57 protein-coding genes and 2 pseudogenes are annotated in these 56,976 nt (G+C 62.4%); 16 read left to right on the forward strand and 43 right to left on the reverse strand.

All coding sequences use genetic code 11. The annotated features are described in order from the left end of the window. Nucleotides 1–429: ATP-binding protein (locus I6F35_RS34775; protein WP_225122149.1), on the forward strand; the 429-nt coding region annotated here is incomplete at its 5' end. Here the strand turns inward: I6F35_RS34775 and I6F35_RS34780 are convergent. The 16 genes and pseudogenes from I6F35_RS34780 to I6F35_RS34855 all read right to left on the reverse strand — a co-directional run bounded on the left by I6F35_RS34780 (nt 356) and on the right by I6F35_RS34855 (nt 12,498). Continuing rightward, nucleotides 356–820: a VirK family protein gene (locus tag I6F35_RS34780; protein WP_225122150.1), complete on the reverse strand. Its 465-nt coding sequence runs from the start codon at nt 818–820 to the stop codon at nt 356–358. The genes I6F35_RS34775 and I6F35_RS34780 overlap by 74 nt on opposite strands. A gap of 92 nt (nt 821–912) precedes the next feature. Continuing rightward, nucleotides 913–1,200 (reverse strand): annotated as a pseudogene (locus I6F35_RS34785) (chorismate mutase); the annotation flags it as partial. Beyond that, nucleotides 1,197–2,249 carry an AMP-binding protein gene (locus tag I6F35_RS34790; RefSeq protein WP_225122201.1) on the reverse strand — a complete coding sequence of 351 codons (1,053 nt, stop codon included), beginning with the start codon at nt 2,247–2,249 and terminating at the stop codon, nt 1,197–1,199. The pseudogene I6F35_RS34785 and the gene I6F35_RS34790, both read right to left, overlap by 4 nt. After that, the gene (locus tag I6F35_RS34795) at nt 2,141–2,413 is read right to left on the reverse strand and encodes an AMP-binding protein (protein WP_225122151.1); all 273 of its coding nucleotides are present in this window, start codon (nt 2,411–2,413) and stop codon (nt 2,141–2,143) included. Before I6F35_RS34795 ends, I6F35_RS34790 begins: the two co-directional genes overlap by 109 nt. Then, entirely contained in the window at nt 2,398–2,607 is a 210-nt protein-coding gene (locus tag I6F35_RS34800; protein WP_225122152.1) for an AMP-binding protein, read from the reverse strand. Before I6F35_RS34800 ends, I6F35_RS34795 begins: the two co-directional genes overlap by 16 nt. Then, entirely contained in the window at nt 2,604–3,248 is a 645-nt protein-coding gene (gene ureG / locus I6F35_RS34805) for an urease accessory protein UreG (protein WP_225122202.1), read from the reverse strand. Before ureG ends, I6F35_RS34800 begins: the two co-directional genes overlap by 4 nt. A 41-nt stretch (nt 3,249–3,289) precedes the next feature. Continuing rightward, a complete protein-coding gene (locus I6F35_RS34810; protein WP_225122153.1) occupies nt 3,290–3,988 on the reverse strand; it encodes an urease accessory protein UreF in 699 nt (232 codons plus the stop codon). Between the two features lie 23 nt (nt 3,989–4,011). Further along, nucleotides 4,012–5,715 carry an urease subunit alpha gene (gene ureC / locus I6F35_RS34815; protein WP_225122154.1) on the reverse strand — a complete coding sequence of 568 codons (1,704 nt, stop codon included), beginning with the start codon at nt 5,713–5,715 and terminating at the stop codon, nt 4,012–4,014. Nucleotides 5,716–5,727: 12 nt separating this feature from the next. Continuing rightward, nucleotides 5,728–6,066 (reverse strand): urease subunit beta, encoded by a 339-nt coding sequence (locus tag I6F35_RS34820; RefSeq protein ID WP_225122155.1) that lies wholly within the window; start codon nt 6,064–6,066, stop codon nt 5,728–5,730. Beyond that, nucleotides 6,063–6,638, reverse strand: coding sequence for a HupE/UreJ family protein (locus I6F35_RS34825; RefSeq protein ID WP_225122156.1), 576 nt, complete (start codon nt 6,636–6,638; stop codon nt 6,063–6,065). The genes I6F35_RS34820 and I6F35_RS34825 overlap by 4 nt, the downstream gene beginning before the upstream one ends. A 9-nt stretch (nt 6,639–6,647) precedes the next feature. Then, the gene (locus I6F35_RS34830; RefSeq protein WP_028148889.1) at nt 6,648–6,950 is read right to left on the reverse strand and encodes an urease subunit gamma; all 303 of its coding nucleotides are present in this window, start codon (nt 6,948–6,950) and stop codon (nt 6,648–6,650) included. Nucleotides 6,951–6,976: 26 nt separating this feature from the next. After that, nucleotides 6,977–7,885, reverse strand: coding sequence for an urease accessory protein UreD (locus I6F35_RS34835; RefSeq protein ID WP_225122157.1), 909 nt, complete (start codon nt 7,883–7,885; stop codon nt 6,977–6,979). A 110-nt stretch (nt 7,886–7,995) separates the two neighbouring features. After that, a complete protein-coding gene (locus I6F35_RS34840) occupies nt 7,996–9,270 on the reverse strand; it encodes a beta-propeller fold lactonase family protein (RefSeq protein ID WP_225122158.1) in 1,275 nt (424 codons plus the stop codon). 76 nt (nt 9,271–9,346) lie between these two features. Further along, complete coding sequence (locus I6F35_RS34845; RefSeq protein ID WP_225122159.1) at nt 9,347–9,862, reverse strand: cytochrome P460 family protein; 516 nt, start codon at nt 9,860–9,862, stop codon at nt 9,347–9,349. An 81-nt stretch (nt 9,863–9,943) separates the two neighbouring features. Beyond that, entirely contained in the window at nt 9,944–10,552 is a 609-nt protein-coding gene (locus tag I6F35_RS34850) for a cytochrome P460 family protein (protein ID WP_225122160.1), read from the reverse strand. Nucleotides 10,553–10,863: 311 nt separating this feature from the next. Then, the gene (locus tag I6F35_RS34855) at nt 10,864–12,498 is read right to left on the reverse strand and encodes an amidase (protein ID WP_225122161.1); all 1,635 of its coding nucleotides are present in this window, start codon (nt 12,496–12,498) and stop codon (nt 10,864–10,866) included. Between the two features lie 102 nt (nt 12,499–12,600). On the opposite strand from I6F35_RS34855, the gene I6F35_RS34860 reads away from it, so the two are divergent. The 4 genes from I6F35_RS34860 to I6F35_RS34875 are packed head-to-tail and all read left to right on the forward strand — an operon-like array spanning nt 12,601 to nt 14,492. Then, entirely contained in the window at nt 12,601–13,218 is a 618-nt protein-coding gene (locus tag I6F35_RS34860) for a sulfite oxidase-like oxidoreductase (RefSeq protein WP_225122162.1), read from the forward strand. Then, nucleotides 13,205–13,966, forward strand: coding sequence for a ferredoxin reductase (locus I6F35_RS34865; RefSeq protein WP_225122163.1), 762 nt, complete (start codon nt 13,205–13,207; stop codon nt 13,964–13,966). Before I6F35_RS34860 ends, I6F35_RS34865 begins: the two co-directional genes overlap by 14 nt. Before the next feature lie 5 nt (nt 13,967–13,971). Continuing rightward, entirely contained in the window at nt 13,972–14,238 is a 267-nt protein-coding gene (locus tag I6F35_RS34870) for a DUF6510 family protein (protein WP_225122164.1), read from the forward strand. 41 nt (nt 14,239–14,279) lie between these two features. Next, entirely contained in the window at nt 14,280–14,492 is a 213-nt protein-coding gene (locus I6F35_RS34875; protein ID WP_225122165.1) for a hypothetical protein, read from the forward strand. Nucleotides 14,493–14,532: 40 nt separating this feature from the next. On the opposite strand, the gene I6F35_RS34880 is transcribed toward I6F35_RS34875, so the two are convergent. The 7 genes from I6F35_RS34880 to I6F35_RS34910 all read right to left on the reverse strand — a co-directional run bounded on the left by I6F35_RS34880 (nt 14,533) and on the right by I6F35_RS34910 (nt 21,568). Continuing rightward, nucleotides 14,533–14,943, reverse strand: coding sequence for a DUF2000 family protein (locus I6F35_RS34880; RefSeq protein WP_225122166.1), 411 nt, complete (start codon nt 14,941–14,943; stop codon nt 14,533–14,535). A gap of 197 nt (nt 14,944–15,140) precedes the next feature. Then, a complete protein-coding gene (locus I6F35_RS34885; protein WP_225122167.1) occupies nt 15,141–15,911 on the reverse strand; it encodes an SDR family oxidoreductase in 771 nt (256 codons plus the stop codon). A gap of 23 nt (nt 15,912–15,934) precedes the next feature. Beyond that, on the reverse strand, nt 15,935–16,918 hold the full coding sequence (locus I6F35_RS34890) for a zinc-binding alcohol dehydrogenase family protein (protein ID WP_225122168.1): 984 nt from the start codon (nt 16,916–16,918) through the stop codon (nt 15,935–15,937). Between the two features lie 41 nt (nt 16,919–16,959). Beyond that, nucleotides 16,960–17,829, reverse strand: coding sequence for an alpha/beta fold hydrolase (locus I6F35_RS34895; protein WP_225122169.1), 870 nt, complete (start codon nt 17,827–17,829; stop codon nt 16,960–16,962). A gap of 197 nt (nt 17,830–18,026) precedes the next feature. Next, nucleotides 18,027–18,968 carry an AraC family transcriptional regulator gene (locus I6F35_RS34900; RefSeq protein WP_225122170.1) on the reverse strand — a complete coding sequence of 314 codons (942 nt, stop codon included), beginning with the start codon at nt 18,966–18,968 and terminating at the stop codon, nt 18,027–18,029. Nucleotides 18,969–19,304: 336 nt separating this feature from the next. Continuing rightward, nucleotides 19,305–19,919: a response regulator gene (locus I6F35_RS34905; protein WP_225122171.1), complete on the reverse strand. Its 615-nt coding sequence runs from the start codon at nt 19,917–19,919 to the stop codon at nt 19,305–19,307. 2 nt (nt 19,920–19,921) lie between these two features. After that, nucleotides 19,922–21,568, reverse strand: a complete 1,647-nt coding sequence (locus I6F35_RS34910) for an ATP-binding protein (RefSeq protein ID WP_225122172.1) — start codon at nt 21,566–21,568, stop codon at nt 19,922–19,924. A gap of 355 nt (nt 21,569–21,923) precedes the next feature. Here I6F35_RS34910 and I6F35_RS34915 point away from each other — a divergent pair. After that, a pseudogene (locus I6F35_RS34915) lies at nt 21,924–22,193 on the forward strand (TMEM175 family protein); the annotation flags it as partial. A gap of 298 nt (nt 22,194–22,491) precedes the next feature. On the opposite strand, the gene I6F35_RS34920 reads toward I6F35_RS34915, so the two are convergent. The 5 genes from I6F35_RS34920 to I6F35_RS34940 all read right to left on the reverse strand — a co-directional run bounded on the left by I6F35_RS34920 (nt 22,492) and on the right by I6F35_RS34940 (nt 26,167). After that, nucleotides 22,492–22,992, reverse strand: a complete 501-nt coding sequence (locus I6F35_RS34920; protein WP_225122173.1) for a DUF417 family protein — start codon at nt 22,990–22,992, stop codon at nt 22,492–22,494. A 19-nt stretch (nt 22,993–23,011) separates the two neighbouring features. Continuing rightward, nucleotides 23,012–23,695: a sensor histidine kinase gene (locus tag I6F35_RS34925; protein ID WP_225122174.1), complete on the reverse strand. Its 684-nt coding sequence runs from the start codon at nt 23,693–23,695 to the stop codon at nt 23,012–23,014. A gap of 426 nt (nt 23,696–24,121) precedes the next feature. Next, nucleotides 24,122–25,033 (reverse strand): L-histidine N(alpha)-methyltransferase, encoded by a 912-nt coding sequence (gene egtD, locus I6F35_RS34930; RefSeq protein WP_225122203.1) that lies wholly within the window; start codon nt 25,031–25,033, stop codon nt 24,122–24,124. Nucleotides 25,034–25,145: 112 nt separating this feature from the next. After that, complete coding sequence (locus tag I6F35_RS34935; protein ID WP_225122175.1) at nt 25,146–25,805, reverse strand: sigma-70 family RNA polymerase sigma factor; 660 nt, start codon at nt 25,803–25,805, stop codon at nt 25,146–25,148. Then, complete coding sequence (locus tag I6F35_RS34940; RefSeq protein ID WP_225122176.1) at nt 25,802–26,167, reverse strand: response regulator; 366 nt, start codon at nt 26,165–26,167, stop codon at nt 25,802–25,804. Before I6F35_RS34940 ends, I6F35_RS34935 begins: the two co-directional genes overlap by 4 nt. Before the next feature lie 535 nt (nt 26,168–26,702). Between I6F35_RS34940 and I6F35_RS34945 the strand changes: the two genes are divergently transcribed. Next, entirely contained in the window at nt 26,703–27,230 is a 528-nt protein-coding gene (locus I6F35_RS34945; RefSeq protein WP_225122177.1) for a DUF417 family protein, read from the forward strand. A gap of 29 nt (nt 27,231–27,259) precedes the next feature. Here I6F35_RS34945 and I6F35_RS34950 read toward each other — a convergent pair whose 3' ends face one another. Next, nucleotides 27,260–27,943: a haloacid dehalogenase type II gene (locus I6F35_RS34950; RefSeq protein WP_225122178.1), complete on the reverse strand. Its 684-nt coding sequence runs from the start codon at nt 27,941–27,943 to the stop codon at nt 27,260–27,262. Nucleotides 27,944–28,252: 309 nt separating this feature from the next. On the opposite strand from I6F35_RS34950, the gene I6F35_RS34955 reads away from it, so the two are divergent. The 5 genes from I6F35_RS34955 (at nt 28,253) to I6F35_RS34975 (ending at nt 37,655) form a co-directional block, all read left to right on the forward strand. After that, the gene (locus I6F35_RS34955; protein WP_225122179.1) at nt 28,253–33,775 is read left to right on the forward strand and encodes an AAA family ATPase; all 5,523 of its coding nucleotides are present in this window, start codon (nt 28,253–28,255) and stop codon (nt 33,773–33,775) included. A 160-nt stretch (nt 33,776–33,935) separates the two neighbouring features. Next, nucleotides 33,936–34,808, forward strand: coding sequence for a DUF427 domain-containing protein (locus tag I6F35_RS34960; RefSeq protein WP_225122180.1), 873 nt, complete (start codon nt 33,936–33,938; stop codon nt 34,806–34,808). A gap of 55 nt (nt 34,809–34,863) precedes the next feature. Then, nucleotides 34,864–36,627 (forward strand): MOSC and FAD-binding oxidoreductase domain-containing protein, encoded by a 1,764-nt coding sequence (locus I6F35_RS34965; protein WP_225122181.1) that lies wholly within the window; start codon nt 34,864–34,866, stop codon nt 36,625–36,627. Nucleotides 36,628–36,656: 29 nt separating this feature from the next. Further along, nucleotides 36,657–37,088, forward strand: coding sequence for a VOC family protein (locus tag I6F35_RS34970; protein ID WP_225122182.1), 432 nt, complete (start codon nt 36,657–36,659; stop codon nt 37,086–37,088). Nucleotides 37,089–37,397: 309 nt separating this feature from the next. After that, the gene (locus tag I6F35_RS34975; RefSeq protein ID WP_225122183.1) at nt 37,398–37,655 is read left to right on the forward strand and encodes a hypothetical protein; all 258 of its coding nucleotides are present in this window, start codon (nt 37,398–37,400) and stop codon (nt 37,653–37,655) included. A 29-nt stretch (nt 37,656–37,684) separates the two neighbouring features. On the opposite strand, the gene I6F35_RS34980 is transcribed toward I6F35_RS34975, so the two are convergent. Further along, the gene (locus I6F35_RS34980; RefSeq protein ID WP_225122184.1) at nt 37,685–38,680 is read right to left on the reverse strand and encodes an AraC family transcriptional regulator; all 996 of its coding nucleotides are present in this window, start codon (nt 38,678–38,680) and stop codon (nt 37,685–37,687) included. Between the two features lie 120 nt (nt 38,681–38,800). On the opposite strand from I6F35_RS34980, the gene I6F35_RS34985 reads away from it, so the two are divergent. The 3 genes from I6F35_RS34985 to I6F35_RS40670 are packed head-to-tail and all read left to right on the forward strand — an operon-like array spanning nt 38,801 to nt 39,894. Then, a complete protein-coding gene (locus tag I6F35_RS34985) occupies nt 38,801–39,337 on the forward strand; it encodes a peroxidase-related enzyme (RefSeq protein ID WP_225122185.1) in 537 nt (178 codons plus the stop codon). Nucleotides 39,338–39,382: 45 nt separating this feature from the next. Continuing rightward, nucleotides 39,383–39,799, forward strand: a complete 417-nt coding sequence (locus I6F35_RS40665; protein ID WP_225122186.1) for a DUF417 family protein — start codon at nt 39,383–39,385, stop codon at nt 39,797–39,799. Then, nucleotides 39,745–39,894: a DUF417 family protein gene (locus I6F35_RS40670; protein WP_346283236.1), complete on the forward strand. Its 150-nt coding sequence runs from the start codon at nt 39,745–39,747 to the stop codon at nt 39,892–39,894. Before I6F35_RS40665 ends, I6F35_RS40670 begins: the two co-directional genes overlap by 55 nt. Nucleotides 39,895–39,982: 88 nt before the next feature. On the opposite strand, the gene I6F35_RS35000 is transcribed toward I6F35_RS40670, so the two are convergent. The 9 genes from I6F35_RS35000 to I6F35_RS35040 form a co-directional block, all read right to left on the reverse strand. Continuing rightward, the gene (locus tag I6F35_RS35000) at nt 39,983–40,621 is read right to left on the reverse strand and encodes an alpha/beta hydrolase (RefSeq protein ID WP_346283235.1); all 639 of its coding nucleotides are present in this window, start codon (nt 40,619–40,621) and stop codon (nt 39,983–39,985) included. A gap of 625 nt (nt 40,622–41,246) precedes the next feature. After that, nucleotides 41,247–42,668 carry an FAD-linked oxidase C-terminal domain-containing protein gene (locus I6F35_RS35005; RefSeq protein WP_225122187.1) on the reverse strand — a complete coding sequence of 474 codons (1,422 nt, stop codon included), beginning with the start codon at nt 42,666–42,668 and terminating at the stop codon, nt 41,247–41,249. Nucleotides 42,669–42,711: 43 nt separating this feature from the next. Continuing rightward, nucleotides 42,712–43,317 carry a dihydroxyacetone kinase subunit L gene (locus tag I6F35_RS35010; RefSeq protein WP_225122188.1) on the reverse strand — a complete coding sequence of 202 codons (606 nt, stop codon included), beginning with the start codon at nt 43,315–43,317 and terminating at the stop codon, nt 42,712–42,714. 1 nt (nt 43,318) lies between these two features. Next, on the reverse strand, nt 43,319–44,305 hold the full coding sequence (locus I6F35_RS35015) for a dihydroxyacetone kinase subunit DhaK (RefSeq protein ID WP_225122189.1): 987 nt from the start codon (nt 44,303–44,305) through the stop codon (nt 43,319–43,321). A gap of 25 nt (nt 44,306–44,330) precedes the next feature. Then, a complete protein-coding gene (locus tag I6F35_RS35020) occupies nt 44,331–45,218 on the reverse strand; it encodes a dihydrodipicolinate synthase family protein (protein WP_225122190.1) in 888 nt (295 codons plus the stop codon). A gap of 51 nt (nt 45,219–45,269) precedes the next feature. Further along, a complete protein-coding gene (locus tag I6F35_RS35025; protein WP_225122191.1) occupies nt 45,270–46,007 on the reverse strand; it encodes an ABC transporter ATP-binding protein in 738 nt (245 codons plus the stop codon). Nucleotides 46,008–46,023: 16 nt separating this feature from the next. Continuing rightward, nucleotides 46,024–47,175: an ABC transporter substrate-binding protein gene (locus I6F35_RS35030; RefSeq protein WP_225122192.1), complete on the reverse strand. Its 1,152-nt coding sequence runs from the start codon at nt 47,173–47,175 to the stop codon at nt 46,024–46,026. Nucleotides 47,176–47,203: 28 nt separating this feature from the next. Beyond that, the gene (locus I6F35_RS35035) at nt 47,204–49,048 is read right to left on the reverse strand and encodes a branched-chain amino acid ABC transporter ATP-binding protein/permease (protein ID WP_225122193.1); all 1,845 of its coding nucleotides are present in this window, start codon (nt 49,046–49,048) and stop codon (nt 47,204–47,206) included. An 8-nt stretch (nt 49,049–49,056) separates the two neighbouring features. Continuing rightward, on the reverse strand, nt 49,057–49,929 hold the full coding sequence (locus tag I6F35_RS35040; RefSeq protein WP_225122194.1) for a branched-chain amino acid ABC transporter permease: 873 nt from the start codon (nt 49,927–49,929) through the stop codon (nt 49,057–49,059). A 272-nt stretch (nt 49,930–50,201) separates the two neighbouring features. Here I6F35_RS35040 and I6F35_RS35045 point away from each other — a divergent pair, with 272 nt between their 5' ends. Then, nucleotides 50,202–50,909: a GntR family transcriptional regulator gene (locus I6F35_RS35045; protein ID WP_225122195.1), complete on the forward strand. Its 708-nt coding sequence runs from the start codon at nt 50,202–50,204 to the stop codon at nt 50,907–50,909. Between the two features lie 904 nt (nt 50,910–51,813). Here the strand turns inward: I6F35_RS35045 and I6F35_RS35050 are convergent. Genes I6F35_RS35050 through I6F35_RS35065 form a run of 4 tightly spaced genes read right to left on the reverse strand, consistent with a single transcriptional unit; the run spans nt 51,814 to nt 56,943 of the window. Continuing rightward, nucleotides 51,814–53,013: a Xaa-Pro peptidase family protein gene (locus I6F35_RS35050; protein ID WP_225122196.1), complete on the reverse strand. Its 1,200-nt coding sequence runs from the start codon at nt 53,011–53,013 to the stop codon at nt 51,814–51,816. A 42-nt stretch (nt 53,014–53,055) separates the two neighbouring features. After that, the gene (locus I6F35_RS35055) at nt 53,056–54,510 is read right to left on the reverse strand and encodes an MFS transporter (protein WP_225122197.1); all 1,455 of its coding nucleotides are present in this window, start codon (nt 54,508–54,510) and stop codon (nt 53,056–53,058) included. Then, nucleotides 54,473–55,318 (reverse strand): alpha/beta hydrolase, encoded by an 846-nt coding sequence (locus I6F35_RS35060; RefSeq protein ID WP_225122198.1) that lies wholly within the window; start codon nt 55,316–55,318, stop codon nt 54,473–54,475. The genes I6F35_RS35055 and I6F35_RS35060 overlap by 38 nt, the downstream gene beginning before the upstream one ends. A 2-nt stretch (nt 55,319–55,320) precedes the next feature. Beyond that, entirely contained in the window at nt 55,321–56,943 is a 1,623-nt protein-coding gene (locus I6F35_RS35065) for an FAD-dependent monooxygenase (protein ID WP_225122199.1), read from the reverse strand. Nucleotides 56,944–56,976 lie beyond the last annotated feature (33 nt).

A 56,976-nucleotide genomic window follows, 5' to 3' on the forward strand; every position in this document is an offset into this window, starting at 1 on the left:
CGCAGCGGACGCCAGGGCCGGCTTGCCGAGCATCTGACCCGGATGGACTTCATCGTTCTGGATGAACTCGGATATCTGCCCTTTGCCCAGTCCGGCGGCCAGCTTCTGTTCCACCTCGTCAGCCGGCTCTACGAGCGCGCCTCCGTCATCGTCACCACCAATCTCGCCTTCGGCGAATGGCCGAGCGTGTTTGGCGACGCCAAGATGACCACCCCGCTGCTCGACCGGTTGACCCACCACTGCGACATCGTCGAGACCGGCAACGACAGCTGGCGATTCAAAAGCCGAGACGACGATCACATCACCCGCGCTCGTCTCGCCTCCGCTATCCCGACCAGCTCCGACGAGACGAGCGCTACCGCCAAACCCCGCCGCCCGAAGGGGTCAAAATTGGACGCCGATGAGGGGTCAAATTTGCAAGCCGATTGACATCCTTGAGAACGGAGTCGTTGACCGCGTCTAGAATCATTGTGCGGGCGTCGATCTTGCCATTTGCATGCACCCTGAACGACAGAAATTCCCTGACCGCCCTGTCCGGTCTCACCGTGAAATGGGTCGTTGCGAAGGCGATCGTTCCGTCGGGCTGGATCATGTATCCGTCAAACCGCATGCTCGCCTTGATCGGAGGCCCCGCCCCGTTCGTGCCGTGAACTTGACAGGCTGAGAGGTCGACGAGCATGCGAAACTCCCTCCCTTCGGCGATCGCCTCGCTCAGCGCCGCATAGTCGGCGTTTTTGGGTTCATCCGCGATCGCCCGGTGCATCCAGGGGCTCGACACGATCAGAGCGGCGGCAGCGGCGGCGCGCAGATAGTTTGACAAATGTGGCCCCAGGGATGGAGACTGCGGGGTCCCGTTGCGCTCAAGCAGGCATGTGGTGGCATTCGCCCCTGGCCGGCACCTGATTCGAACTTCGCCGCCTCATGATTGGTGACGACTTCTCGCACCACCAGGGCATGCAGCTTCTGGGCAAAATCTGGATCAAGGCCGCTCTGTGAGGCAAGGCTACGCAGCCGTCTCAACTGCGCTACTTCACGCTTGGGATCTCGAGATGCCAATCCATGTCTGGCCTTGAGCTCTCCGATCGTATGAGTACAGCGAAAGCGCTCTGCGAGCAGATGCACCATCGCGGCATCCAGGTCGTCAACGCTCTGGCGCAGCTTCGCCAGGTCGCCCGCAAAGCCATGCTGATCATCCGTCATTGCGATTCTCTTTCGTCTAGATCCGCCAACCTGCGGCGCATGATCTTCCCGTTGGACGTTGTCGGAAGGTCGCGAACGAACTGTATGGCGCGTGGCACCTTGTAGGCGGCAAGCTCACGGCGGCAGAGCGCAATGATGCCGTCTGCATCCTCGGCCGCACCAGGCCTCAGCACCACATAAGCTTTTGCAATCTCACCTTTCAGCGGGTCCGGAACCCCACCGACCGCGACCAAGGCAACGCTCGGGTGGGCTACGACCACGCGCTCGATTTCCGCGGGGAAGACCTTGAAGCCACTGCTGTTGATCATGTCCTTCTTGCGATCGACGATGAAGATCGCGCCATCATCGTCCATGCTGGCGAGGTCGCCGGTGTGCAGCCAGCCGTCAGGCTCGATCGTTTCGCGGGTCGCTTGCGCATTGCCCCAATAGCCCTGCATGACGATCGGACCGCGCATCGTCAGCTCGCCGACCTCGCCGCGCGGCATGGTCTTCGCAGCGTCCTGTCCATCGGCGATGCGCGCCTCGCAATACGGCATCGCAATTCCGATGGAGCCTAGCTTCCGCTCGCCATAGAGAGGAAATGTGGTGCCGGCGCCAGCCAGTTCAGTCATTCCCCAGAGCTCGATCAGAGGACATCCGAAGCGTTCCTCCACCTCGCGCATCTTGGCAGCGGGCATCATTTGACCGCCGACAGTGCAACGGGTCAGCGAGGATAGGTCGTGGTCCTCGAGGTCGGGCGAGGCCAGCATGTACATATACATGGTCGGCACGCCTTCGAACATCGTCGCCCTATGGTGCTCGATGCTCTCGAGAATCTTGGCCGCATCGAAGCGAGGGTGCATGATGAGCGTGCAACCACACAGCATTCCCGCCTGAAATACGACATTGCCGTAAACATGCGGACAGGGCAGCGCCGTGACAACAACATCGCGATCCGTTTTTAGGTGGGATCGACCTTGACTGGTTCGAAGCTGCGCAGCTCGGCGACAAGCGCGTCGAAGGGTATCATATCCTCCGAATCGTCCGAACCAAAGACCACGTTGATCAATCCGGAGACGCCTGCAGCAATGACCGGCGCGATCGTTTCACGAGTGCCGATCAGCACCTTAGCGGCGCAGTCCCGTGTGACATAGGCGACTTCGGGCGGCGTGAGCATCACGTTGATCGGATTGACAACCGCGCCTGCCTTGAGCGCACCTAGCTCACGATCCACTCCCATGAATTCGGGGCATAAAGGGTCACGCGATCGCCCGGCTCTACGCCAAGGTTTACAAGATTGTGAGCCAAGGTCCCCGAGAGCGCATCGAGTTCACGAAAGCTGAACTCGCGCCGATCCGTCACCAGGGCTGTGCGATCGCCGAACTTTTTTGCCGCCAAGCCAGGCAATTCTGCCAACGTCGTCGTCATTGATGGGCATCCACAGACAATGTCACGGCGGACAGCCCGCCCTTTTGCAGGATGAAGTCGGCGATCTCGTCGACACCCCGACCACTCTTCAGATTGGAGAAGATGAACGGTCGCGCACCCCGCATCCGTCGTGCGTCTGTTTCCATGATCTCCAGATTCGCGCCCACCAAGGGAGCCAGATCAATCTTGTTGATCACGAGCAGGTCGGATCGCATGATCCCCGGCCCTCCCTTGCGCGGGATCTTCTCTCCTGCGGCGACGTCGATCACGTAGACGGTCAGGTCAACAAGCTCCGGGCTGAAGGTGGCGGCGAGATTGTCACCGCCCGACTCGACGAAACAAAGCTCTGCGTCCGGAAACTTCAGGTTCATGTCATGGATCGCCGCCAGATTCATCGAGGCGTCCTCCCGTATGGCCGTGTGCGGACAGCCACCCGTTTCCACCCCCATGATGCGCTCTGCCGTCAGTGCTTGCGCGCGGGTCAGAATGAGTTGATCCTCCTTGGTGTAGATGTCGTTGGTGATCACGTAGATCTCGTAGAAATCACGCAGATGCTTGCACAACGCCTCGACCAGCGCCGTCTTTCCAGAACCCACCGGACCGCCGATTCCTACGCGCAGCGGCCCGTTGGCTGCCGAAATGCCGGGCGTTCGGAGCCACCTGCTCTCGCGTTCAATCGTTTTCATGACCGAAACAACCTCGTATACTGGAGCTCGTGCGCGATGGACGCGAGCTCAACCATCACGCCCGCCGAACCGAGATCGTCGACTGTCTCACGGCTTGCGATTTCACTGCGCGAGAGGATCGGCCGCTCGAGCGCCGCGATGGCAAGCTGACCATCGGTCTGACCGAGAGGCACCAATCGCACCCCCGCGCTCACCAGATTGGCGACGTAGCTGTGCAGGAACGCCGGCAGCGCGATTTCGACGGCAATCCGTTCGCGCGCCGCTCGCGCTCCGAGCAGGACGGCCAACACGGGCGGGCATTTCTGGTCGGAGAAAACGTCCAGAATTCGATCCGGCCACACGCTGCGAAGGGTCGTAAGGCACGCTGACGATTGTTGTGCGGATTCGAGCGCGAATTCGGACGTGCCGCGGGACGCAGCGGCGAGTTCTGCAAGCCGCGGAAGCTCTTCCTCGGCACTCTCGGCCACGCATCGATAGGCTTCTCTGAAGAAGATTGCTTCGTTTCGGCCGGAGCCATAACAAAGGTCGGCCTCGAGCCAATCGATCAGGCTGCGCCGATCGAAGACATAGCTGGCCTCCACGGCCCATTCCAGGCCGTGCGAATAGCTGTAGGCCCCGTTCGGGAACGACGGCGATAGCCAACTCTGCAGCCTTAGGAACGCCAACGTCATATGTCCATAACTCTCGTCTGTCATCGCACCACCATGCCGGCAACGCGTCAGTACATGAAATAGCGCTGCGCCATCGGAACTACATCTACCGGCGGACAAGTGAGCAGCCGTCCGTCGGCTCGCACCTCGTAGGTCTCGGGATCGACTTCCATATGGGGCAGCGCGTCGTTGAGGATCATAGAGTGCTTGCCGATCGATCGCGTGTTCGCGACCGGCAGGAGTTGTTTTGCCAGGCCCAGCTGCCTCGTCGTTTCGAGCGATGCCTGGCTGACGAAGGTCACGGAGTTTCCCCCGGGAGAACGGCCAAAGGCGCCGAACATGGGCCGGTAGTATTCGGGTTGAGGCGTCGGTATCGATGCATTGGGATCACCCATGATCGCGGCGACGATCACGCCGGATTTCAGGACCATGTCGGGTTTGATGCCGAAGAACGCAGGATCCCAGATGACGATGTCCGCGAGCTTTCCGACCTCGAGCGAACCAACATAGCCTGACATTCCCTGCACAATGGCAGGATTGATTGTGTATTTCGCGACGTAACGCCGAGCCCTGAAATTGTCGTTATGCCCGATCTCCTCCGGCAACCGCCCGAACTGCTTTTTCATCTTGTCGGCAGTCTGCCACGTCCGCGTGATCACCTCACCGACACGTCCCATCGCCTGGCTATCCGACGACACGATCGAGAACGCTCCGAGATCGTGCAGGATATCCTCTGCGGCAATCGTCTCCTTTCGGATGCGGCTCTCCGCGAAGGCGACATCCTCCGGGATACGGCGATCCAGGTGATGGGTCACCATCAGCATATCGAGCGCTTCGTCGAGCGTGTTCGCTGTGTAAGGACGCGTCGGATTTGTCGAGGCTGGGATGACGTTCTTCTCGCCGCAGACCTTGATGATATCAGGCGCATGCCCGCCGCCGGCCCCTTCCGTATGGGCCGCATGGATCGTCCTGCCCTTGAATGCTGCTATCGTGCTCTCGACGAATCCGCCTTCGTTCAGGGAATCCGTGTGGATCATGACCTGCACGTCCATGTCATCGGCGACAGAGAGACAGCAGTCGATCGAAGCGGGCGTCGCGCCCCAGTCTTCGTGCAGCTTCAGGCCACACGCGCCGGCTTCGATCTGCTCGACCAGACCCGCGGGTACGCTCGCATTGCCCTTGCCGAAAATGCCGAAGTTCATCGCGAACGCATCCACCGCCTCGAGCATCCGATGGATGTGCCATGGCCCCGGCGTACAGGTCGTCGCTGTCGTCCCTGCGGCGGGCCCGGTCCCACCACCCATCATGGTGGTGACACCCGAGAAAAGCGCCTCGTCGATTTGCTGCGGACAGATGAAATGAATGTGCGTATCCATTCCGCCGGCGGTGACAATCTTGCCCTCGCCCGCGATGATTTCCGTCCCCGGTCCAATGATAATCGAGACACCCGGCTGAATGTCGGGGTTGCCCGCCTTGCCGATCGCGGCAATGAGCCCGTCCTTGATCGCGATGTCGGCCTTCACGATTCCCCAGTGATCGAGGATCAACGCGTTGGTAATGACCGTATCGACCGCTCCCTGCGCGCGCGTGAGCTGCGATTGTCCCATACCGTCTCGAATAACCTTGCCGCCGCCGAATTTGACCTCCTCGCCATAGATCGTGAAGTCCCTCTCGGGCTCAATGAACAGGTCGGTGTCCGCCAGACGCACCTTGTCGCCGACCGTAGGGCCGAACATCTGCGCATAGGCTCTACGACTCATCGTGTGGGACATGTCTTCCTCGTTTTATTTGTTGGACCCGGATGTATCGGTCCTTGTTTGCAGAGGTCCCATCACGCTGCCACTGAAGCCGTAGATGCGCCGCGCTCCGGCAAACGGAATCAATGGGACCTCGCGTGACTGACCCGGCTCAAACCGCACGGCCGTCCCGGCCGGGATATCGAGGCGGCATCCACGAGCGGCCGATCGATCGAACGCGAGTGCGGCGTTCACTTCGGCGAAGTGATAGTGGCTGCCCACCTGGACCGGCCGGTCCCCGGTGTTGGCTACGGCAATCGATAGTCCGGTCCTATCCGCATTCAGGACGACGTCGCCGTCAGCCGGAATGACCTCCCCGGGGATCATGCCACGCCTCCAAGCAGCAGCAGTCCGACAAGCCCGGCGCATACGCCCGCGGCGCGAAGGAAACTTCTTCGGGCCGCGTGTGCTCCCCAGAATCCGATGACCATACCGGTCAAGAGAAGAGCGGCGGTCGCCGTTGTGAAGCCGATCACGTAGGGGACAAGCATCGAGGCGGCTTCAGTTCCGTGTGCGTGACCGTGGAAGAACGCGAACAAGCCGACGGCTGCCGCACCCAGCATAACGGGCATCCTGAATTCGAACGCAACGAACGCTCCGAGTGCCACCACCGAGAGGCTGATCGCCGCCTCCACAAAGCCCATCTGAAATCCTGCACTTGCCGCAGCGAAGCCGCCCAGCATCGCGATCAGAAAGGTCAGCGGCCACACGGCTCTCGCAGATCCACCCACGAGCGCGCTCCACGTTCCCACCAACGTGATCGCAATCAGATGATCCGTGCCGCTGAACGGATGGACAAGACCGGCGTCGAACGAACTGCCCGTGCCCAGGACAGGATGAGCGAAAGCCGGCGAGGTAACCACGCCCAACACGGCGACGCAAAACGGGACGATACGCATCATCAGCTCCTATCGGATCGGGTTGTGTACCGGAACAAGCTTGGTCCCGTCCGGAAACGTCGCCTCCACCTGGATCTCGCGGATCATTTCCGGGATGCCCTCCATGACCTGGTCGCGGCGCAGGAGCCGACCGCCTTCGGACATCAGGTCCGCGACCGACCGTCCGTCGCGAGCGCCTTCCATGATGGCATCCGAGATCAATGCGATGCTTTCGGGATAATTCAGCTTGACACCGCGCGCGAGCCGGCCACGCGCAACGATCGCAGCGAGGGCGATCATCAGCTTGTCTCGTTCCCGTGGCGTCAGATTCAAGATGCGTCTCCCACTTCGCCGCGCTGCTAACAGGACCACATCTTCGGCACTCCGAAGGGACCGGATCCGAGTTCATGGTTGAGTTGATCGAGGAAGCGGCGCAGGCCTCGTCTGAGGTCCACGCCGGCAATCGCCGCTACCCGGATCACGATGACCGCGCCCACGATCGTGACGCCGCACGCGCATTCCAGGGAAGCACCGATCTCGCGCAATCTCTCGAGCCGGGTCTCAAGACCCGGACCGAAGTAGATCATTGTCGCGATCGCCTTCCAGTTCGAGAGCAGGGCCGTCTTCCGAAGCTGCAGAAGCGCCTGATCTGACGCGAAGAAGCCATCCGCCCATACCAGACGGCCGTCGACCCTGACGCGCCAACTGTCTAGGATATGACCGGCAAGAACCTCCTCGCCACTCTCGATGCGGCCGAGAACCAGCCACTCGAGGGCAATCAATTCGGTGCCCGAGCTCACATCGATCTCGGTCTGCCGCGCGATGCGTGCCTGGTTGAAGACGATCGTCTCCTGCGGAAGCCACGCAAGCCGAGCGCTTCCTTGAGCGCGCAAGCGGGTCAGGATTCGCGCAGACCGATCCAGCGCCCGATAGACCTTCTCCGCGGCCTGCGTGGTCACCGTGACCGACGCATTGCCTTGGGCGACCACCTCGATCCTGATCTCGTCGCCGCCTGCGACACCGCCCGAGGTGTTAATGAGGACGGCCTCCTTGCGCCCACGACCGTCGACACTCGGGAAGGCCACGGCCATCGGAAAGTTCTGATAGACGTCAACGAGCTCCGTGCCGTTCGCGGCGCCGGAGAACACAACACGAGCTTTCCCGACAGCGCGCTGCAGGTCGAACTTTTCCTTGGCGCGCCTTTCTCCCGGATGGTCGGGAAGAGCTGCGGATGTACCGCGAGAGCGCTCGTGAACTGCTTCAAACATCCGGTCGGGGCTCGTGATTGACCTTGTTCGTCTCGCTTATCGGCGAGAGAGAGGCCGGGTGCGGAGCGGCAATGCGGACCACCCCCCGACCTTGTGTCGCGAAACCGGGATCAGAACCCCGCAAGTCCCTGGGGGCTGTTGTACGGGATCTTGACGCTGCCGATCTCCTTCAACGAGCCGTCCGGCTGGGTGCTGTAGCTGACCAGCTTCGAGGCGTTGCCGTAGATCTGGTAGAGATAGGCGCCGTCCGGCGTGATCCAGCTGTCGCTGGGACCGCTCGTCACGGTTCCGTTCAGTCCCCGCGCGGTCCCGTCGCCGGGGACCTTCGGACATGCCGGATCGCAGGCAACCTCGAGGCCGCTACCACTGATGTGATAGCTGCTTATGTTGCTGTAGCCGAAATTCGTCGCGTAGATCGTGCGATCATCGGGAGCGATGGCCAGCCAGCACAGCTCGGTGGGCACACCTGCGCTGGTGTCGATCTTGACGAGCGGGCCAATCTTGATCGATCCGTTCTTCTCGATGGAGCAAATGGAGCAACCGTCGCCCACGGCATAGCCGATCACGAACATATTCGGGCGCTGGTGCAGGAAGGCGATGTAGAATGGAGAGCCGGCCTTCGCATCGTAGAACCTGGCCGTGCCGAGCGAGCCGTCCTTTTGCAGGGCGAACACGGCAAGGCCGTCTGGATCCGGCGCATTCGAAGCGATCGAGTGCAGCGCACCGCCGGCCCGCTGGACCCAGAGAATGGGTGAGCCGTCCGGATACAGGCCCGTCAGCGCAATCGGCTCATCGAAAGTGGTGCCGACGAGGACCAACTCCTCGTTCGGCGAGACGACGACCATGGTGGAGACACGGTTTCGCTTGCTCGAGGTGTTGATCGTGTATCGTTCGGGCCGCGGCCTCAGCATGCCTTCGGCATCGACCGACATCAGCCGAAGGTGATCCGGCCCGAACGAGTGCAGCACAAACAGGGTGCGGGTCGACGGAGCGAAGGCTAGCGATTTGGCCGTGCCGCTCCTTCCCTCGACAGGGTTCCCGGTCGACTTCACGTCGAGCAGTGTGAGCCCGCCGTCACTCCCAAGGCGGAAGCTCGAAACCGAGTTGTCTCCACCATTCGTGGCAAACAGAAAACGCCGATCGGACGTAATAATGACGCTTCCCGCGCCTTCAAAGGAGTTGGGCGCGCTGTCCTGGCCGCTAATCGGCTTGAACTCGCCGGAGCCGGCGCCGCCCGTCTTGATCCGCGCGACCTCGACCAGCTTGCCATCTGCCTGGCGGTTGTAGTGGATGATGGCGTTCTCGATCTCGTTGGTCTGGATATAGAGATGGCCAGCCTGCCCTTTCGACATTCCCATCTCACTCGTCGTCGCCTCTTTAGCCATCTCTCGCTCCTTTGATGATTGGCTTGGTTAAATCGAATGACTTTCGGTGACCCGGACCTGCAGCATGGCTATTGCTTCAACGGAGGGTATCCATCGACGTAAACCCAGTCGGACGCCCGCGCCGGCACGGGCACGCCTGGCATTGGGCCTTGAAATTCGTCGTCGTCGTTTTTGAGCGATCGCCCGCGTCGAACCAGGACCATCCCCAGCCGTCGCCCCACAGTGCGCTCTCCGGGTGACTATTCGCGGCATCCTTCACCATGACGAACCACCCTTTCAAACCATCGGCGCGGCTGACGGTGCCGGTCGTCATTTCAGAGGTTGCCGCCTTGAACACCTCCTTGACGAGCACTGCACCGTCCGGGAAGCGCTTGTCCCTCCGATAGGCGTCGATCACTCCCGGCGAGGCGTACACGACGTGAAGCTCCTTCGAGCCCTGACTGTCGTCTGCGGCAACCGCCCAGCTTCCGAGGATTTGATAGGTCGTACGATAATCATCGGGCACATGCTTATGCCCGTCGCGGTCGGCGACACTCGCACCGGGCGAAACGCCATCCGCCGCGTTCGCCCGCGGCTGCGACTGCCTGATCACGGACGTGATCCCAAGGATCACGACGAGGGCGACACATGCGACTTTGGGGATCCTCATGCCGGTCTTCCACCGATTACGTGGTCACCGCGCATCCTTGTTATCGAGCAGCGGATAGAACTGCGTCCAGACCTCGTCCTTCTTGGCATTGGCGATATGGCAGTACGCGCACTCGTCCTTCGACTTCACCTTGGCCATCGGCGCCTTCGGTTCGTGGTGATTGAAGTTGAAGTAGCCCCACCCGTTGGTATCGGCGAAGCGCTTGGAGTCCTTGACGGTTACATCTGCTCCGTTCCACTTGCCCGGGAAGTAGCCGCGTCCCGACGCTTCCGTTCGGGAACCGTCGGCATTCTCCTGCGGCAACGTCAGCTGCAACTCCTTGAACAGGATCGTCCCCTCGGGGAATTCGCCGGTCTTCTTGTAGATCGCGTACGAGCCCGGCTCGATATAGACATTGTGGAATTCCGGGAAGTTCGCCTGCCCGCCGTTGAGCGCATTCGGCGTCAGTGGAGAACCGACATAGACCCACTCGTGGAAATTCTTCGGCAGGAGCAGCTGCCCGTCTGCGGTGTATTCCGGCAGATAGCGCGTATTGCTCTGCGCATTGCTGTCTTTGAGCGATCCGAAGAGCAGGATCGTCGCGACCGCACTGCCCACGATGACCGCCGCTGCCGCCTGGACTCTCACGCGCATTGTCTTCTCCCGCGACTAGAGCCGAACGCACGTTGCGCCGGCACGATTGACCTATTGGAAGAGGAGATAGCCAGTCGCGGAAGATCTTGCGCGCTGGCGATTGCCCTCGCTTTTTCTATCTTGATGTATTCTGTGCCGGTCTCGCGATCGCAAAGAGGTTTGTTCTTCGAAAGCCGCGCAGCGCAATACACCGCGACCACTGTGCGCCGGATCATCGAGGCGGGCAAAAACGCGTGAGGCTGGCCAGCCTGCAAACGACGGTCTGCGAACGCAAGGAATGGAGCCGGCCGTTGAATCACGGAGATCGTCCGTCAGGCCTTCAGCGGTCGTTCGCGGCAGATCCGGTAATTTTCCTGCCAAGGACTAAGCCGCTCGAAGGCCGCGCTCGCGGCCAACACGTCGAAGTCCGCGTTTCGCCGACCTATGATCTGCATCCCGACCGGAAGACCGTCGGATAACCCCGCCGGAATCGAGGCTGCCGGATGACCGGTGAAATTGACGAAGTAAGTGAGGCACCACCCGATGAGAGGATCGATGTCGACACCATTGATCGACTTCGGCCCAATCGTGTTGCCGTCGGTTGCGTTGTCGACCGGCGGGCACGCGAGGGTCGGCGTGACGAGCAGATCAAATCTACCGAGGACGTTCTGGAACGCGTCGTAAACCTCCGACCGGACGGCCTGGTCCCGGAAGAAATCGAGGCCCGACATGCGATTGGTCTTCTCGACCCAATCCATGTATTCGGGCGGAAAGTCGTCACGATGCTGGCCGAACAGATCGATGCCGTCGTGCTTCATGTTCTCGATCGCCTGCAGGTTGAGAAGCATGTAGAGGCGCGACCAGACGTCGCTCAGCTCGCGTTGCGAGCGCGTGATCCCGAGCTTCACTTCCTCCACGTGAGCGCCGGCTTCCTCGAACGCCCGTAACGCGCGGCCGACCGTCTCCGCGACCTTTCCGTCGACCGGAAAGACGTCGAGATTCGGACTGTAAGCAATCCTGAGGCCACGGATGGAACGACGGGTTGCTGCGGTGAAATCGACAGGCGGCTCGATCAGGCTGAAAGGATCTCGTGGATCAGGGCCGGCAAGTACGTTCAACGCAATGGCGGCATCCTCGACCGTCCGTGTGATGGGCCCTTCGAACAGGAACGGCGAATCGACAGTCCCGAACGCGTTGGGACGGACGAGGAACGGCACACGGCCGAATGACGCCTTGTAGCCATAGACCCCGCACCACGCGGACGGGACTCGTATCGAGCCGCCCGCATCCGTACCTTCTGCAATGGGCAGCAGTCCATCGGCTACGGCCGCGGCGCTTCCTCCGGATGACCCGCCCGTGTTCTTGGCAAGATTGAAGGGGTTGCGCGTCGGACCAAACAGGTAGTTATCGCAGGTGCCCCGGAATCCCATCAGAGGGCTGTTGGTCTTGCCCAGGAACACCGCTCCGCCGCGCTTCTCCATGCGCTCGCAGAACACACAATAGCCGTTCACGACGTGGTGCTTGAGCGCACGGATGCCGCCCAGGCTCGCCGGCCAGCCCGGCTTGAAGTCGAACAGATCCTTGAGTGCCGACGGAATGCCGTGCAGTGGCCCCCACGACTCGCCGGCGACCAATGCGCGCTCGGCCTCTTTTGCTCTCATACGCGCGCCGTCGAAGTCCAGATAGACCAGCGCATTCAGGCTCGGGTTACGCGCTTCGATGCGCCGGATGAATACATCAATCACTTCAACCGGCGACAGGTCACGTCGGCGGATGCGAGCCGCCAGTTCGTGCGCGGAAAGGTACGCGAGTTCGTCGGAATGCAAGGTCCGGATAGCGCTCGACATCGTTTGCTCCTTTTGAACCACTTCAGGACGAAACCGCATTTGACATTGAAATAGTTGGTACCCGCGCAGCCGCGATTGCTTCGTCTTTGGCGATCTTGATGCATTCTCCGCCACGGCCATCGACAAGGCATCGATCGGGGTTCATCTGCACTCGTGCGGGCTGCACGGTATGCCGACACACATCCGGACATCCTGCGCGTCACTGCACGAGGACACGCTTCCATGGACCGACCTCCCGTTTCTCGCGGATTCAAATCAAGGCGACAGGTATCCGAAGCCGCCCGGCTACCGCCGGGTCAGTATCTGACGACCGACTTCCCGGTGCTGTCGGCAGGCCCCACACCGGAGATCCGTGTCGCCGACTGGAAGATCGCGCTTCAACTTGGCGGCTCGTTGCTGGAGACATGGACCTGGGACGAGTTCGAGGCGCTGCCCCAGACCACGATCACGGTCGACATTCACTGCGTAACCAAATGGACGAAGCTCAACACAGTCTGGCAGGGCGTCAGCTTCGACGATCTCCTCAAGGCGGTCGGGCTGAGCGAGCCGCCGGACGCCTTTGTCATGGCGCATTGCGACGGCGGATACACGACGAACCTTCCGGTCGCCGACCTGGTCGCGGGAAAGGCGATAATCGCGACCCGCTATGACGGGCTGCCGCTTGCCCCCGCGCACGGCGGCCCAGCACGGCTTCTGGTGCCGCATCTCTATTTCTGGAAGAGCGCGAAGTGGCTGCGAAGGCTCCGCTTCATGCCTAGGGACGAGCCCGGGTTCTGGGAATCGCGTGGCTATCACAACTATGGCGATCCCTGGCGAGAGCAACGATATGACGGCGACTGACGCGCCTTTGCAGCAGCCCAAAATCGAGTGGCAGATCGGTCGCGTGCTGGCCATTGTGGCCGAAACAAGCCGCGTGAAGAGCATCATCCTGCAGCCGTCGCGCTGGTCCGGACACTGGCCCGGCCAGCATGTCGACATCCGGCTCACCGCCGAGGACGGCTATCAAGCCGAACGAAGTTACTCGATCGCATCGCCACCGGAAGAACAACTGCTCGCCCTCACCGTGGAACGGGTCGAGGACGGTGAGGTTTCTCCTTATCTACTCGACGAATTGCGGGTTGGTGACGCTCTCGAATTTCGTGGCCCCATCGGGCGACATTTCATCTGGAGCCAAACTCGCGGTGGACCGATTTGCCTGGTCGCGGGCGGCACCGGGATTACGCCGCTGATGGCCATGTTACGCCACCGTAAAGGGTCGCGCCCAAACATACCGGCTTCACTGATCTATTCGGCGCGCAGCCTTGCTGACGTCGTGTACCGGGACGAGCTCGATACCATGGCTCGCCGCGATCTCAACCTGCGTCTGGTCTATGCGCTCACCCGCGAGCATCCGAGCGACTGGAACGGACATCGTGGGCGGGTCAACGAAGTTCTGCTCGAAGAGCACAGCTTCACGCGCGAGCAGAATCCCACGTTCTTCGTTTGCGGTCCTACCGGGTTTGTCGAAAGCATTTCGAGCATGCTCGTGACGCTCGGTTTCGATCCCTTCACCATCAAGACCGAACGGTTCGGGCCATCAAGAGGATGATCGCCATGGCAGACAACATCGCCGACCTCATTCTTGGCGGTGATCCATGCACACACCTACTTCAGGAAGCCTTTGCCTTTGACATCACCCTGACGAAGGTCCGGTGCGCGGCATGCGACACCGTGTCCGGCCTTGGCTCTCTTGGCGTCGACGGCGGGCCCCAGCAGGCGCTCGTCAAGTGCGCCGATTGCGGAAGCGTTCTGATGAAGGCAAGGCGAACTCAGACGGGGCGTGTCCTTGAAATGCACGGCGCCCGGCACCTGTACTTCTGAATGCTGCGCACGATCACCCACCAAGCTCCGAAAGACCCGTTATGCACGGTGAAGACATCCACCTCGCTGAAATCGAGCGCCAGATTGCCACCATAGCGGCGAACCTTCGCGAGTTGATTGAGCAGGCCGCCTCATATTCTGTCGCGATGAGCGAAGAGCTCGTCGGCCAGCGAATTGACGATCAGGCCGCGCGGCTCGAGATTCTGATCAGGCGCCGCGAAGAACTCCTCAGATCCAGAGCTGGAGAGGACTGAAGTTCGGCGAGCGCGAGCGCGCCGAACAGGTCTGAAAGCGTCAGCTGTGAAATTTCAACCCGTCGACGATCTTGTCGATCACCCTGCGTCCAGCGCGCATGGAAATCCCAACCAGCTTTAAGTCTGCTCGGGAAACTGCCTTCACCGCCTCACGGTTGGCGGAATCGTGGGTGGTCCTGAACATGTCCTCGGTATAGAGCGCCGGCGTCACGCAGCGCGTCAGTGCCCGCTCGAGCGCGCGTGATAGTGCCACGCGGTCGGCGCCGTAGATCAGGATAGGCTGGCCGATCAACGACAGATATTTCGTCCCAGAGCCGTCTTCGTAGGGATCGCCGATGCAGGCCGGAAACGCCGCCGCGATGCCGCTGGCGAGGAAGGAGGCCACATTCAGCTTCTGCCACGGCTCGAGGTCGGTGCGGACCACGATCGCGATCTTGGTGTCGAATTGCATAGCGGTTCCGTCTTATTTCCGCAGCGTTCGCGGTCAGTGAAAGAATCCTCAGTCCAAAACCCCGAACCGATCTTCTGGAGTAAGGGAGCTGGAGTTCGATCAGGTGTCATTTCGACGTTCTAGCGTGCCCACGCTTGCGCACGTGAACGCTATTGCAGGCGCCCCACTTCTGTGCGCGCCCTTCGGGCGAAAACCATTCAGATCGATTTCACCTCGCCGCCGTCCATCCGCAAGGCCGAGCCGGTCATCCAGCGCGCGCCGGGCGATACGAGGAATGCCATCAGCCCGGCAATCTCTTCCGGCTCGCCGTAGCGCGCGATGCCGGCCTCTTTCGGAAACTTCGCCGTTGCCTCCTCGACGGTCATGTTGTGCAGAGGCGCCCAGTGCTGGAGATAGGAGCGGCGGCGCCCTGTCATCACCGGCCCCGGCAGGACGCTGTTGACCTGGACGCCATCACTGATCCCCTTGTCGGAGAACGCCTTTGCCAAAGCAACGATTGCCGCATTGATGGTACCGACCGCGGCATTGGGCGATTTGGGGAAGGAGGCTGAATTTCCTGACATCAAGACCACAGCCCCCTTCGATGCCTTGAGCGATGGCCAGGCCGCGATTGTGAGCCGGCGCGCGCCATGCAGCTTCAAGGCTAGTCCCGCTTCCCACTGCGCGTCCGTTGTCTCGAATAAATCGACCTGCGGCACCGCGCCAGCGATATTGAGCAGCGCGTCGATCCGGCCGAATGCCGCCAAAGTCTGAGCGACAACAGCTCGAGCTGCGTCAGGTTCGGCCAAGTCAGCATCGATCACCAGCACCTCTGCGCCGGCGGCCCTAACCATCTTTGCCGTGTCTTCAAGATTGCTACGATTTCGTGCCACGACCACCAGGGCCGGGAAATCGCGCGCCAGACGCACCGCGGTCGCACGGCCTATTCCCTGGCTCGCGCCCGTCACGATGGCGACTGATTTCAACATATGAATTCTCCCAGATATAGCGCTTACAAATGCCAGTCGTGAACAACGACCATCTTCCCGGCCGCCTCGTTTGCCTCCATGACGCGATGCGCCTCGCGAATCTCTTCGAAGCGAAAGATCCGTGCCGGCTTGACGTCCAGCCGGCCAGCGGCAGCGTCAGCGGCGATGTCCCGCAGGGGCACGTCGGAAAGCGGAAATCCGGGCGTGCCGAATACGAAGCTGCCGAAGAAAGTCAGATGAACGCCGCTCGGCATCTGCAGCAGCGGATTGAAATCGGGAATCGGATCGAGCCCCCCTAGCCAGCCCGCGAGACAGGAACGGCCGCCACGGCGGAGCATGGCGAGGGAGTCGAGCACGACACTGTTGCCGACGAGGTCGAGAACGGCATCAACCTGTTTCGCCTCGGGTAGATGTTTCGAGAGATCTCGACGCTCGATCTCGCACCGCGCAGCCCCGAGCTTCTCCAGCATAGCAAAGCGCTCGCGGCTGCGCGTCGTCGCGATGACCCGCGCGCCTGCACCGACCGCGAGCTTGAGCGCCGCTTGACCAAACGAGGATGTCGCCCCGCGGATGACGAGAAGCTGACCTCTCTGGAGCTCGAGGTTACGGAAGAGACAGGTCCATGCCGTCGCGAAGGTCTCGGGTATTGCGGCGAGCTCGGCCCAGGGCAAATCTGCATCGATCAATGCGACGTTCGAGACCGGAGCACGGGCGTACTCGGCGTAGCTGCCGTTGATGCTCCGGCCGAGACCCCCCATCAATGCGGCCACCTTGGCGCCTACCGGAAATTCTCCGCCCGGGCACGACTTCACGAGACCGACGCATTCAATGCCGCTGATCGGCGCCGCTTCGGCCCATTCGCCCCGGCGCATGTGCATCTCCGCATGGTTGATGCCGAACCCCTTGACCTGGATGACGACATGACCAAGCTGCGGCTCCGGCTCCGGAACGTCCCGATAGACAAGGCTCTCCAATCCGCCGAACTTTTCAAGAACGATGGCGCGCATGATGGTCCTCCTGGCATTCCTCGCGGCGAGGGAAGCGCCGATCACACATTTGAGATCGGCTGGTCAAGAAAATCACCGATCGCCGCTGCGATCTCCCGAGCATGGGTTTCGAGCGCAAAGTGCCCTGTGTCGAAGAAGCGCACTACGGCACCCGGCATGTCGCGCTGGAACGCCTTCGCGCCCGCCGGCAGGAAGAAGGGATCGTTCTCGCCCCAGACCGCCAGGAAGGGCGGCTTGTGCTTGCGGAAGTAAGTCTGGAATTCCGGATACATGGCGACGTTGGTCCTGTAGTCGCCGAAAAGATCGAGCTGGACCTCATCGGCGCCGGCACGCGCGAGATAATGGTTGTCGAGCGTGTATCCATCAGGGGAGATCAGGGAGGCGTCAGGCACCCCGTGGGTGTACTGCCAGACCGTCGTCTCCGGCGAAAGGAATGACCGCAGCACCGCCCGGTTCGCTTGCGATGGATCCTGCCAGTAAGCACGGATCGGGCTCCAGCCTTCGCTCAATCCCTCCTCATAGGCATTGCCATTCTGTGAAATGATGGAAGCGATACGCTCGGGATGTCGAACAGCCAGCCGAAAGCCTGTCGGCGCACCATAGTCGAAGACGTAGAGAGAGAAACGAGCAAGTCCGATGACTTCCGTGAACCGCTCGATCGCTTGCGCCAACGCGGCGAACGTATAGGCAAAGCTTTCGCGAGCCGGCATGTCGGACTGCCCGAACCCAGGCAAATCCGGCGCCACTAACCGGAAGCGATTCGAGAGCGCGGGGATCAATTCGCGGAACATATGGCCGGCCGTCGGAAATCCGTGAAGCAGCAGCAAGGGGGGCGCGTCAGCCCGGCCAGCCTCCCGATAGAATATGTTCAGTCCGTCCACGTCCGCCTTGCGGTATCGAATGCTCGTCATCTGCGGTCCCTCACGGTCCCCCTCGACATCTGCTGCGCCTCGTGAAAACGATGATCCGTTGACAACCGATCCGAGGCGGTCTCAGGTAGATATTTCGTGGCTCGGGACGATCCGGTTACAGACTCCGTGGGATTCTTCTGCTCCGCACGAGACGGCCTGTCGCCTCCTCCGCCAGATCGATCGCCCCTCTGATCCACTCATTCGAACCCCCTGCGATATTCCGTGGGAGTCCAACCCGTCGCTTTGCGGAATGCGGAGCTGAAAGAGCTGGTTTGCGCATAGCCCAGGCTGAGTGCGATGTCTGTGATCGATACCGCGCGATCCGCCAGTCTCGACTTGGCGAACTCCATGCGTCGCTGAACCTGATACTGGTAGGCCGGGATTCCGAACGACTTCTTGAATGCACGGCAGAAGTGGTGAACGCTGAGCCTGGCAAGCTCGGCAAGCTTCAGCAGGCAGACTTGCTCACCCAGATGCTCCTCGACGTACTCGACCACGACACGCTTCTGCCAACCTGCGAGACCTCCGCGGCTGACCGGTGTCGGCTCGCGAACAAGATCGTGATCAGACCTGGAAAGCTCGTGCGCAAGCACGCCGCAGAGCGCCTCGAGGTAGGGGGCGCAATTCGTCTCCGCGCTCTCGATTGCTTTCTTCAGTTTGGAGGCAGTCTCCCAGACCAGCGGATCCTCGAAGTATATTTTTGCGGCGAGCCCGTTCTTACTGTCGTCGGACTTATGAAGCGCGGCGGGATCGAAATAGAGGAAGGTCACCTGGGCAGACGAGGCGGTCTCATGCCATTCCCGATAAGCACGTCCCGCCGGGACAAAGGTCAGCTTTTGCTCAGAACCTCGTAGCTTCGACGAGCAGAGGCCATCGATGGAGGTCTCGCCGCTTTTCCGTGCTCCCTCGTTGTACAACGCCAGGAGATGTCTCGATCCCTGAAAGCGAAATTCAATCCTGTTGCCGACCGGGAGATGAACGCTCTCCGAAAACCACCAACGCCAGCCTATCCCAAGGCGCTTCACCGGCTCGGATGGCGTTATGCTGACCGTCGGATGAAGCGCCGCCTCGGACGACCTGAAAATCTGCATCTCCTCCATCGGCCGGATCGGCGAGGCGGAGACCGCCATCTGCGGCATGCTCTCACTTGAATTTGATACGTACATCCTCATCGTCGTCGCCCTGTTCTGCGCTCCGGATGGCCGCGTCCAGTCGTCAACCAACTTCTTCGGAGGAGACGCCTTGATCGCCTGGATACGGGCGTTGAAGCCGCAAGCTGCAAGTGGCGTTACCTCTCCAGTCAAAGTAAGCTGCCCACACTGGCTGGCAGCACCGCACGGGGACAAGATGCTTTTCATCGCCCTAGCGGGCAATCTCACGCTTGTGCTGTTTCAGCCCATACCTAGGTATGGGTCGCGTGCGGGGACGGGCGCTGAGATGGTTCAGCACGAGATGCCGGTGGCGAAGGCGAAGCTTCAGCCCTGGAGTTGGAGCGCTTCAGCCATTCGAACGAGCATTGCCGCGGTTTTTGCCCCCAGCTTCCGCATCACGCTGCCACGATGCATCTTGACCGTCGCTTCGCTGATCGAGAGCTCGCTGGCGACCTGCTTATTCATCAGACCGGATGCCACCAGCGTCATCACTTGCCGCTCGCGGGTGGTCAGAAGTGCAAACTTCTCCTGCAACTGCGCAAGGTGCGCGTTGTCGTCGTGTCGATCGATGTCCTTCCGGATCGCGGCAGTGACCGCATCGAGAAGATCTTGATCCCGTATCGGCTTAGTGAGAAAATCGACCGCCCCCAGCTTCATGCCCCTTACGGACATGGGAATGTCGCCGAAAGCGGTCATCAGGATCACCGGGATTCCGACGTTGATCTTCGTCAGGTACTCCTGCAGCTCCAATCCACTGGTGCCCGGCAATCTGACATCGAGCACAAGACACGCGGGCGCATCCGAAAGTTCAACCTTCAAGAAATCCGAAGCAGATCCGTACAAGGCGACCTTGTAGTGCAGGGACTCAAGCAGGTCGCCAAGGGACTCGCGAACCGCGCGGTCATCGTCGACAATGTGAACGACGCCAGAAGGAGGCATGTCTACTGGCTTTCCGACGTCTGAACGGCCTGGCGAAGCGGGAGAGCGAAGATAAACCTCGCTCCGCACCTCCCGTTTTCTTCCACCCATAGCCGCCCTCCGTGGAGTTTCACTATCTTGCGGCAGATCGACAGTCCAAGACCCAGTCCCGCCCCCTTTGTCGTGTAGAGCGTCTCGAAGACCCGCTCTCTGTCAGCCGGGCTGATGCCACCCCCGGTATCCGCGATTGCCACGGAAATCATACCATCAGAGACGCCCGAAGAGAGGGTCAAAATGCGGTTCCCCTCCTCAACCTCGGCCATGGCCTCGATTGCGTTGCGCACGAGGTTGAGCGCGACCTGCTGGACCTGAACACGGTCTGCTTCGACTTGAGGCGATGATCGATCGAACTCGGTCCGGACGATGACCCCGGCTCGCTCGATCTCCCTTTTTGACAGAAGCAGAACCTCCGCAACCGCCTCGTTGATATCGAACTCGGCAAAATGGACCTGCGTGCCTCTCAGGAGAGACCGGACCCCGGTCACGACCTCCGCGGCTCGGCGTGCCTGCTTGATGATGCGCGCGACCGATTTCCGCGCCTCCGGGACTTGAACGGGATCCCTGCTGAGCCAGCGGAGGCAAGCCTCCGCACTCATGATCGTCCCCGTCAGCGGCTGATCGATCTCGTGGATGATCGAGCCGGCGAGCTCGCCAAGGGACGTCAGACCCGTCGCCCGCGCCAACTCGTTTCGCGCATCGGCGAGCGCCTGCTCTGCCGCCCTCCGCTGCGTGACATCCGTGATGATACCTTCCAGCTCGAGGTCGCCGGTCGGTCCCTCGTCGAATTGTCCGACGGCTGCGACATGCAACGTCTTGCCGTTCCGGTGGACCACACGGTACTCGTGGGCAAATGGTGACTTCGTGCTGATCGCCTCGGTGAGAGCCTGCTCCAGCGCGGGATAATCCTCGGGGTGGACCCGGCTCCTGAACACCTCGAATGGAACGGGGTTTACATCCAGGTCGATATCCAGAATGCGATAACATTCGCGCGATCCGCGGGAGAGCAAGGTCCGCGTGTTCCACCGATAGCTGCCCATCCCGCCGATCTGCTGGCCTCTGACCATCCACATGTTGGTCTCGCGCAGCGCCTCGAACAGGCGTACCGATTCGAATGAGACTGCGGCCTGATTGGCAAGCAAGGAAATCACCCACACGCACCGCGGCGTGAAGACATCCGCACCTCCATCCGCTTCGAGATAGAGAACGCCAATCGCCCAGTGCTGATGAATCAACGGCAGGCACAGCTGGGCTATCTTTCCAGACGGCGGGTTCGCGGGGTCGATTAATGCCGAGCTCTCTGCGCCGGTTTGCCTTACTACCGTTTGCTTTCGATCGAGCACCTCTTCGGCGAGGTCGCCCGGCAAGTTGAATTCGGCGTTCGGCGGGAAGGAGGCAAGGAAGTTTGTCCTTTCGCGCGGGAAGCTCGCATCGGCTTTCGCGAGCAACTCTCGTTGCCCGCTAAGCATGATCGCCCCCCGGGTCGCACCGGAATAGCTCAGCGCCTCCATGAGGAGAGCCTTGGCCAATCCTTGATAGCTGATTTCTCTCGATATGATCTGAAACGCTTTTGCGACCAGATCAAATTCGTGCGCCTCGTTATCGAGCCTCATGCCGAGATGTCTCGTAGTGACTTTCATATCCAGGCCTCTCGACGCATCACCCCTCGACTCGCGCATCATGGGGCGGGACAAGAGCGCGTCAGTACGCCGCAACATGTAACGGGACTTACCAACGTTGCCAAGTTTGGCTGCGGGGAGCCGCGGTTCACGAACCAGCAACAGACACCTCGCCGCACGTCGTCGCGCCACATTTTTTCAAGCAGGTGTAACCAATCCGACAGTTGCTCCGAATATCCACGAAAGTGCAGAAGGGCGGCTTTGCGCCCTGCTGATCGTTGGCTGTTCAGCCCCAATCCGAGCGTCGAGACCGCTGCGACGCAGGTCTGCATCGGCAAGGACGGGAATAATGAGCGCGGACTCTCCGAAGACGGAACGCCTGCACGCCTTCTCAGATGCTGTTTTTGCAGTCGTTATTACAATTCTCGCCCTCGACCTGCGCCCACCACACGCTCCGAGCCTCGATGCCCTGTTTGAGCTCTGGCCGACCGTCATCAGCTATATGGTCAGCTATCTCTTCATCGCCATTGTCTGGATGAACCATCACCATCTTCTACGCTACGCAAGCGCAGCGACGCCCCGATTGATCTGGGAAAACTTCGCGCATCTCTTTTTTGTATCGCTTCTGCCGTTCTCGACCGCCTGGATTGCTAGCTCAAGGCTGGCGCCGCTGCCCGTCACCGTCTACGCCGGCATATTCGCCCTCGTGAACGCGACCTATCTGTTGCTGTGCTGGGAAGCCGTCGACCGGCCAGCGATCGAGGAGATCCCAGCCCGCGCGCGCATGAAGATGCGCATGCGATCCTTGACCACCCTGCTCGGCTTCGTCGCCGCGGCGGCCGTCTCGTTGCAGCATCCCATGTTCGCGCTGGCATTGATCTGCGTCTGTCTGGCCGTGTATCTCAAGCCTCAAGTTGCTACAGGACACGCGCCGCGTCCTGCTTCAGAAGATACAACGACACCGCAAGTAGTACGACATCCTTCATCAGGAACGGAACGTTGCCCGTCATCGCCGGAAAGCCGCCCGCAGCAGCGTCCCAACCGTCCGGCATAAACGGAATGATCGTGACTGTTGCGATAAAGGTACCGGTAGATCCAAGGGCGCCCAGAATGCCGAGGCGCTTACTCCAGAAGCCCGCGAATATCAAAGCGCCAAAAGTCCATTCGGAGACGCCGAGAAACCAACTGGCACCTTGATGGCCGAAAACGGGGTAGAGCCACCAGATCAGGGGACCGTTGCTGATGAAGGGTTCCAGACGATCGGCCTCGTACGCCCACCACTTCTGGTACCCGAAAAAAAAGAACAGGATCACCATCGACGCCCGAACGATGTGATAATCCAGATCTCCCGCAAGCAACTCCGATATCGGCAGCCTGCTTGCGAACGATTTCCGCGGGACACTCGTCAATGTACTCATGATGTCGATCCTCCTGATCCTAGCTGACAACCCCCAGCGTAATCGACGTCTGGCCAAGATCGATCAGACGCCGGCAGACAAGACCGTCGGGTGCGAAGTCGAGATCGACCTGCGCACCCGGCAAGGCCTTTGCGATCAGCTGCGTGCCGAAACCTCTGCGCTCCGGCCTGGTCACCCTCGGTCCGCCGCGCTCGCGCCACTGGATGGCAAGACCTTGTCCGCCAAGGTAGGGCGGGCTCTCCCAAGTCACCTCAACGGCTCCCGTAGTCGAGGTCAGCGCGCCGTACTTGCTCGCATTCGTCGCCAACTCATGGATGATGACGTGCATCGACAGGGCGATATGCGGCTCCAGCGTGAGGTCCGGCCCCGCCAGCAGAATGCGGCCCGTGTGGAACATCGCGTGCGGCTCGAGCGTTCGCTCCAGCAGTCCCGCAAGAGAGACGCGCTGCTCCCGCACCGAGCCGATCATCCTGTAAGCATCGGACAGGGTCGCGATCCGCGCCGAGAGCGCCGCGCGAAGATCGGCGGTCGTGTTCGCATCGGTATTGTTTACGAAGCACAGCACCACGCTGAGGATGTTGCGCATTCGATGCTGCAACTCCCTGACGAGCAACTCGAGCGAGTCGTCCCGGATCGGGGCAATCCGCTCGTAGCGCGCGCATCCGCTTCCGTCGTGGAACGAATCGGTGACAGTGTGCCTCATGTGCAGACCCATTGCTGTTTGCCGAGCCCGATATCGATCAACATCCGCGGCAGATTTTCAGCCTCTTGTCGAGATCTGCGTCCAGGCCTTCCTGCTTCTGATTGAAATCCGTTATGCGCTTCTGCAACGCATCTTCGGCGACTGAATTCGGCATGAATGCATTGCCGCGCGGCTGCACGTGTACGCTCTCAGGCGGGCTCGGCGCTTTCGGCGACGGCGCGGGGAGAGGATCCGCCAGGGCAGTCAGGGGAATGGCGGCGAAGCTCAAGATGAGGGAGGAACGGAGTTGCATGGTCGCACCTCAACGCAGTTGATTACCATGAAGACACACACAGTATGCAGGATATGCGAGGGCCTCGCTGTTCGTGGATTGCGCCGATTGAGGCGATATTGTCGGAATGACTCCGGCTGCGCCTTCGATACGACCTAGGGTGCCGCTCGCGCGAGCCTTCGCTCCGCGAGAATGACCGAGAAGAGCTCTCTGTCGTCAGTCCAATCGGCGATGGGATCCCATCCGCCGGCCTGGAGCAGAACGAAGGCATCCCTCCGCCCGTATTTGAGGCTATTCTCCGTGTGGATGGTCTCGCCCTTCGTCAAGAAAAAGACCCGCCCATCGACCTCGAAGCGGACATCGCGAGTGGCTTCCAGATGCATCTCGATACGCGCTTCCGCTTCATTCCACCGCGCCACGTGGCGAAACGCGCCCAAGGGAATCGAGCCGCCCAGCTCGCGGTTGATCCGATGCAAGAGGTTTAGATTGAACGCCGCCGTCAGCCCTTGCGTGTCATCATATGCCGGCAGCAGAGTATCCTGATCCTTGATGCGATCGATGCCTATCAGCAGCATCGATCCGACACCCAAGGTCGTCGCCATTGCCCGCAACAAATCGACCGCCGCAGAGACAGTCAGGTTTCCGATCGTCGACCCTGGAAAGAAGCCGAGGCGCGCAGTCGACGCAATCTCTTCCGGCAGCGTAAAGGGATAGGTGAAGTCGGCCTCGGTTGGGTAGATCGGCAGCCCGGGGAATGCATGCGACAAGCCTGCCGCAACCTCCCGGAGGAACTCACCCGATATGTCGATCGGCACATAGGCAGAGGGCTCCGTCTCCGCCAGCAACAGTCGCGTCTTTGCCGAGGAGCCCGAACCGAACTCTATGACTGCGCGGCCCGAGCCCGCGAGCGCGGAGATTTCCGATACTGCGGACGCAAGGATCGATCGCTCGGCTCGCGTCGGGTAGTATTCGGGCAGCAGCGTAATCGCCTCAAACAGAGCCGATCCGCGGCGATCGTAAAGCCATCTCGCCGGAATTGCCTTTGGCGCGAGACTTAACCCCTCCATGGTGTCGTAACGGAATGCCGTCGTGAGGTCGGCCGCGCCGGATCGCACTTCGTTCTGGAGTTGAAGCAATTTCACTTTTCCTTTGTACGGCCGGGCCGCGGCCGCAATTACGTTAAGAGACCAACGCCGCCAATTTCTTCAGCCCGCGGTGGATATTGATCTTGACCAGGGCCGCCGACTGACCGGTCACGCCGGACGCTCGCGCGATGCTGAGACCATTGAGCTTCACGAGACGGATCACGCTCTCTTGTGCCGGCTTCAACCGGCCAAGCAACTGGTCCAGCGCAGCAGCGCTGATGGCGGCCCCCTCGTGATCCTCGACCGCGATTTCGTCGTCGAGCGAGAGCGCGCTGTAGCGCGATGCATCGCGAACGCGATCGACCCATTTGTAGCGGGCAATAGCCGTAACCCAGGCGCCAAAGGGCTTCGACGGCGCGAAAGTGTGGCGTTTGGCATGAATGGCCAGAAGCACCTCCTGCCGCGCATCGTCGGCGGCCGGATAGGGAAGCCGGCGCGAGTAGTAGGCGCGAAGCCACAGATCCAGCTCGCGCAGCAATTGCTCATATGCCGCTCCATCCCCTTCTCGCGCCGCAAGCATGAGGCGGCCCCATCGCTCCGAGCAATCATTCCATCTCTGCCAGCGAGCGGTTTTCGCGCCATCAGGTCGCGATGAACCCGCATCCTCCCGGGTTCGTGGACGCCGCGATTCGTCTGCGCCAGAGGATTGCGGGGCCATTGAGGACGTGATCTCGTCACCCGAGAGCGCTTTCATGGTCGAAGGCTCCTGTCGAGACACTCAAGCAGCGCGCTAGGCTCAAACGGCTTCCTGAGAAGACAGAATGCGCCGATCGATGCCGCTTCCGCGTCCAGCTGCTTGTGAGGAAGCGCGGTAATGAGAATCACCGGCGCCCTGACCTTCTGCTGATGGAGCTGGCGAACGAGGTTGAGCCCGCCCATTCCGGGCATGTGAACGTCGGCGATGATGCAGTCGAAGCTGAACCGATCAGCGTAGCTCAGCAGCGCTTCGGCTCTGTCAAACGGCTCGGAGCGGTAGCCGATCGATCGCATCAGATCCACCAAAGACAGGCACAAGGCCTCGTCGTCATCGACAACTCCTACAAAAGGGACCTTCACCGGACTTCCCCTCGCAAAGCGCAACCATCATCGATACGCGATCGCAACGAGATCGACCGGCGCGCAAGCCACCGTCCCTTCGACGAGGCGGCTGCTATCGTAACGCTCGCTGCTTTTTCGCGAGAGGCGCATGTTCGGTCTCCCCAACCGAGGAAAATCCAGTAGCTGCGCCAAGATGGTTGCGCAGGTGAGCCCGGAGCATGCGTGCGGCAGGTGCCCTCTACAATCTCACGATTGTGATGCACAAATCCATACTTTGGTATGGGTTTGCGGCGGCAACACGACCACCGGGGTAACACGGACACGCAGCAGCAAGACTGCCCTTCGTCTCACGACGTCATTCGCAGATGCCAGAACGCGAGCGAAGTCAGGCCACGCAGATGCCGGTCGCCTGCGGCCGAACAGCGCAATTTTGAGAAACGCGCGATAATCCGCGCACAGCGTCCCCTTCGAAGCTTGGCTACCGTTCAGATGACGACAAACGTCGACGCCACCCTTGGCGCCAATCCGCGACCTCAATGATGAGACACATCAGATGGACCACCTCATAAAGAAACTGTCCAAACTCGATCTGGTCGGGGGCGATTTTGACTACCACGCCACGCGTGTGGCGATGATCGTCGTCTTCCTTGTCTTCAGCTGCCAGAAATGGTTCGACTATGAAGCGCATGCGTTGATTCCTTTCATCAGTCACGGGCCCCTGATCTTCTGGCTGTATCCGGTGTTTGGCGTACGCGGGGCGGCCTACTTCCTGGGTTCCGCGGAATTGTTGTTTGGATTGCTTCTTCTGCTCGGATTCTGGAACCGAAAACTGGCGGTCCTGGGATCATTGGGTTCATGCGCGACCTATGTCGCTACCGTGACGATCATTCCGTTTTTCCCCGATGCCTGGGCTGCACCGGCCGGCGGCTTTCCCGCGGCCACGTTGCCGTTCCTCTTCCTCATGAAGGACGTCGTGCTGCTTGCGGCGTCGGTCTATCTGCTCAAGCAGGACATCCTCCGGGCAGCGGCCGAAGTGTCCCCGACTCAGAACGGGATCGTCCGACAGGAAGCGATGCAGTAGTCCCGGTTGGTGCTGGAAGCGCAAGCTCATCACCGTCCAGCGTGACGGGCGATGAGCTGCTCGGCTACATCGGCAAGGTTGTTGCCGATGATCTGCGGCTGGGGCCCAACTCCGAGGATGTCGTTTCCGGACCGCCTGATGAATGCAGCTTCCCAACCGGCCGCCACGGCGCCGAGCGTATCCCAGGCGTGGCAGGCGATCATGCAGAGCTGCGACGGACGGGCTCCCAGTTCATTCTCGACGTGCGCGTAGGTTTGCGGCGAGGGCTTATATACCTTGACGCTGTCCACGCTGAACGACCTTTCGAAGAATTCTGAAATTCCACCGCGTTCGAGCTGGCAGGTCTGAACTTCAGCCAGGTTGTTTGTCAGGGTGAACAGCCGAAAGCCGGCATCGCGCAGCTTCCGCAACGCACCCGGCACTTCCGGATAAGGCGGCATCGTCGCGAATTTTTCCTTGAGCTCCTCGCCGTCTGCGCGCTCGATCCTGATGCCTTCGGCGTCCGCGAGCATCTTCAGGACGGCAGCACCGATCTCCGTGAACGGCACATAAGCGCGTGCCGCCGTCAGGGCCAGCGAATACATGACGAGGTCGGCGAACCAGAGCCGCATATCGACCTTGTCTCCGAAGATGCGCTTGAACGTCGGTTCCATCGTCCGAAGGTCGAGAAGCGTCTCGTTGACGTCGAACACGATCAGGGGAAGGTCGGACATGCTGCAAGCTCCATCTTCGCTTCGGCCGCGACCCAAGGATGCACGGTCTGCGCAGGTAATGCCGCAAGCCGGATCGGGACGGTCTGGGCAAGTCATTCGTGGACGGGCGCGGTTTGGTTACAGCGCGAGCCAAATCGGGCCGCGGCCTAGCCTCGACCAGTCCTGCCCGAACCGAATGCGGCTCATGTCATGGCTCAGATCCCGGCTATTGTTGGGGCCTGGTGTTGGGAGTACGTTCCCCCTACGGGATAGACAAACACCTTTCCCGCGTTTTCAACCGAGTGGCCGGCTAGTTCCGGAGTCCGGCAGATGCACGTATCCTCGCGGATTCCCACCAACGGCGATGCCGGTCTCAAGGCCTCATGGGACGACGGCGAGCGCTTGTTTTGCCGCGAACGGCGCCGGGGCGCCGATGGGAACGTCAAGAGTGTCCTGATCGTCATGGCCGCCGCGGAACACCCGCCTGCCGCGATCCTCGACCGGCTCGCCCATGAATACGCCTTGCGCGACGAGCTCGATGGGACCTGCGCCGTACGGCCGCTGGAGCTGATCCGCGACGGCGGTCGAACCTTGCTGATCCTGGAGGATCCCGGCGGCGAGCCGCTCGAGGACCAACTGCTCGGCGTGCCGATGAAGCTGGACCGCTTTTTGGGATTGGCTCTCGCCATCACCACCGCCGTCGACCAGCTCCATCGGCGGGGTCTGATCCACAAGGATCTGAAGCCGGCAAATATTCTGGTGACTGGAACGGACGAAGTCAGGATTACCGGATTCGGCCTGACATCTCGCTTGCCGCGCGAGCGACAAAGGCTCGAACCGCCCGAGACCATCGCCGGCACGCTGGCCTACATGGCACCCGAGCAGACAGGCCGGATGAACCGGTCCATCGATTCCCGCAGCGATCTGTACGCACTCGGCGTGACGTTCTACCGAATGCTCACCGGCGCACTGCCGTTCACCGCCGCCAATCCGATGGAATGGGTGCACAGCCATGTCGCGAGACGGGCCGTTCCGCCCGCCGAACGCATCAATGGCGTTCCCAGCGTCGTGTCGGCGATCGTCATGAAGCTTCTCGCTAAGACAGCCGAGGATCGCTACCAGACCGCCGTCGGCCTCAAGAACGACCTCGAACGGTCGGTCGCCGAATGGGAAGCGCAGGGACGGATCGACGATTTCGTTCTGGGTCGAACCGATACACCCGACCGCCTGCTGATTCCCGAACGGCTATACGGTAGGGAACACGAGATCGAGGCGTTGCTTGCCTCGTACGATCGCGTTGCCCGGAGCGGCACGCCCGAGTTGATCCTGGTGTCCGGCCCCTCCGGTATCGGCAAGTCTGCTCTCGTCGACGAAATGCACAAGGCCTTGATCCCGTTGGGAGGGTTCTTCGCGTCGGGCAAATTCGATCAGCACAGGCGCGACATGCCTTACGCGACGCTCGCACATGCTCTCCAGGGCCTCATCCGGGGCCTTCTCGCCAAGAATGATGCCGAGCTGGCCCCTTGGCGTCGTGCACTGCGCGACGCGCTGGGTCATCTCGGGCAACTGATGGTCGATCTCGCACCGGAGCTGCGGCTGTTGATCGGAGATCAACCGCCTGTCCCGGAGACCTCCCCGCAAGATGCACAACGGCGCTTCCAACTCGTCGTTCGACGCTTCGTTGCCATTTTCGCCAAACCTCACCATCCGCTTGTGCTCTTCCTCGACGACCTGCAGTGGCTCGATGTGGCCACGTTGGAATTGATAGAGTACCTTCTGAACAGATCCGACTTGCGGAATCTGCTTCTCGTCGCCGCGTATCGACCCAACGACGTCGACGTCAAACATCTGCTGGCGCAGTGGCTCTCGGAAATTCGCGCTTCCCGTAAACGCGTTCGAGAAGTCGACCTTGCCCCCCTCACTCGCGATGCCGTTGGGGAGTTCGCCGCGGATGCACTTCGCTGCGAGCCGGCATACGCCATGCCGATCGCCGAGCTGGCATACGAGAAGACGGGAGGCAATCCGTTCTTTCTCACGCAGTTTTTGCAGGCGCTGGCCGAAGAGAAGCTACTCACCTTCGATCATGACAAACGGCAATGGCGCTGGGACCTCGAACGCATCGAGGACAAAAGCTACGCCGAAAACGTCGCGGATCTCATGGTCGGCAAGCTGAGCGGCTTGCGCGACGAGACACGTCGGGCGCTGCTCGAACTCGCCTGTCTGGGCAGCAGCGCCGAGGTCGCAATGCTCAGCCTTGTGCACGGAGGATCCGAGCAGACGCTTCACGTCGACATGCGAGACGCGACGCGTCTCGAGCTAGTTCGACGCCTCAACAACTCCTACGTGTTCGTGCACGATCGCGTGCAAGAGGCCGCCTATGCGCTTGAACCGGACCAGCACAGGCGGACGGCCTTGCACCTTCGGATCGGCATGGCGCTGGCGGCACAGCCGACGCCTGACGAAACCAACGAGCGCGTCTATATCGTTGCCAACCAGCTCAACCGCGGCATCGCCGCCTTGGCAAGGGACGCCGAACGCAATCAGGTCATTGCCGTCAATCTCGAGGCGGGCCGGCGTGCGCGAAGTGCAACGGCCTACCATGCGGCAACTACCTACCTCGAAACGGCCCGCAATCTGCTCGGCGAGGAAGGACATCCCCGGTGCAGCCGGGACGCCTTCGCGATCGGCCTGCTGCACGCCGAATGCAAGTTTCTGCTTGGCGATCTGGACACGGCCAAGGCGGAATTGACGATCCTGTCACAGAGCCGATCGGACATTCAGGCTAGTGCCGAGGTCGCCAGACTTCAGGCACAGCTTTACACCGCTGCGGGACAGCTCAAACCGGCGGTCGACGTCTGCCTTGCATTCCTGCACAAGACCGGGATCGACTGGGCTCCCCATCCCGACCGAACCGAAGTGGATGATAATCGGCGACGCCTGCGGGGTTTGGCCGAAAGATTGTCCGACACCCAGCTTCATACGCTGCCGCCGATGACCGATCCGAAACATCGTGCAACGATGTGCGTCTTGGCCGATCTCCTCACACCTGCGTTTCTGACCGATCGCAACCTGTCCGACATCATGCTCGTAGAGGCCACTCGGCTGACGATCGAGCACGGGATTAGCCCTGAAGCCTGCTATCCGCTGACCGCGATATTCGGCGTACTCGCGAGTAACTCAACCGATGCCGAACTCGGATTCCGGCTATCACAATTTGGCGCAACCCTTGCCGATAGACACCCGCAATTAGGACTGAGCGGCCGTGCCCTTTTGGTATTCGGCCTCCACGTAACCCCCTGGATTCGCCCGATCCGATCGGGAAGACCATTCATTCAGCGTGCTCTCGCAACTTGCTTGACGACTGGAGAGCTGGCGTTCGCGGCATACTCGCATCGCGGACTGATATCGGTGGATCTCTTCTGCGGCGATTCGCTAGCGGAGGTCTGCTCGAGCGCCCAACAGGCCTTGTCATTCGCTGAGGGTTTGGGTGTCCGGCTGGCCGCGGAGGGGCTGGTCAGGCAAAGAGAGCTGGCGCGGAGCCTTGCGGGGCGCGATGACAATAATCGCTTCGAGAGCCCGGCGTCGCTTCAGCCTCCGGATGCGAGCGAACCGTTAAGCGCCTTCTTTCACTACGCGACGCAAATTCAGATCGAGGTCCTCGCAGGACGTGACGATGTCGCGATTGACCTCGCCACACACGCCGAAAGGCTCTCCTGGTGCGCCCGATCCTATTCGGACTTTACCGAATACCGGTTCTATACGGCGCTCGCCCATGCCGGGGCTTATCACTCATCAGACTCCGAAGATCGTGAGCACCACCTCGGCGATCTCCGTGAGCACCACCGCAAGCTCACAGTCTGGTCCAACCGCTGCCCGGCAAATTTCGCCGCCCGACAGAAGCTCGTCACGGCTGAGCTCGCGCGCATCGAGGGCCGTGAACTCGAGGCGGAGCAGCTGTACGAAGAATCGATCGGATTGGCGCAAGAATCGGGATTTGTGCAGATCGAGGCAATCGCCGCCGAGCGTGCAGCACGGTTCTATGAGGCGCGCGGCATTCGAACAGTCGTGCTGTCCTACCTGATGAAGGCGCGCGATTGCTACGCGCGCTGGGGCGCCGCGGCAAAGGTGCGCCAGCTCGAGGAATTCCATCCGGGCCTGCGGGAGCGGGGATCCGCGTTTAACGCCGCGGGCACGATCGGAGCGCCTGTCGAGCAGTTGGACCTCGCGACGGTTCTCAAGGTGTCGGAGGCCGTTTCAGGCGAGATCGTGCTGGAGAGGCTCACGGAAACCCTGCTTCGTTCGGCCATCGAGCACGCGGGTGCAGAACGCGGCGTGCTGATTTTGCCGAGGGGCCCCGAGCTGAGAATTCGGGCGGAGGCGGTGACTGGCGGCGGTTCGGTCGCTCTCGATCTTGCCGATTCGCCGATCTCGGCCGCTGAAGTGCCGATGTCGATCGTACGATACACGGCTCGCACGCGAGAAAGCGTCGTGCTTGATGATGCCTCGAGGAGCAACGCATTCGGCGACGACGAATACATCAAGCAAAAACGTGTCCGATCGGCCCTGTGCGTACCGCTCATCAAGCAAGGCGGGACGGTCGCATTTCTGTATCTCGAAAACAATCTTGCCTCGCGCGTATTCACCCCCGCCCGGATCGCGATCCTGAAGTTTCTCGCGTCCGAAGCTGCGACCTCACTCGACAATGCCCGTCTGTATCGGGAGCTTCAGGAGCGGGAGTCGAAAATCCGCCGGCTCGTCGAATCCAACATTATCGGTATCTTCATCTTCGATCACATCCCCGACATTCTCGATGCCAATGAGGCCTTCCTGAAGACCTTGGGCTATGATCGCGATGATCTGGCCGCAGGAAGGTTGCGCTGGGCAGATCTGACGCCGCCCGAATGGCAGGAGCGCACCGATCGCGCCCGCGACGAATTGAAGGCGACGCGGGTCGTCAAGCCGTTTGAGAAGGCGTTCTTCCACAAGGATGGCAGCCGCGTGCCGGTGCTGACCGGCGGAGCCTTGTTCGATAATGAGCAAGAACAGGGCGTCGCCTTCGTGCTGGATCTCAGCGAGCGCAAGCGCGCGGAAACCGAGGCACGCGAGAACGAGCAACGTTACCGCGAGGCCCAGATGGAGCTGGCCCACGCCAACCGCGTGGCGGTGATGGGACAACTGACCGCATCGATCGCCCATGAGGTCAATCAGCCGAACACTGCCGTCATCGCCAGTGCGCAGGCGGCATTGAGCTGGCTCGATCACCAACCGCCAGCGCTGGAGCAGACGCGCAGGGCGCTGACACGCGCCATCGAGAACGGCATCCGCTCCAGCGAGGTCATTGGGCGGATCCGCGATCTGATCAAGAAATCACCGCCCAAACGGGATTCCCTGGCGATCAACAACGTGATCGGTCATGTCATTGAGCTCACGCAAACCGAAGCAGCGCGGAACGGTGTCTCGATCAAGACGGCATTCGCCGATCGTCTGCCCAAAGTCATCGGCGATCGCGTCGAGCTGCAGCAGGTGACGCTTAACCTCATCCTGAACGCCATCGAGGCGCTGAGCGGAACCATGGAGGGCAAGCGCGAACTACTGATCCAGACCGCGCGAGCGGATGCGGATAGCATACTGGTGTCGATCGCGGATTCGGGGCCGGGCCTGTCTGCGGAGGGCCTCGCGCGACTATTCGAACCTTTCTACACGACCAAGTCGGGAGGTCTGGGTATCGGACTGTCCATATGCCGTTCGATCATCGTCGCGCATGGCGGCAGACTGTGGGTGACCACAAACGAACCGCGGGGGGCGGTCTTCCAGTTCACCGTCCCGATCGATGACGGATCTGCAGTTGGCTGAACCATCTCGGCTGGCGTCGTCACAGCGCAAAAATGGTAGAATGACCTGTAACCAAAACCGGGCTGCGAACGAAATATATCCGTCCGATCGCGCCGGCGAAAACCAGGCATAGGCGGGAACAGATCGACATCCGCTAACGGTGCGCAAAGGGAGAGATCAGTTGGGACTATCCTGGCAACAAGGCCCCCTTTCAACGGGAGCAATCGGCCGCTTCCTCGTCCCCGAGCAGCTGCCCAAGCGACTATTATACGTCGAACCGTTACGCCGCCGCATGCGCGTGCACTTTGGGGGACACTGGATTGCCGACAGCGAGAAGGTCCTCCTGCTGTTCGAACCAGGCCGTTATCCCGTGGCCTATTTCCCGGCGACCGACGTTTCGCCCCAAGTCCTCGAGCGCACCGAGCACAGCACCCGACACGTCGACCTCGGGCCAACGTCCTGGTATAGCGTCCGGACGGACGAGCAACACATCGCGGCCCGGGGAGCCTGGCAACACACCGACCTGCCCGCCCATGCGCGCGATTTGCACGGTCTGATCGCCTTCGCCTGGCGGGCCATGGATGCGTTCTACGAGGAAGACGAACGCATCGTGGGTCACGCCGCCGATCCCTATCATTGCATCGACATCCGCCAGACCTCCCGTCACCTCGTGGTCAACCATCAGGGTCGGGTCATCGCCGATACGAAGCGGCCGCTGGTGCTTTACGAATCCGGCTTTGCACCCCGCTGGTACGTTCCACGTGCCGATATCGACGAGTCTGCCCTCACTCCGGTGAAGCTTCAGACCTTCTGTCCGTACAAGGGTCTCTGCAGCTATTATTCCATTGGAGATGCACGCCAAGCGGCCTGGTCCTACCCGGACGCCTATCCCGAGGTCCGCCGCATCTCCAATTTTGTATCCTTCGAACCGGACATCGTCACCGTCCATCTCGATGCCACGCTGATGCGTCTCGAACCCGGCCAGTCGGTGGTTCCACACGGCCCCGATCGTAATCTTGACGTTGCCGAGGTGGCGCCCGAGGCTGGTAACTAGCCAGCGGAATCTGCGACCCGCTGGTAAGAGCTCGGGCGTCGAAACGGAGCTGCATATGGCGCGTCTTCTGTCGGTGAATGTCGGGCTTCCACGTGACGTCACGTGGAAGAATCGAACAATACGTACCGGGATCTGGAAAAATCCCGTGCGTGGCCGCTGTCGGGTTGGCCGATTGAACATTGACGGAGACGGTCAGGGCGACCTGGGCGGCCATGGAGGTGAGCAGCGAGCGATCTTCGTGTACCAGATCGAATCATATCGCTACTGGCAGATGCAGTTGGGCCGCGCCGATTTCGTCCACGGACAGTTCAGCGAGAATTTCACGATCGAAGGACTGCCCGACGATGCCGTGTGCATCGGCGATCGTTATCGAATTGGCAGCGCCGTGTTCGAGGTCACTCAACCTCGCGTGACCTGTTATCGTGTCGGCATCCGGACCAACGAGCCGAAGATGCCGGCACTGCTGACGTCCAGCGGACGGCCGGGGTTTTACTTCCGCGTTCTGAATGAAGGCGAGGTCGGCGCCGGCGACGAAATCGTGAAGGTGGGCGAGGCGGACGATCGAATGACGGTCGCCGAAATCAGCGCACTGCTGTATTCACCCAGTCACCCACGCGATCGGCTGGACCGCGCCTTGCGGATCAGGGCACTTTCGCCCGGATGGCGCGCGTCGTTTGAGGCGCTCATTCAGAGCCAAAAGGCCGGTACGGGGAACAGCGGCAACGCCGGTCTTGCCCCGGCAGCCGCTGCACATCCGGTCGCTCCGGGGTTTCGTCCGCTCGTGGTTGCGTCGATCGATCGAGAGGCCGTGGACGTCATCTCGCTTTCACTGCAGCACCCGGATCGAGAACCGCTGCCGCCGCCTCTGCCCGGCCAGTACGTGGTCCTGCGCCTTCCGCAAACCAACGGCTCGCCGCTCATTCGCAGTTACTCAATCTCGGGTCCCCGATCGACACAGGGCTATCGGATCAGCGTGAAGATCGAGCCGAATGGGGCGGCCGGCTATTACCTGAGCGAGCACATCCACGCAGGCGACGTTCTCGAGGTGAGTTCTCCGCGCGGAGGATTTACCCTGCAACCCGGGGAGCGGCCCGTGGTGTTGCTCAGCGCCGGGATCGGGGCAACGCCCGTACTGGCCATGCTGCACGCCCTCGCGGCGGCCCGCTCGACACGGCAAATCTTCTGGTTGCATGCTGCACGCAATCGGCAGCATCATCCATTCGCCGGCGAAGTACGCCGTCTGATGCTTGCCCTCTCACAGGGCCGCAGCTTTGTCTGCTACAGCAGACCAGATCCGCATGACAGGCTGGGCGAGGATTTCGATGCTCCTGGCCGCCTGTCGCAAGCGGTGTTCGAGGACATCGGTCTTCCGCATGAGGCGGACGTCTATCTCTGCGGGCCGGCTCGTTTCATGGCGGACATGAAACAGGCGCTCGCAGCATCCGGTATGGCGCCGGAACGATTTCATATGGAGATCTTCAATGGCGGCGAGTCAATGATGCCCGGCATCGTCGGCGCAGCCATGCGAGCTCCGCACCCGCCCAAGGACGCCGCCGACAGCGGCCCGCTGGTATCCTTCGCGCGTAGTGGCATCGCCGTCCATTGGAAACCGTCGGCTTACGCAAGCATTTTGGAGTTGGCCGAGGCATGCGACGTTCCGGTCCGCTGGTCGTGCCGGACTGGCGTCTGTCACAACTGTGAAAGCGGCCTGGTTTCCGGCGCGGTGGCCTATGAGCCGCTGCCGCTCGATCAGCCGGCCGACGGCAATCTCCTGATTTGCTGCGCACAGCCGGTTCAAGACGTCGTCATCGATTTGTAGATCGCAAGGACCCAATCAGCGGGGCCATCATGAAGTTTTCGGTCGAGGTGATTACCGTTCCCGTGGCAGACGTCGAGCGGGCGCTGCGCTTCTATGTCGATCAGGTCGGCTTCGTTCTCGACGTCGACTATTCGCCGAATGACGTATTCCGCGTGGTGCAACTCACGCCTTCCGGCTCGAACTGCTCGATCCAGATCGGCAAGGCCATCACCGACGCGCCCGCAGGGTCGCTTCGCAACGCCTATCTCGTCGTCACGGACCTCGAGGCGGCACGCCGCGACCTGTTGGAACGTGGCGTTCAGGTTAGTGATATCAGGCACAAGACGCCGATCGCCGCATGGGACGGTGGCTTTGCCCCTGGACTAGATCCCGGGCGCGGGGACTACGCCAGCTTCGCCGACTTTTCGGACCCGGACGGCAATAGCTGGGTGCTCCAGGAACGAGGCTACCGCAAGGCTTGAAGCGTGCGGCAGCGTCCAGACATCGTCGTGCGTGGTGGCGCGACCTCGCCGGCGCAAGAGGCCGCGGCATCCGCGTTGTCGCTCGCAAGGCCGTATCGACACCAGTCACGGCGGACCAGTGTCCTCCATCGGCGCCTTTGAGACGAACAAGCATATCTCCGAGATCGCCCAGCATTCAGCTTTTCGTGTCTGCAACTATTGTTGCCCGCAACGGAGCCGCTCATTCCGAGCCTCCATCAGGAGAGCGCCACCATGTCCCATCGCTCGAACCAGACACGCTCGTTCCGTTCCGCTGTTGCGGGCTTTCTCATGATCGGCCTGCTGTCGCCCGCACATGCCACCGACCGAAGCACCTCTCTCGACGCTCTCCCCGACCTGCCGTCGCGGGCCGCCGAGCGTTTCGCCTCGGCCGAGCCGACGTCGCACCTGCCCTGGCTCGCTCCGGTCGGCCACCATCAGCCGAGCCAGGCCGACGCGCCTCAATCGAATGCTCTGTCGGCTTGGGAGCGTGAGCAGCAACGCGATCAGATGCTGGATCGCAAGCTGATCATCTGCCGTGGATGCTGACGTGGCCCGGCCCCCTCAAGCCCACCTGCCTATGCATTTTCGCTCCCCGATATCGCCTCTGCGCTCGCCAGCTCCAACCCGTCAATCGTCGCGGGAGCCTGCGCCGCCTTTCGCCATTGCGCAGGGGTAATGCCCATGTGGGCCTTGAACGCCCGCTGGAACGCCGCCTCCGACTGATAGCCGACCGCTTCCGCGACCGCTCCGGTCGAGATCGACCCTTTTCTCAATTCATTCGTTGCCAGCGTCATGCGGATATCGGTCAGCAGATCGCTCGGCGAGCGTCCGACCTTCTCCTGAAATTGACGGGCAAGTGTCGCACGCGACATATTGGCGAGCTGCGCGAGCTCGGGCAGCGTCCATGCACGCGCAGGCTCGTTGAACATGGCCGCAACCACTGGCGCGAGGCGCGGGTGACCTGCGAGCGCAAGCAGCCCGCGCGGCGCCTCCCCGGTCTCGCTGGCGAGGCGGAGCACGAGCGCGAACATCGCCGTCGACAACGCGTTCAGCATCGCTCGGCCACCGAGATGATCATCTGCCGTCTCGCCGCGCATCAGGGCAACGAGGCCCGCGAGCCGCCCGGCACTGTCCCGTCCGCCTGCCTGCTGCGCGCCGGCGCGCATGATCAGGACCGGCGGCAGATAATTGCGCAGCAGCCGGTCGTGCGGCGGAGCGATCGAAAAATGTCCGCACAACAGATCGAGCCGCGCGTCCGAGCCGGGATTTTCGCTGATCGTGAAGTTGAGTGAAGCGCGATTGTGAGCCTTCAGCGGCGCAGCGCCGCCGCCGTCGTGCATGACATGTCTTGGATTGCCTGGCAGCAGGAGAATGTCCCCGGTCTCCAGCCGCAGCGGCTTGCCGCCGGCAGGGTCTTCCAGGATGGCCGAGCCACCGACGACCGCGTGATAGGGAATCTCATTCGTCTCGCCCGGACCCTGCTCGATCCGCCAGGGCGCGCCATAGGAGCAGCGCAGGTCCAGACGACCGCGCACCGGCATCATCTCGAACAGCCGGCTCAGCCAATCCATCACGCTTTCCAAATTGAGACGGATGAGCATATATATGCGCTATTATGGCATTAATAATCTCATATCCGGGCCGTACTGTCACTCCGCAATCGTTCACCGCCCCAACCAAGGAGTGCCACCATGTCCCGTCTTCCCGTCCCGAACCTCGAAGCTGACGCCGGCCCGTCCGGCCAGCTCTACGCCCAGATCAAGAAGGCCATTGGCAGTGTGCCGAACACTTTTGCGGCGCTCGCCGCCCATGGCCCGGCCGCGCTCAAGGCCATCCTCGCTGCAGACACCGTGCTCGCCTCCGGGGGCCTGACCAAGTCCGACAGGGAGATCATCAAGCTGGTGATCAGCGAGGCCGCCCGCTGTGACTATTGTGTCGCCGCCCATAGCCATCTCGGAAAGCTCGTCGGCCTGACACCGGAGGTGCTGAAGCAGATCCGCGATGGCCAGCCGACCGGCGATGCCCAGCGTGATGCGCTGGTCGCTTTCGTCGACAAGCTCGCGCGTACCAGCGGCACGGTCAGCGACAAGGATTTCGCCGCGATCAAGGCTGCCGGGTACAGCGACGCACAGCTCGTCGACATCAGCCTCGCCTTCGCGACCACCGTGTTCACCAACGTCTTCAACCGCATCAACGACACCGAGATCGACTTCCCGGCGGTCGCCTGACGCGACGGCCGCCACGTCAATCATCTCACATCAGGGATCACGACCATGACCACGCTTTCCAACACCCACACCGCCCAAACTCCTCTCGTCCGCGCCCTGCAGGGATCCGGCCTGCTCGCGGAAGATCTCGACTACCATATCGTCCGCACCTCGATGGTGATCATGTTCTTCTTCTTCGGTTACGAAAAGTGGTTTCCGTACAAATTCGAACGGCTGGTCCCGTTCATCAGCAACGGCCCCTTGATCTGGTGGCTCTATCCCGTGTTCGGCCATGCCGGCGCCAGTTATTTCCTCGGCGTTTCTGAATGGACCTTTGGCGCGCTGCTACTCGCGGGCTTCTGGAGCCACCGGCTTGGCGTCTCGGAGCGCTGGGCTCGACAGGCACCTTCATCGCGACCGTTACCATCATTCCCTTCATGCCGGAGGGTTGGGACGTCGCCGCAGGAGGCTTCCCGGCGATGACCGGTAACGTGCCGTTCCTGATGAAGGATGTCGTCCTGCTCGCGGTCTCCTTCTATCTGCTGCGGCAGGACCTGGTTCGCCTGACGCGGCAATAGGGTGGCATCCTGCTGAAGGGCGAAGCGTCGCCGGCGCACTTGGCGTGAGTTGAACCGTGACGTGGCGGAAGCTGCTTGTCCATCCGGTTCAGCCGTGTTGCTGCGTGCCGCTCTGGCGCGCGACGGAACTGGCGATGGCCTCGTGGATCATTCCGATGACCGGCCCCGGCGCCGTGATCGGCGATGCATGATCGACCTTCTCCGAGCGAACCTGCGCACCCATCCGACGCGCAAGGAACAGCTGGGTCGCCGGGTTGATCATGCGATCCTCCTCGGCGACGAGGTACCATGACGGCTTCTCCTTCCACGCCGGTTTCGGAACTTTTTCCTGGATGGCCGCGACGGCAATGGGACCCTGGATCGCGGCGAGGAGCGCGGCCTGTTCGGGCCGGGCATGCTGACACCAGGCGGCACCGAACCGGTCGTCGGGCATCCAGAGGAGACCGTGATTGTCGGGAGTGAGTTTCGGTGCCTCCGGCGACGGCTTGTCACGATAGAATACGTCGGCGACTGTTTCACCCTCGTCGGGGGAGAGAGCCGAAATGAACACCAGCGATCGAACCCTCTCGTTGGTGCATGCACCTATCACGGCGCCGGCATAGGCATGCGCGACGAGGACGAGCGGGCCGTCGGTCCGCTCCAATGCCCGCTCGAGCGCCGCAACATCATCCGACAACGACGAGAGCGGAATTGGTGCCGCCAACGTCTTCAACCCTCTGGACTGCAACGATGTGATGACGCGAGCCCAGCTTGAACCGTCGGCCCAGGCGCCGTGGACAAGAACGACGGTGACGTTCGCGGCGGCGGTTTCCGATCTTCCGCGCCGGCCCGAACAACTTTCCTGCTCGCATGAGGATTCGCATCCGCCGGCGCAATTGCGCCGAGCTCCGCTGCGGCGACTGTCATTGCCGCTGCACCCAGGAAATACCGGCGATCATGGTTGATTTCCTCAGACATATCTCTTCCCTCGCTCTGCCAGACAGCGCAATCGCGCTTCCGTGGACCCGGACCTCCGCTATTCGGCGATCCGGCCGGTCTGGTTACAAGTGGCGGATCATTTCGACGATCAATTCCCGATTGTTCCCTTGCCGCGGCATCATCGCGCCGGACGGCGTTTTGAGCACGAACGCGTCAGAGACGCTAATTCTGCGACAACGAGATGCCGCGGCGCTGTTAGCATGTTCTGCCGCGCCGTGATCGAGGGGGCTTTGGCAAGTGCGCCGCCGCTCTGTCCAGGCACACGTCGGCGGTTCAAGCCACTAATCCGCTACATTGCCAAACCCACCAAATCGGAAGCGCGGGTCGCGATTGGCCCCCTCAAATTCTTTCCTCGAGATTGTTGAGTCGTCCATTCACGAGCGACAATTGCCACCAAACGGGTACATCTTTCCCGGATTCATGATGCCGTTCGGATCCAGCGCGTTCTTGATGTCCTTCATCAAGGCTACGCCCTCGCCGTGCTCGGTCTTCATGTGCACAATCTTGTGTAGCCCGACGCCGTGCTCACCCGAACAGGTGCCGCCCGTGGCAATCGCCCGGCGCGCGGTCCGGAAGGCAAGCGCCTCCGCACGCTCGGTTTCGGCGGCGTCGTTCGGATCGAACAGGATACCAAGATGGAAATTTCCGTCGCCAACGTGTCCGACGATGGGCGCCGTCAGGCCGGACGCGACGATGTCCGCCTTGGTCTCCAACAGGCACCCAGGAAGGGCCGAGATCGGCACACAAGCATCGGTGCCCATGTTGCTCTTGCCGGGGCTGAGTGCCATCACCGCCTGATAGGAATTGTGGCGCGCCTTCCACAAGCGGTTGCGGTCTTCGGGCCTTTCCGCGAACAGAAACTCACCGCCGCCGTGCTCTCCCGTGATCGCCTGCATCATCTCGACGTCCTCGCGCACGCCGTTCAGCGAGCCCTGGAATTCGAGGAACAGCGTCGGCGACTCCACATAATCGAGCTTCGAGTAGTTGATCGCCGCGCGCATCTGCACCTCGTCGAGCAGTTCGATGCGCGCCAGCTTGAGGTTGGACTGGAGCGCCGTCACGACGGCGTTGACCGCACCCTCGAGCGAGGTGAACTGGCAAACCGCCGCGACGATCGCCTCCGGCATGCCATAAAGCTTGAGCTGGACCTCGGTGATGACGCCAAGCGTGCCTTCGCTGCCGATATAGAGATGGGTGAGATCAAGTCCGGCGGAAGACTTGCGCGCGCGGCTGCCGGTACGCACGATGCGGCCGTCGGGCGTGACGACGGTGAGGCCGAGAATGTTCTCGCGCATCGTGCCGTAGCGCACGGCATTGGTGCCCGAAGCACGCGTCGAGGCCATACCGCCGATTGAGGCGTTGGCACCGGGATCCACTGGAAAGAACAGGCCGGTGTCGCGGATATGCGCATTGAGCGCCTCGCGCGTCACGCCGGCTTGCACCCGGCAATCCAGTGATTCCGGCGAGACTTCGAGAATCTTATCAAAGCGGCTCGTGTCGAGCGACACGCCGCCGGCAAGGGCTGCGAGCTGGCCTTCCAGCGAGGATCCCGCGCCGAACGGCGTCACCGGCACACCATGGTCGTTGCAAAGCGCAAGAACGAACGCGACTTCCTCGTTGGTCTCGGGAAACACCACGAGATCGGGAATGCCGACCGCCGGCAGGCCCTCACCATGACTGTGCTGTTCGAGAATGGTCTGCGAGACGGTCACGCGTGCGCCGAGACGCGCAGCAAGCTTGTCTTTTACGGCGGCGATCGTTGTGGGCTCCGGGCGTGGAAGGGCATGCGCGTTCATGGCGTTCTCCGTTGTGACCCCGCCTCCATCTGCACCACGGCGCTCAAGCCGCCACCGCGGCCAGCAGACGGGAAAAGGCGAGCATGCCGGGATCGTCAAGTCCGATCGTCCTCTCGCCGAACATGCGGGCACGGCCAAGCTTGTTGGGCCGAGCGCGAAACGCGTCAAGCGCGTCCTGCGCGGCCTTTTGCGCGGCGACGGTCGCCTCGTCGCGAGTCGCACAATGCGCGAGCGCGCTGGCAACCGCATCGATCATGTCGACGACGGTCTTGTCGCCAAGCTTGGCGCCACCGCGCGCCATCATCTGATCGCGGATCGACGCCAGCAGCCCGCCGAGTTCGTCCCAGCCGATCTCGCTGCGCCCCCTGGTCGCCTTGGCCAACGTCATCATTGCGACAGTGACCAGCGTGCCGAGGCTCGATCCAGTACCGCTGGCGCACGCCCGCGCACAGGCCTGGAAGACAATGCCGAGGTCATTCTCGTGCGCGGGAATGGCAGTCGCAACGGCCTCGAACAAGCGGCGCAGCATCACGCCGGTGTCGCCGTCCCCCAACCTGCCGTCAGCGGCATTGAGATCGTCCTGCGCGAGCGCCGCTGCATCGCGCGCTCGGGTCGCGGCATGGCGCAGCGTATCGGCCGTGATTGCCACGTCACACCCTCCAGAAGGGACAGGCGCAGGGCGCCGCCAGGAGCCGCTCGCGCTCAGCGTCGAGATGAATGATGCTGATCGAAAGCCCGGCCATCTCCATCGACGTCACATAGTGACCAACGAGCGGGCGCACGATGGTCCGTCCGTCCTTCCTCAACAGCGCGGCAACCCGGCGATAGACGATGAACAATTCCTCGAGCGGCGTCGCGCCGAGACTGTTCACCAGCACGGAGACGCGTTCGGATTTGTCGGTGATGGGGTCGGCGAGCAGGCGCCTGACCATCTCGTCGGCGACATCGTCGGCCGAGCGGAGCTTGTCGCGCCAGATGCCGGGTTCACCATGAATGCCCATGCCCATTTCGATTTCGTCGGCGCCGATCTCGAAGGTCGGCTTCGCGGCGCCAGGGATCTGGCACGGTGACAAGGCAACGCCGATCGTGCGGCAGGCATCGACGGCAGCCTGGGCCGTCGCAGTCACCTCGGTGAGATCGGCCCCCGCATCCGCCTTGGCGCCGGCGATCTTGTAGGCATAGATGATGCCGGCGACGCCGCGGCGCTTGGCGGCCTCGTCCGGTGTCGCCGATGCGATGTCGTCCGTGCCGAGCACGGTCGTGGTCCGGATTCCATTCATCTCGACCATCTCGCCGGCGAGATCGAAGTTCATGCGATCACCGCCGTAATTGCCGTAGAGGCGCAGCACGCCCCGGCCGCCGTCGCCAGCCTTGATCGCCTGGATGCAGGAATCGACCGAAGGACCGGCGAAGACGTCGCCGATGGCACAGGCGTCGAGAAGGCCCGGGCCGACATAGCCGGTGAACAGCGGCAGGTGACCGGAGCCTCCGCCGGAGACGATGCCGACCTTGCCAGGCTTGGGCGCATGGGCGGCGCGGACGACCCGCGCCTCCCGCACGAGGGTCGGGTGAGCCGCCACCAGACCGTCGAGCATTTCGTCGACGAAGGCATCGGCGGCGTTCATCAGCTTCTTCATTCAACCTTCTCCCGAACGGCCCCGATCAGACGTCGTATTCGAGCAGCGCCGGAAGTGTGCGCTCGATGGCAGCGCGGGTGGCAGCGTCGGGCATCGGCATCGGCTGGCGGGAGATGCCGCAGTCGAGGCCTTGCAGGTGGAGCGAATACTTGACGCAGGCCGGCAGGTTGCCGTGCGGCAGCACCGACCAGAAGTTGACGAGTCGGTGGTGGATGGCGAGCGCGGTCTCGTCGTCCTTCTTTTTGACGGCGTTCCAGAGGCGCACGCAGGGGCCGGGCGCTGCGGTCGGCGAAGCGGCCAGCGTGCCGTGCGCGCCAAACTGGAAGCAGGAATAGAGCAGATTGTCGACCGCGGCGAGGATGACCTTGTCCTTCGGCGCATTGGCGACGAGCTCGGCGGTTCGCGTGATGTGACCTTGGCTCTGCTTGATGCCGACGACCCACGGAAGCTCGTTGAGGATGCGCAGCACGAGCGGCGTTGAAAGCAGGTTCCAAGGAATGACGTTGTAGAGCAGGACAGGCGTCTTCAGGACCTCCGTCAGGGTCTTGAAGTGCCCGAAATTCGAGTCGTCGTCCGGCTGGAAAACGTAGAAGACCGGCGTCACCTGCAAGGCGTCGACCTTGAGGTCGGCGATCAGCTCGCCGCGCTTGATGACCTCGCGCGTCGAGTTGGCGATGATGCCCGCGACGACCGGCACGCGGCCCGCGACTTCCTCCATGGTGATTTCGCCAAGCCGGCGGAACTCGCCGAGCTCCAGCGCCTGGCCCTCGCCGGTCGAACCGCCGAAGCAGAGGCCGTGCACCCCTTTGCCGAGCATAAAGCGGATCTGGTTTCGGAACTTGGCTTCGTCGATATCGCCCTTCGCGTCGAAGGGGGTGGTGAGTGCCGGGATGATGCCGTGAAACTTCGTCATGATGTGGTACTTGCCTTTGCTTAGGTGGGAGGGTTGTGAAGGGGAACAGCATCAGGCGCCGAGATAGGCGTCGCGTACGTGGTCGTCGCGCAGCAACTCGTCGGCATGACCCTCGAGCGCGATGCTCCCGCCCTCGAGCACATAGCCGTAGTCGGCGACGCCGAGGGCCGCGTAGGCGTTCTGCTCGACGATCACGACCGTGCGGCCGCCCTCGGCGATCTTGCGGATGCTCGCGAACATCTCGGTGGTCAGCTTGGGCGACAGGCCCATCGAGGGCTCGTCGAGCAGGAGTAGCCGCGGGCCGGCCATCAGCCCGCGTCCGATGGCGAGCGCCTGCTGCTCGCCGCCCGAGAGCACGCCCCCCATGTCTGCCGCCTTGCGTTTCAGGACCGGGAACAGTTCGAAGACCTCGTCGAGGGTGGCGCTGATCCCGCCCTTGTCGTGACGGCGCACATAGGCTCCGACTTCGAGGTTCTCCATCACGGTCAGCGTGCTGAAGATGCGCCGGCGCTGCGGCACACAGGCGATGCCACCGGCGACGACCTTGTCGATCGCGCGGCCGGCGATCGGCTCGCCGGCGAAGGTAACGGTCCCCTTCGACGGCTTGAGCTTGCCGATGATCAGGTTGAGCGTCGTCGACTTCCCGGCGCCGTTGGCGCCGATGATCGCCGCCACCTCACCGCGTTCGACATGAATGGACAGGTCGATGAGAATCTGCGCCTTCCCGTAGAACACGTCGACTTGCGACAGTTCCAGCTCGGGCGGCTCGGATGGGGCGATCGTCAGCATCGAGGCGCTCCGACGCTCAGTAGCGGACTGCGGCGCGGACCACGGGCTGGCCGCCCTTGATCTCGACGATGTTGACCTGCCGGTTGCAGTCGCCCTTGTCGTCGCAGCCATAGGAGGCGAGCAGGCCGTCGTACTTCACCGAACCGAACGCCTCACGGATCTTGGCCACATCGCCGGAGCCGGCGGCGTTGATCGCCTTCGCCGCAAGCACTGTCGCGTCGTAATAGGTCGCCGACCATACGTCGGGTGCCATCTTGAAGCGCTCCTCGTAGCGCTTGACGAAGGTCTGCACCGCCGGGTTCGGATCGGTCGGAACGAAATATGAGGCGCTTATCGCGCCTTCCGCGCCGCTGCCGGCGAGCTTGAGGAAGGCGTCCTCGCTGAGCACCGCGCCGGCGAAGCGGAAGGGCAGCCCGAACTGCTTGGCCTGCTTGACGATCAGTGCGGCGTCGGTGTCATGGGCCCACAGGACGACGAGGACAGCGCCGGCGTTCTTCAACTTCGCGAGCTGAGCGGAGTAGTCCTTGTCGTTGGGGTTGTGGCTCTCGACCGCCAACGGCTTCAGGCCGAGTGCGGCCATCTGGGCAACGACGCGCGCCTGACCGGACTTGCCAAAGTCGTCGTTCGCGTAGAACACGGCGGTCTTATCACCCGCGTTCAGCTCCTTCTGGGCGTATTCGATGATGGCTTTCGCCTGGATGTCGTCGTTGGAGCGGGTGCGGATGACGTATTTGCAGCCACTGTTGGTGACGGGCACGCCGGTTGCGCCAGTGAGCGAGACGATCTTGCCGTTACAGTAGACGTTCTGGGTCGCCATTTGCGTCACGGAATAGTGCGGCCCGATCATCACCGGCGTCTTGTGTACCTGCATGATCTTGTTGACGGCGTTGATCGCGCCGTTGGTGTTGTCGCCCTGATCATCCTCGAAGACGACCTGTAGCGGCTTGCCGAGCACGCCGCCGGCGGCGTTGATGTCGGCGATGGCGAGTTCGACACCTTGCTTGAAGTTGCGGCCGACGAGGGCCTTTGATCCCGTCATCGGCAGCGAGACGCCGATCAGCGGTTGTTCCTGAGCCGCAGCCCCATTCAGCGGCATCGTCGCCAGCGCGGCGCTCACACCAGCCAAAGCCAGCAGGCTGCGCATGTCCATTGTCGTTTTTCTGTTCATGGTAGTCCTCCCTGAAGATTGGTCTTGTTCAACCCGGTGCCACGGCATGATTGACGGAGCGGCGCCGGATGCGGCGTGCCCGCGTCTCGTGAGAGGCCGCGTCGGCGCGCTCGCCAAGATAGGCCTCGATGACGGCTGGCGATTCCATCACCGCCGCGGGGGCGCCATCGGCAATGAGATCACCCAGATTGAGCACGACGACGCGGTCGCACATGCTGGTGACGAGCTTGATACGATGCTCGACCACGAGGATCGTCATGCCCTGCGCGCGCAACCGCTGCAGGATCGTCGACAACTCCAATACGAGACCGCCGCGTAAGCCGGCCGCCGGCTCGTCGAGGAGGAGCACCTTGGGCCGCCCGACGATGGCGCGGGCCATTTCGACGAGGCGACTCTGGCCGAAGGAGAGGTCGCCTGCCTGGCGCATCGCCAGATGACGCACGCCCATCTGCTCAAGCGCGGCCAGCGAGGCCTCCCGGATCGCGGCCTCTCCGCTCGGCTGGCCGGGGACCCGCCGCCAGGCGACCATGACGTTCTCCAGAACTGTCATGGATTCCCACAGCCGCACGTTCTGGAAGATGCGGGCGACGCCGTAGGCATGCACCTCCCAGGCCGGATGATTCTGTAGCGGATGCCCTTCCAGCTCGATCGAGCCGTCGACATGAACCACGCCGGAGCAGGCATTGATCATGGTCGACTTGCCGGACCCGTTCGGACCGATCAGCCCGAGGATCTCACCGCGGATCACATCGAAGGAGACGTCGTTCAACGCCCGCACACCGCCAAAGGTGCGCGAGACCTTGTGCACGCGCATGAGCGGACCGCCGGTTTCCGGCAGGGCCGGACCCGCGGCAAGTGCGGAGCTCGCAGCTGCGGCCGCGGCGGCGAGGCTGAGCGGGCCGGCGGGAGCCGACAGCTCGGGTTCGCGCCGGCCCGTCAGGAAGCTGCCCCATAGCCAGTCGCTGAAGACACCGAGCCCTTTCGGCCAGACCAGCATGATGATCACCACGGCGGCGCCGAAGGCAGCCATATAGTACGTCTGCAGATCGCGCAGCGCCTCCGGCAGAATCGTGACGACGATTGCGCCGAGCATCGTGCCCGGAATTGAACCGAGACCGCCGAGCACGACCATCAGCATCATCTTGATGCTCTCGGCGATGGTGAAGTTGGTGGGAGCGACGAAGCCGACCAGCAGCACGTAGAGACCGCCGGAGAGCGCCCCCCACAGGCTGCAGATCATGAAGGCGATAGTCTTTGCCCGCACGGAGTTCACGCCCATCGCTTCTGCCGCCATCTCGTCGTCGCGCACAGCGCGCAACTCGCGGCCAAGCGCAGAGCGATGGAAGACGATCATCAGCGCGTAGCTGACAAACATCAGGCCGGCGAGCGGCAAATAGAGCTGCTGGGTGATCGTCTCGCTGAGGCCGGGAATGCTCAGCGTTGGGATATTGCGCAGCCCCATCGGGCCGCCGGTCAGCGCTTCCTCGTTGACCGCGACGATGCGGAAGATCTCGTTCAGGGCGAGCGTGACGATGGCGAGGTAGTGGCCCTTGATGCGGGTCGAGATCAGTCCGAGCGCGGCGCCAACCGCTCCGGTCAGCACCATCGCCAGCAGCAGCGCGAGCCACCATGGCAGAGACAGGCGCATCATCAGCAGCGCAGTCGCGTACGCGCCGATTCCGACGAGGGCGGCCTGTCCGAGCACGATCTGCCCGGCGACGCCGGTCGCGACCGAGAGGCCCAGCGCTGCGATGGCGAAGATCCACGCCAGGTTCAGCACGTGGAGATAATAGGTGTTCATGCCCATCGCGATGGGCGCGACGATCGCGGCTGCGATCAGAAGCCAGGCGGCAGGGCGCAGGAAGGAACTCATCGCGAACCTCAGGCGCGGTCGGCGCTACGCTCGGGGATGAGCCCTTCGGGGCGCACCACGAGGAAGACGAGCAGCATGGTGAAGGCGATCGCGTCCTTGTAGGTGGACGAGATGGCGAAGGCACCGACATTCTCGATGACGCCAAGCAGAACGCCGCCGACGATCGCGCCCGGCACGCTGCCGAAGCCGCCGATGATCATTGCCACGAAGCCCTTGAGACCGACGAGCGAACCCATCTCCGTTGTGACGTAGAAGAGCGGGGCCAGCAGGATGCCGGCAAGCGCGGCCAGTACGGCGGAAAAGGCGAAGGTTCCGGCCAGCACCGCATTGACCGGGATACCCATCAGGGCAGCGGTCTCGCGGTCGAGCGCCGTGGCGCGCATGATCTTGCCGATCATGCTGTAGCGCAGGACGAAGTACTGAGCCGCCATGACGACGACGACCACGACCATGATCAGTAGCTGCTGCACCGAAAGGCGGAATCCGCCGAAATCGAGCATGTCGTCGCCGAAGGGGCTGACATAGAGCAATGGCTCCGGCCCGTAGATGATGCGCGCCATCTCCTTCAGGAAAATGCCAAAGCCGACGGTCGCGATGATCGCTACGAGCGCCCGCTGGCGCTGCAGGCGGGCGAAGACAAGGCGCGAGAAGAGGGCACCGAGTGCGGCCATCGCGGCCGCCGTCAAGAGCAGCGACGACCAGAACGGCAGGCCAAGGCTCATCGTGAAGGTTGCGACGAAGATATAGGCGGCAAAAGTCAGGAACTCGCCCGCCGCGAAATTCACGATCGCCATGGTGTTCCAGACATAGGCATAGCCCAACGCCACCAGGGCGTAGATGCAGCCCATAGCAAGACCGCTCGCGATGACCTGACCGAGCATTTCATCTCCCTATTCCAGATCGGCAAGGGAGACCCCCCTCCTCACTGGCTCGTTGTCCCCTTGCCCAATCCGGCACGGGCCCTTTCGCCTCAGTCAGCGGTCGACGTTGCCGTGGCAACGTGGTACACACTCACTAACATGTTAGACGCCACTAGCACGACCGAACGCCCCTGCCAAGAGGGCTTGGCACGGTATAGGCGTAACAGATCAGTCCTCCCCTCCTCCTTTGGTGCGAGAGACGGTAGTGTTGTCTCAGAATCGGGGATACCGACTTGAGCGCAGGCAAACGAACGTCGACAAAGACGAAGAAGCTCAGGGCTCCCGCTGTTTCGCAGCGGCTCCTCGCCTATGAGAGCTTCCGCGAGCAGATCATGAGCGCTCGGATCCGCCCGGGGCAGTTCGTCTCGCAGCGCGAACTGACCGAGCAGCTCGGTCTACCGCTCGGTGCCGTCCGCGAGATGATTCCGCGGCTTGAGGCGGCGCGCCTGATCGTCACCGTGCCGAAGCGAGGCCTGCAAGTCGCATCAGTCGACCTCAAGCTCGTACGCAATGCCTTCCAGGTCCGCAGCATGATAGAGAGCGAAGCCGTCCGTCATTTCACCAGGACGGCCACCGACGAGGAACTCGACGCCCTCGAAGCCGCCCATCGTGACATTCTGCTGCGGGCCGACGCCGCACATGACCGGGAAGCGCTCGACGCTGATGCTCGGGCGGTGGACTGGGGCATGCACGACCGTATGGTCGACGCGATGGGCAACGAAATCCTTTCGGAGATCTATCGCGTCAACAGCTTGCACGTCCGGTTGATCCGCATCGATGCGGATCGCGTCGTACGTCTAAGGGTTCTGCCAGCCATGCAGGAGCACCTCGTCATCATCGAGGCGCTGAAAAAGCGCGATGAGACGGCCGCCGTCGCAGCCATCACAGCCCATATTGAGAGCTCGAAGCAACGGGTCCTGGAGGCGATGCTTCTCGCTTAGCGCAGGAGTCTTGGCTGCCACAACTACAGCAGCCGTTGTCGCATCAGCCCCAAATCAAAGACAATGTCATCCTACAAATTACAGAACAGAAGGCCTCCCCTTTCTCGCTGCCCTCGACCGATGATCTCGCCGCAGGTTCAAATCGGGGAGGCGCAACCACCGATACCGACATTCGGTTCAAGTTGCGATCTGATCGCCTAGCGACCTGGGTCCCGAACGCAGTGAGTATCTTCTAAGTTATTGATCTTTCTTGGTGTGGTGACCCATCCCGTCCCGTTTTGTTCACGGTCGTTTCACCCAATTCGTTGCGATTTCATTGCGGTCTTTCGCAACGAGAACGGCGCTCGCTGAGACATCGGACGTGATCGTGCCAGCGCAACCTGATTAGGTTCGAAATCAACACCGCTAGATGCGCTTGGAAAGAGGAGCATCCGCGGCGGCTTCCAAATGCGCTCAATACTCTGCCCCGATGCGTCGGTCGTTATCGTAACAAGCACAACGCTTTCAGTCTTGGCTGGGGGACACCGGCCGAACATGGGAATGGCGGAATCAAAATCCGCTTGATTATTCCATGATTTCAATGCCCATTTGGAAAAACTCGCGCAATTCGCCTCTTGTAGTATCAATTACTTAGCAGGCATTTCCAAATGGAGAGCTGCTCCTTCGGCACGCACCAGAGCGCAGGGGAACGTGGCTGCTGCGTGCGTTCTAATGCGAAGAGAGATTGCGAGCCCCTGCGCTTCCGATAGAGCCGCCGATTAAGATGCATCTACGGATTAAGCACAATCAATGACTTGCAGGTCACACCGCTGTCCTCAACGCGTGCCGAATGGGCATTCGTCGCACGACCATGCGCTCGATTGCGTTGCCGTCATCCGGCGGACCTGCCGCGCTAGCGGCGTTCTTACCGCACCGCCGTGCCACCTAAATTCCAGCCGCGGCCGCCCTCGCCGAAGATGTCGTGCCCGGTTGCGGTCACGGCCACTGTGTCCTCGAGCTTGATGAAGCCGCGCTTCGGATGCTTCATCGTGGTTTCCACCGAGATCACCATGCCGGCCTCGAGCGGCCGCTCCGCATCATAGGCGTCGTAGCGAACGGGGCCGGTCGCGGTCAGCCGCGGCGCCTCGTGGCTGACGAGGCCCATGCCATGGGCAAGGAACTCGGTGTGGTCGTGCTGCCTCGTCTCCTTCAGCGCGCGTTCGGCGGCGGTGTAGATCGCCCCGCCCATGGCGCCGGGCTTGATCACGGCAAAGGCCGCGCGCTGCACAGCTTCGATCTCGGCGAGCAGATCCTTCAGTTCCTGATCGGGATCGCCAAGCACGGCCATGCGGGCGAGATCACCGATGTAGCCGTGATAATTGCCGCCGGAATCGAGCGAGAGCACGTCGCCCTGCTCCCAGCGCTCCTCCGACGGCGCCCGGTTGTGGCTCGCGCCTGCCGCCAGCAGGCAATATTCGAACGTCAAGCCGCGCTTGACCTCCGCGACCTTCAGTGCGTCGAACAGCTGCCGCTTGGTGGAACCGGGGCCGTGGTGGGCGATAACGTCGAGCATGGACGCGATCACGAGATCGGAAGCCTTGCGCAGCTTGGCCAGTTCCGCCGGCGTCTTCACCGCGCGCAGCCGCTCCAGCACGAACAGCGCATCCTTGATCTCGCTGTCCGGAAACGCCTCACGCAGCGCGTTGCCGGCATCCATCGGCAGGAAAGCCATTTCGACGCCGATGCGCCTGGCGGCAACGCCGCTCTTGCGGATCATCTCCACCGCGCTTGCGATCGCATCGACGGAGCCGTTGCCGGTGATACGCACCTCCTTGAGCCATGGCTGCTCCAGCTGGCGCTGATAGGTCTCCATCCGATGGGCGACATAGCCGGCCTTGTCCGGCGCGCCCTTGGCATAGATGACCACGGGCAGATAGCGGCTGACGCCGAGCGCATCCATGTAGTCGAAGAAGATCGCGCGCTCGATGTCGAGCATGTATTGCACGTTGTGCTTGGAGGTGACGAGCAGCAGGTCGAGGCCTGCCTCCTCCATCAGCCGGTCAAGCTTGCCGGTTTCGAAAGGGATGGCACGGGAGGCCGTTCGGGTGTGGACGCTCTCTTGCATCATGCGTTTCCTTGTTTGTTGTGATGGAGCCTCAAGCGAAAGCTAGGTCGGCGTCGGCCGCGCCACAACGCTCTCCGGCTCGCCGCTGAGGCTGACGACCACGGTTCCCGCGGTCTCATCGCCTTGCGGCGCATCCAAAGCCAACGGCCGGCCATGGGTTTCGATGCCGAGCAGCGTGAAGGCAAGCCCGATCGCAAGACCGCAGGCGGCCAGAAACAGGAACGCCGGCGTCACCGCGTCGATGGTGGCCTTCGGCGTGATCAGGTTCGAGGTGCCCGCGATAAGCGCCAGACACAACGGACCTGCGATCTTGCCGACTCCGTTGGCCGCCTGAGCGAGGCCAACGCCACGCGCGCTCAGACGAACCGGGAATATCTCAGCTGAGTAGGGCGCGATGTTGGAGAAACCGCCGTCGAACAACAATGCAGCCGGGACCAGCAGCACGACAAAGGCAGGATAGCCGAACAGGATGCGGTCGAAAAATAAACCCGCAGCGCCGAGCGACAACGCAATGCCGTAGCCCATGATCGCGCCGCAACGCCGCCGCCCGAGCCATTGCGGCAGCACCGAGAAGATGACACGCCCGACCATGCCGGTGAGCGACACGATCACGAACAAATGAGCGGCCTCAATCGGCGATACGCCCGTCAACAACGCCACGATGGTCGGCCCCCACAGGAACACGCCGTAATTGGCGGTGCTGGCACCGAACCAGACGATCACCGTCAGCCAGAACCGCCGGCGCTCCGCGAGCAACTCGGAGAAGCCCGCGCCTTGCGCGCGGCTGACGCCTTCGACCGCCGGCGGCAGCGCCTCGGGCGCAACGTGCAAAGCGCGCGCGACGATGCGGCGCGCGTCCGCATCGCGGCCGCGCGACACCAGCCAGCGCACGGATTCCGGCATGAGCAGCGCGATCAGGAGCGCCGGCACGAGCGGCAGGAAAACCAGCGCGGCCAGTCCGCGCCAGCCGATCTGGTGCAGCAGCGTCGCGGCCGAGAGCGAGGCTGCGAGGATGCCGAGCGAGACCGGAATCACAGTGGCGCTGGTGATCACTGTGCGATGCCGGGTCGGCGTATACTCGACGATCAGGGGCACCGCGACGGAAGCGGCGGCACCGACGCCGAAACCGACGAAGAAGCGGAGCACGGCGAAGGCGACCCAGGCGCCATCGGGGATGAAAGAGACCGAGCCCGCACTCAGCGCGCACAGGGTGACGCCGGCCACCAGCAGCGCCTTGCGCCCGAAGCGGTCGGCGAGCGCGCCCCAGGCCAGCGATCCCAGGATGGCGCCGACGCCTGCGGCGAGCAGGATCAGCGAGGTCTGCCCGAAGCTCAACTGCCATTGCGGAGCCAGCACCGCGACCAGGAAGCCGACGACGAAATAGTCGAAATAGTCGAACACGCTGGTAGAGATGCCGAGTGCGATGTTGATCCAGTAACGCGCATCGAGCCGCGCCCGGTCATAGGCTGTGACCAGATCCTCCCTGACTTCCGCCATGGTCGTTCTCCTCCGCGATATGTTGTGTTTTTTTGCCGTGTAGAAAGGCGATCACCTGCGCCGCGACCGCGGCCGGATCCTGGATGATGCCGACATGGCCGACGCCGTCGATCACCGCGGTGCGTGCCCCCGCAATCTCGCGCGCCAGCGACAGCGTGTGCGCCGGCGGGATCAGCCGGTCGTCGCGGCCGGCCAGCACCAGGGTCGGCGCCTTGATGTCGCCGAGCGATATCGCGATCGGCTGCGCCAGCACCGCGCCGCGGCGCTCGCGCTGGCCGGCGTCGCGCTTGTTGCCGGTGAAAATGCCGAGCGCCTGCGGATGGCTCGCGCTGTAGTCCGGCGGGAAGAAATATTCGGCGAAGGCCGACAGCGAGTCCGGTAGCTTGGCCCGCAGCTCGGCAAACCGGGGAAAACCTTCCGGGTTGATCGACGCCACCGACACACCGGCGCGAAACGTCGAGGCGAGCACCAGGCGGTCGATGCGCGCGGGGTGGCGGACCGCCGCGACTTGCGCGATGACGCCGCCGAAGGAGGTGCCGAACACATGGGTGCGGGCCAGGCCGAGCGCGGCGACGAGGGCGGCGAGATCGTCGGCAAGCTCGCCAAAACCATAGGGCGTGCCCGGATTGCGCGTGCCGCCGGAATCGCGCTGGTCGTAGGCGATGACGGTGAAATGCGGCGCGAGCTGCGCAGCAAACGCATCGAACATGGCATGATCGGCTTCCGCGCCGTGCAGCAGCACCAGCGGCGGGCCTTCGCCCGAGCGCTTGAAGCTGATCGAGATGCCGTTGGCTTCTATCCGCTCCATGGCTAGTGCAACACGGTCTGCAGCGCGGCGGCGAGCTCGCGGGCGGGATTTTCCGGGATGTAGGGGATGCGCCAGGCGACATGGCCGTCAGGCCGCACCAGCACGGCGCCGCGCGAGCCCATCTGGATCCCATCGGAGGAATGCGCATTCGGCAGCTGCTGCAGGTTCAGCCGCATGCCTGTCTTCTCCGACACGGCGCGGCCCGCCTCGAGCCAGGCGCCGCCGAGCGGGCCGGCGACCACCGTGAACTCCTTGTCGAACCAGTCGAGCGTGGAGCGTTTCCGCGCCATGTCGAGCCACAGATGCGGGAAGCGGCCGCCGGGCCGGTCCGAGGGGAAATAGTAGCGCGTGAGATGGCCGCCGCGTGGCGTGCCGTCAGGAATGACGGCGCCTTCGTCATAGGAGAAACCGAGCCCCTGGCCGATCGAGTGCAGATGATTGTCGAGATCATTGACCCAGAAGCGAATGCGGTCCTCATTGCGCGAGTGCACCGCATCGTCGAGCCGGCGGAAGCGGATCAGGTTGCCGTAGGAGAAGTCGGCGTTGGATTGCGCCACCGGCCGGCGCTCGACGTCGTAGGTATCGAGCAGCTTCTCGGAGGCGATGCCGCGCAGCACGTAAGCGAGCTTCCAGGCGAGGTTGTGCGCATCCTGCACGCCGGAGTTCAAGCCGAAGCCGCCGGTCGGCGGGAAGCGATGTGCGGCATCACCGACCACGAAGACGCGGTTCTTCTTGAACTGCGACGCGACCTGCTTGCTCATGCGCCAGATCGAGCGGTTGAGCAGCGTGACGTCGAGATCGGGCACGCCGACATGGGTGCGGATGATCTCGACCGTCTCGGAATCGGTCCACGGCCGCGGCCGCTCGTCCTTCTCCTCGCCGATCTGGATCACCGACAGCCAGCGGTCGCGGCCGTTGGTGTTGAGAATGCCGGCTCGCCGCGGCATGCCCGGCTTCTCGCTGTAGACCTGGTAGCCGGCCGCTTCGCGCGTAATCGGAAAGCGCGACAGATCGGCGCGCCAATATTCGTTGAGCATCACCGCAAGGGTCGCCGGTCCCACCATGTCGATGCCGGCGCGGCGGCGAGTCTGGCTGCCGGCGCCGTCGCAAGCCAGGAGATATCTGGCGTTCCAGAACTCGCTGCGGCCGGTTTCGAGCGAGCGGGTCTCGCAGACGAGGCTGTCCCCCGCCTCCTCGAAGCCCATGAACTCGGTCGAGAAATGCACCTCCACCAGCTTGGAGCGGCTCACGACCTTGTAGATCTCCTCCTCCACCGCGTCCTGTGCGACCAGCGATTTCCAGGCCGGCGTCTGGCCGAGATTAGGCTCGGGACGCGAACGGCTGATCTCGCGGCCGGCGATGCTTTCGACCTGCACAAACATGTCCGTGGAATCCTGCAGGCCGCGGTCGCGGATCGCCTGCTCGAGGCCCCATTGGCGGAAAATCTCCATGGTCCGCACCCAGCAGCCGCGCGATTTCGGATGATCAGTGGTGGTGGGGCTCTTCTCGATGATGACGGCGTCGATGCCGAAGCGATCGAGCAGAAGCCCCATCGCGAGCCCGACCGGCCCACCGCCGACGATCATGACGGATGCGCGGCGCGGCGTCTCAGAAGACGTGCCCATGGCCTTTCCTTCCCCGTTGGTCTTGTTGGCGGC

The sequence above is a fragment of the Bradyrhizobium sp. BRP22 genome (genome assembly GCF_020194175.1).
Lineage (GTDB): Bacteria > Pseudomonadota > Alphaproteobacteria > Rhizobiales > Xanthobacteraceae > Bradyrhizobium.

Coding starts and splice junctions, on each gene's coding strand:
- I6F35_RS34800 (WP_225122152.1), bottom strand. CDS start 2,607: ATGACGACGACGTTGGCAGAATTGCCTGGCTTGGCGGCAAAAAAGTTC.
- I6F35_RS34810 (WP_225122153.1), bottom strand. CDS start 3,988: ATGACAGACGAGAGTTATGGACATATGACGTTGGCGTTCCTAAGGCTG.
- ureC (WP_225122154.1), bottom strand. CDS start 5,715: ATGTCCCACACGATGAGTCGTAGAGCCTATGCGCAGATGTTCGGCCCT.
- I6F35_RS34820 (WP_225122155.1), bottom strand. CDS start 6,066: ATGATCCCCGGGGAGGTCATTCCGGCTGACGGCGACGTCGTCCTGAAT.
- I6F35_RS34825 (WP_225122156.1), bottom strand. CDS start 6,638: ATGCGTATCGTCCCGTTTTGCGTCGCCGTGTTGGGCGTGGTTACCTCG.
- I6F35_RS34835 (WP_225122157.1), bottom strand. CDS start 7,885: ATGTTTGAAGCAGTTCACGAGCGCTCTCGCGGTACATCCGCAGCTCTT.
- I6F35_RS34840 (WP_225122158.1), bottom strand. CDS start 9,270: ATGGCTAAAGAGGCGACGACGAGTGAGATGGGAATGTCGAAAGGGCAG.
- I6F35_RS34850 (WP_225122160.1), bottom strand. CDS start 10,552: ATGCGCGTGAGAGTCCAGGCGGCAGCGGCGGTCATCGTGGGCAGTGCG.
- I6F35_RS34855 (WP_225122161.1), bottom strand. CDS start 12,498: ATGGCCGTGGCGGAGAATGCATCAAGATCGCCAAAGACGAAGCAATCG.
- I6F35_RS34860 (WP_225122162.1), top strand. CDS start 12,601: ATGGACCGACCTCCCGTTTCTCGCGGATTCAAATCAAGGCGACAGGTA.
- I6F35_RS34865 (WP_225122163.1), top strand. CDS start 13,205: ATGACGGCGACTGACGCGCCTTTGCAGCAGCCCAAAATCGAGTGGCAG.
- I6F35_RS34870 (WP_225122164.1), top strand. CDS start 13,972: ATGGCAGACAACATCGCCGACCTCATTCTTGGCGGTGATCCATGCACA.
- I6F35_RS34875 (WP_225122165.1), top strand. CDS start 14,280: ATGCACGGTGAAGACATCCACCTCGCTGAAATCGAGCGCCAGATTGCC.
- I6F35_RS34880 (WP_225122166.1), bottom strand. CDS start 14,943: ATGCAATTCGACACCAAGATCGCGATCGTGGTCCGCACCGACCTCGAG.
- I6F35_RS34885 (WP_225122167.1), bottom strand. CDS start 15,911: ATGTTGAAATCAGTCGCCATCGTGACGGGCGCGAGCCAGGGAATAGGC.
- I6F35_RS34890 (WP_225122168.1), bottom strand. CDS start 16,918: ATGCGCGCCATCGTTCTTGAAAAGTTCGGCGGATTGGAGAGCCTTGTC.
- I6F35_RS34895 (WP_225122169.1), bottom strand. CDS start 17,829: ATGACGAGCATTCGATACCGCAAGGCGGACGTGGACGGACTGAACATA.
- I6F35_RS34900 (WP_225122170.1), bottom strand. CDS start 18,968: ATGCCGCAGATGGCGGTCTCCGCCTCGCCGATCCGGCCGATGGAGGAG.
- I6F35_RS34905 (WP_225122171.1), bottom strand. CDS start 19,919: ATGCCTCCTTCTGGCGTCGTTCACATTGTCGACGATGACCGCGCGGTT.
- I6F35_RS34910 (WP_225122172.1), bottom strand. CDS start 21,568: ATGAGGCTCGATAACGAGGCGCACGAATTTGATCTGGTCGCAAAAGCG.
- I6F35_RS34920 (WP_225122173.1), bottom strand. CDS start 22,992: ATGAGTACATTGACGAGTGTCCCGCGGAAATCGTTCGCAAGCAGGCTG.
- I6F35_RS34925 (WP_225122174.1), bottom strand. CDS start 23,695: ATGAGGCACACTGTCACCGATTCGTTCCACGACGGAAGCGGATGCGCG.
- egtD (WP_225122203.1), bottom strand. CDS start 25,033: ATGGAGGGGTTAAGTCTCGCGCCAAAGGCAATTCCGGCGAGATGGCTT.
- I6F35_RS34935 (WP_225122175.1), bottom strand. CDS start 25,805: ATGAAAGCGCTCTCGGGTGACGAGATCACGTCCTCAATGGCCCCGCAA.
- I6F35_RS34945 (WP_225122177.1), top strand. CDS start 26,703: ATGGACCACCTCATAAAGAAACTGTCCAAACTCGATCTGGTCGGGGGC.
- I6F35_RS34950 (WP_225122178.1), bottom strand. CDS start 27,943: ATGTCCGACCTTCCCCTGATCGTGTTCGACGTCAACGAGACGCTTCTC.
- I6F35_RS34955 (WP_225122179.1), top strand. CDS start 28,253: ATGCACGTATCCTCGCGGATTCCCACCAACGGCGATGCCGGTCTCAAG.
- I6F35_RS34965 (WP_225122181.1), top strand. CDS start 34,864: ATGGCGCGTCTTCTGTCGGTGAATGTCGGGCTTCCACGTGACGTCACG.
- I6F35_RS34970 (WP_225122182.1), top strand. CDS start 36,657: ATGAAGTTTTCGGTCGAGGTGATTACCGTTCCCGTGGCAGACGTCGAG.
- I6F35_RS34975 (WP_225122183.1), top strand. CDS start 37,398: ATGATCGGCCTGCTGTCGCCCGCACATGCCACCGACCGAAGCACCTCT.
- I6F35_RS34980 (WP_225122184.1), bottom strand. CDS start 38,680: ATGGATTGGCTGAGCCGGCTGTTCGAGATGATGCCGGTGCGCGGTCGT.
- I6F35_RS34985 (WP_225122185.1), top strand. CDS start 38,801: ATGTCCCGTCTTCCCGTCCCGAACCTCGAAGCTGACGCCGGCCCGTCC.
- I6F35_RS40665 (WP_225122186.1), top strand. CDS start 39,383: ATGACCACGCTTTCCAACACCCACACCGCCCAAACTCCTCTCGTCCGC.
- I6F35_RS35005 (WP_225122187.1), bottom strand. CDS start 42,668: ATGAACGCGCATGCCCTTCCACGCCCGGAGCCCACAACGATCGCCGCC.
- I6F35_RS35015 (WP_225122189.1), bottom strand. CDS start 44,305: ATGAAGAAGCTGATGAACGCCGCCGATGCCTTCGTCGACGAAATGCTC.
- I6F35_RS35020 (WP_225122190.1), bottom strand. CDS start 45,218: ATGACGAAGTTTCACGGCATCATCCCGGCACTCACCACCCCCTTCGAC.
- I6F35_RS35025 (WP_225122191.1), bottom strand. CDS start 46,007: ATGCTGACGATCGCCCCATCCGAGCCGCCCGAGCTGGAACTGTCGCAA.
- I6F35_RS35030 (WP_225122192.1), bottom strand. CDS start 47,175: ATGAACAGAAAAACGACAATGGACATGCGCAGCCTGCTGGCTTTGGCT.
- I6F35_RS35035 (WP_225122193.1), bottom strand. CDS start 49,048: ATGAGTTCCTTCCTGCGCCCTGCCGCCTGGCTTCTGATCGCAGCCGCG.
- I6F35_RS35040 (WP_225122194.1), bottom strand. CDS start 49,929: ATGCTCGGTCAGGTCATCGCGAGCGGTCTTGCTATGGGCTGCATCTAC.
- I6F35_RS35050 (WP_225122196.1), bottom strand. CDS start 53,013: ATGCAAGAGAGCGTCCACACCCGAACGGCCTCCCGTGCCATCCCTTTC.
- I6F35_RS35055 (WP_225122197.1), bottom strand. CDS start 54,510: ATGGCGGAAGTCAGGGAGGATCTGGTCACAGCCTATGACCGGGCGCGG.
- I6F35_RS35060 (WP_225122198.1), bottom strand. CDS start 55,318: ATGGAGCGGATAGAAGCCAACGGCATCTCGATCAGCTTCAAGCGCTCG.
- I6F35_RS35065 (WP_225122199.1), bottom strand. CDS start 56,943: ATGGGCACGTCTTCTGAGACGCCGCGCCGCGCATCCGTCATGATCGTC.